The sequence below is a fragment of the Promicromonospora sp. NPDC059942 genome (assembly GCF_042731755.1).
Lineage (GTDB): Bacteria > Actinomycetota > Actinomycetes > Actinomycetales > Cellulomonadaceae > Promicromonospora.
Genome location: NZ_JBHWLR010000001.1, coordinates 301,067 through 358,737 on the forward strand (window position 1 = coordinate 301,067; position 57,671 = coordinate 358,737).

Sequence of the window (57,671 nt, forward strand, 5' to 3'; positions counted from 1 at the left end):
GGTGGGGGGGGGGGGGGGGGGGGGGGAGGGGGAGGGGGGGGGGGGGGGGAGGGGGGGGGGGGGGGGGGGGGAGGGGGGGGGGGGGGGGGGGGGTTTTTCCCCCTCCTTCGCGGACGCCAACAACCCCGCCGTACTTCGCGTTCTGCAGTGCGTCACCGCCGGTGATCTTCACGCCCAGGGCGGCCACGGCCTCGCTGAAGCGCTCGTGGGCGGCCATGTCCTCGGAGAGCTCCTGGCGGTTGCGCCCGCGCAGGTTCTCCGGGAGGTAGGCGTCCGAGTCCCAGTCGTTCTCGCGGATCAGGAAGACCCAGGTGTCGGTCATGACGTGCTCCTCGTTCGTGGGATGTTGACACGCCTTGGACGGGCGAGCCGCGCCGGAATCGACACCTCCCACTCGACTACTTTCCCGAGATCACCCGATGACCGCGACCGGCACCGCGATCGGTGTCCCGGAGCCGTCCCGGCGCTGGTCCACCTCGGGCAGGTCGACGGGCTGGCCGCCGGCGCCGAGCGCGCGCGGGGGAGTGGCGCCGACCCAGGCCAGGATGAGGCCGTCCTCACCCTTCAGGAGCCGCTGCGACCGGACGCCGCCGGTCGCCCGGCCCTTGCCCGGGTACAGCGCGAACGGCGTCACCTTGCCCGCGCCCGGCTCGATCCCAGGCAGCGCGTCACCGGCGCCGGCGATCGTCACCACGGTCGCGTCGACCCCGGCCGGGACCGCGCCGAAGAACACGGCCTTCCCGTCCTCGGCGAGCTTGATGCCCGCCATGCCGCCCGCTGCGCGGCCCTGCGGGCGCACGGACGAGGCGGGGAAGTGCAGCAGCGAGGTGTCGTCGGCCACGAAGACCAGCTCGTCGTCGTCGGCCACGACGGCGGCACCGACCACGACGTCGCCGTCCTTGAGCGCGATCACGGGCCACTCGTCGCCCTTGGCCGGGGCGTCGGACGGAGCGACCCGCTTGACGATGCCCTGCGCCGTCCCGACGGCGACGGTCGGCGCGTCGGCGCCGAGCCCCGTCACGGCCAGCACGCTCTCGCCGCGCTCCAGCTCCACGAGCTCGCTCACCGGGATGCCGCCGGACAGCGAGGGCGCGCCGTCCGTCGGCGGCAGCGAGGGCAGGTCGAGCACGGAGATGCGCAGCATCCGGCCGGCGGACGTCACCAGGCCCACGTGGCCGCGGGTCGACGCCGCGGCGTCGCCCCGCAGGGCGTCGTGCGCGGCGCGGTTGCCCTCGCGCGGCACCGGGACGTCGTCGGGGAGCCGGGCCAGCAGGCCGGTCGCGGACAGCACCACGCGGGTGGGCTGGTCCTTGATCTGCAGGTCGATCGGCTCGACGTTCTTCTTGCGCCCGTTCGCGGGGGCCACGGCCACCGAGCCGACGGACCCGCCCGCGGCGTCGAGCAGCACGGTGCGGCGCGGCGTGCCGTAGGTCTTGGCCACCTCGCCCATCTCGGTGCTCACGAGGCGGCGCAGCAGCTTCTCGTCGCCGAGGATCTGCTCCAGCTCCGCGATCTCGCGGCGCAGCTCCTCGGCCTCCTTCTCCAGCTCGATGCGGGAGAACTTGGTCAGGCGGCGCAGCTGCAGGTCGAGGATGTAGGACGCCTGCGGCTCGGACAGGTCGAAGATCTCGCGCAGCCGGTCGCGCGCGATGGCGGCGTCGTCGGACGAGCGGATGACCTGGATGACCTCGTCGATGTCGACGATCGCGATGAGCAGGCCGTCCACGAGGTGCAGCCGCTCCAGGCGCTTGTCCAGGCGGTACTGCGAGCGGCGCCGGACCACCAGGATGCGGTGGTTCACCCAGACCCGCAGCATCTCGAGCAGGCCGAGCGTGCGTGGCTGGCCGTCGACCAGGGCCACGTTGTTGATGCCGAACGAGTCCTCGAGCGGCGTGACGCGGTAGAGCTGCTCCAGCACGGCGTCCGGGTCGAAGCCGGTCTTGACCTCGATCACGAGGCGCAGGCCGTGCGTGCGGTCGGTGAGGTCCTGGACGTTGTTCACGCCCTGGATGCGCTTGGCCTTGACGCCGTCGGCGATCTTCTCGATCACCTTCTCCGGGCCCACCAGGTACGGCAGCTCGGTGACGACGATGCCCTTGCGGCGCGGGGTCACGTTCTCGATCCGCGCGGTGGCGCGGGTGCGGAAGCTGCCGCGGCCCGTGCGGTAGCCGTCGCGCACACCCTCCAGCCCGACGATCTTGCCGCCCGTGGGCAGGTCCGGCCCCGGCACGAACCGCTGCAGGTCCTCCAGCGTGGCCTCGGGGTTCTTGATCAGGTGCTGCGCCGCCGAGACGACCTCGACGAGGTTGTGCGGCGCCATGTTCGTGGCCATGCCGACGGCGATGCCGGAGGCGCCGTTGACCAGCAGGTTCGGGATCGCGGCGGGCAGCACCTCGGGCTGGGTGAGCTTGTTGTCGTAGTTCGGCACGAAGTCCACGACGTTCTCGTCGAGACCCGTGGTCATCGCCATCGACGGCGCCGCGAGCCGCGCCTCGGTGTACCGGGGGGCGGCAGGGCCGTCGTCGAGCGACCCGAAGTTGCCGTGCCCGTCCACGAGCGGCAGCCGCAGCGAGAAGTCCTGCGCCAGGCGCACGAGCGCGTCGTAGATCGGGGCGTCACCGTGCGGGTGCAGCTTTCCCATGACCTCGCCCACCACGCGCGACGACTTCACGTGCGCGCGGTCGGGCCGCAGCCCCATGTCCGACATCATGTACAGGATGCGGCGCTGCACCGGCTTGAGGCCGTCGCGCGCATCGGGGAGCGCCCGCGAGTAGATGACGGAGTAGGCGTACTCGAGGAACGAGGCCTCCATCTCCGAGGCGACGTCGATGTCCACGACCTTCTCGTGGATCTCGCTCTCGTCGAGCGGCTGCGACGGCTTGCGCGCCATGGTTCGTGGGGCTCCTGGGCTCTGGGGCTGGACGGGGACAGGCAAACCGTACCTCGCGCCACCCACACTCCCCGCCGCGCCACACGCCCCCGCGCACAGGAGGCTTTCACGGACGTCTCACCAGGTCATCGCCGAGCCGTGTGCACAGACCTCGTCCCACCTGGCAGTATTCAGGTATGCCCGAATTGCCGCTGGTCAGCAGGTCGACGACCGTCCCGGGCTGGCTGGCCCGGATCGGCCTCGCCTACGGCGTGGTCGGGCTCAGCGTGGTGCCCGTCCTGGTGCTCGGCGCCCTGGTCACGTGGTGGATGCAGTCGTGGCGCTGCGCCCAGCAGGAGTGGGGCTGCCTGGAGCAGGGCATCACCATGTGGGCCGGGCTGGCGATCCTCGCGGCCGTGCTGCACATCGTGGTCGCCATGCGGGTCGGGCTCGGCGTCGTGCACGGCCTGGTGGTCGTCGCGGTCGCCGCCGTCGCCGCGAACGTGGCGCCGTCGGCCGGCGCGTGGCTCCTGCTCGCGGCGGGTCCGGCGGTGGCGGCGATCCTGACGGCGTCCGGCCCCAACCGGCGCCAGCGCCTCGTGCTCGTGGGCTTCGCCGTGATGCTGCTCGTGGGCATGGTCCTGGTGGGCTGACCGGCGGGCTGACGCCCCACCGGGCCGCGAGCGGCGGCACCCCCGGCGGGGTCGTTAGCCTTGTCCCGTGGACCAGCCAGAACGGGCCGACCGGAAGGTGGGCACGGTGCGCTCGCCCTACGCGACCGGCTACCCCGTCGAGTGGGAGGCCGACGTGGTGCTGCGCGACGGCTCGACCGTGCACGTGCGCCCCATCCGGCCCGACGACGCCGACGCGCTCCAGCGCTTCCAGATGGCCCAGTCCGAGCGCTCCACGTACCTGCGGTTCTTCGCCGCGCTGCAGCGCATCCCGGAGCGCCTGCTCACCCAGCTCGTCACGGTGGACCACGTGCGCCGGGCCGCCCTGGTCGCCGTCCGGCCGGGTACGGACGACGACGGCGCGAGCCGCGAGGACATCGTCGGCGTCACGCGCTACGACGTGACCGACGACCAGCCGGGGCGCCGCACCGCCGAGGTCGCGTTCAACATCGCGGACGCGCTCCAGGGCCAGGGCCTCGGCTCGGTCCTGCTGGAGCACATCGCCGCGGCGGCGCGCGAGCGGGGCGTGCACCGGTTCATCGCCGAGGTGCTGCCCCAGAACCGCGCGATGCTGGGCGTGTTCCGCGAGGCCGGCTACGACGTCGAGCAGCACCTGGACGACGGCGTGGTGACCGTCTCGGTCGACCTCGACCCGACGGACCGGTCGCGCGAGGTGATGGCCGACCGCGAGCACCGCACCGAGGCCCGCTCCATGCAGGGCCTGCTCTCGGCGCGGCGGGTGCTCCTGGTCGGCCCCGCGGGCACCGGCCAGTCCGCCGACGACACGACGATCGACGAGCTGCTCGTCGACCGCGTCCGCGAGGCCCACGCCGCCGACCCGGGCGACACCGAGCTGCTCGTGCTCGGCGACGACGTGACCTGGGCGGACCTCGCCCCCGACAGCACCGTCACCACCGGCGGCAACGGCAACGGCAACGACAGCACCGGCGGCAACAACGACAACGCCGGCGACAACACCGTCGACCTCGCCGTCGTCGCCGCCCCGCCCGACGAGGTGATCGACGCCGTCCGCCGGCTGCGCGGCACGGGCGCCCGCGGCGTCGTCGTCATGTCGGCGGGCTGGGCCGAGGCCGGGCCGGCCGGTGTGGCGCGCCGGCGCGAGCTGCTGCGCACCGCGCACGGCGAGGGCATGCGCGTGGTGGGCCCGGCGAGCTACGGCCTGCTCACCAACGTGCCGGGCGCGCGCCTGCGCGCGAGCCTGGCGCTCACGGCCCCGCGCCCCGGGCGCGTGGGCCTGTTCAGCCAGAGCGCCCCGACCGCCGTCACGGCGGCCGAGACGGTCAAGCGGCGCGGCCTGGGCCTGTCCACGCTGGTCTCCGCGGGGCACCGGGCCGACGTGTCGGGCAACGACGTCATGCAGTACTGGCAGGACGACCCGCACACCGACGTCGTGTGCCTGTACCTGGAGACGCTCGGCAACCCCCGCAAGTTCTCGCGTATCGCCCGCCGTCTCGCGCTGGTCAAGCCCGTGGTCGTGGTCGTGGCCGGGCGGCACGGCAGCGTGGTGCCGCCCGGGCACACCGTGCGCGCCACGCGCGCCCCGCGCCGGATGCTCGACGAGGTGCTGCGGCAGTCCGGCGTGATCCGCGCGGAGAACACGCACCAGCTCATGGACGTCGCGCAGGTGCTGGCGCACCAGCCGCTGCCGGCGGGCGGCCGGGTGGGCATCCTCGCCAGCTCGCCGTCGCTCGCCGCGCTCGTGGCCGACGCCGTCGCGGCGGCGGGCCTGACCGTCGTCGGCCCGCCGGAGTCGCTGTCGGCGGGGGCGCCCGACGACGAGATCGCCGCAGCCGTCGACGCCCTCTACGCGCCGGACGCGTGCGACGCCGTCGTCCTGGTCTCCGTGCCCGTGGTGCTGCCGCGCACCGAGGCGATGGCCCGCGCCGTGGCCGAGGCCGCGGCCCGTACGGGCCGCACCACCGTCGTCAGCGCGCTGGGCCTGCACGGCATGCCCGACGAGCTCGCGGCGAGCCACGACGGGCGTGAGGTGCGCCTGCCCGCCTTCTCCACGCCCGAGGACGCCGTCTGGGCCCTCGGGGAGGTGGTGCGCTACGCCCGGTGGCGCACGCAGGACCACGGCAGCCCGGTCCGCCCGGCCCTGCGGGAGGGCGTGTCCGACGGCGTGGCCCGCACCCAGGCGCGCACCCTCGTCGAGTCGCTGCTGAGCCAGCACCCCGACGGCACGGTCCTGGACCAGGAGGCGGCGACCGAGCTGCTCGCCTGTTACGGGCTGAGCCTGTGGGGCTCCCGGAGCGTCCGCACGCCGCAGGAGGCGGTGGCTGCCGCCCAGGAGCTGGGCTGGCCCGTCGCGCTCAAGATCGCCTCGCCCGCGCTGCGGCACCGCGCCGACCTGGGCGGCGTGCGGCTCGACATCGCCGACGCCGAGGACCTGGTCGAGGACGCCGAGCGCATGCTCGCCGCGGCGTCCGCCCTGCTGCCGGCGCCCGACCCGGTGCTGGAGGTGCAGGCCATGGCACCCACGGGCGTGGCGTGCGTGGTGCGGTCGGTGGAGGACGAGCTGTTCGGGCCCGTGGTCTCGTTCGGGCTGGCGGGCGACGCCGTCGACCTGCTCGACGACGTGACCCACGGCGTGCCGCCCCTGACCGACGTGGACGTGGCCCGGATGGTGCGCGGCGTGCGCGCGGCGCCGCGCCTGTTCGGGTACCAGGGCGCGCCCGCCGCCGACGTCGCCGCGCTGGAGGACGTGCTGGCCCGCGTCTCGGTCATGGCCGAGGACCTGCCCGAGCTCGCGTCCGTGGAGCTGTACCCGGTGGCCGTCGCGGAGCGCGGCGCCTCCGTGCTGCACGCCACGATCCGGCTGCGCCCCGCGGAACGCCGCACGGACGCCCTGCGCAGGGCGCTGCCGGGCTAACGGCGGGAGCCCCTCTCATGGGATGATTCCCCTCGTGCCCCATGCCCCTACCGATGCCCGTGACGACCTGACCGCCCACCTGCACCGGGCCGGCTACTACCCGGAGCTCGTCGCGGACGTGCTCGACGTGGCCCTGGCCGGCGAGGAGGTGGTGGCCCACCTCGTGCAGGCCGAGACCACCTTCGACTCGGAGGTGCGCCGCCACCTCACGGTCCTGGTGCTGACCCCGACCCGCCTGGTCACCGCGCACGTCGACGACCACACGGGGGAGGACCCGGCCCGGTCCGGCTCGGCGTCCGCCACCACCGAGGTGGTGCCGGTGCGCGAGATCCGCTCCGTGGCGCTCACCCACGTGATCGCGGACCCGGCGCAGTACCCGCAGAGCGGGGCCACGCGCGAGGTCACGCTGGCCGTGGGCTGGGGCGCGGTCTCCCGCGTCGACCTGGAGCCGGCCTCCTGCGTGGACCCGAACTGCACGGCCGACCACGGCCTGACCGGCCAGGTGACGCCCGACGACGTGGTGGTCCGCGTCTCCGGCGAGGCCGAGGGCGACGCCGCCGTCCGCGCGGCCGTCGACTTCGCCCGGGCGCTGTCCCGGGCCACGTCTGCGTGAGCGCTCCGCAGCTGCCCGAGGGCCTGGTCGTGCCGTCCTACGACACGACCAGCCTCGCCGCCGTGCTGCCCGCCGCCGCGGGCGCGCTGGGCCACGAGCTCACCACGGCCACGGGCCTGACCGCGGCCGGCAGCCGCGCGGCCCTCGGCCTGCCCGACGCCGACCGCGTCGTCGTCGTGCTGGTGGACGGGCTCGGCATCCGCAACCTCGCCGAGCGCGGGGGCCACGCGCCGTTCCTGCGCGGCCTCCTGCGCGAGCGGGACGAGGCCGCCGCGACGCTCACCTCCAGCTTCCCGTCGACGACGGCCGCGGGCCTGAGCATCCTCGGCACGGGCACCGCCCCGGGCCGCACGGGCATGCTCGGCTACACGCAGCGCAACCCCGAGACCGGGAAGCTGGCCGCGGTGGTGCAGTGGCACGACCTCGGCGACCCCGCCGACGTGCAGCGCGAGCCCACGGTCCTGGAGACGCTCGCCGCGGCGGGCACCCGGGTGGTGGCCCCCGGCCCGCGGAAGTTCGCGGGCTCCGGCATGAGCCAGGCCGCGCTGCGCGGCCCCGTGCACGTGGCCGCGGAGACGTTCGAGCAGCGCGTGGACGCCACCGTCGCGGCGCTGCGCCGACCCGCCGACCCGGCGGGCACCGGGCAGAGCCTGGTGTACCTGTACCAGGGCGACGTCGACAAGACCGGCCACGGCTTCGGCTGGGACTCCTGGCAGTGGGGCGACGCGCTGGAGGCCACCGACCGGGAGCTGCGCCGCCTGCTGCGCAGCGTGCCGCGCGGCACGCTCGTGCTGGTCACGGCCGACCACGGCCAGATCACGGCCGACCTGGCCACCCAGTGGGACGTCGCGACCGACCCGGCCCTGTACCCCGGCGTCGCCATGGTGGGCGGCGAGCCGCGCGCCCTGCACGTCTACACCGAGCCCGGCACCGACCCGGCCGACGTCGCGGCCCGGTGGACCGAGCGGCTGGGCGTCCACGCCCTGGTCGTGCTGCGGGAGCAGGCCGTGGCCGGCGGCTGGTTCGGCCCGGTCGCCGAGCACGTGCTGCCCGCGATCGGGGACGTCGTGGTGGCGATGACCGGCGCCGCCACCGTCGTCGACTCCCGGGTGCACTCCGCGAACGCGCGGGCGCTGCCCGGCGTGCACGGCTCCCTCACGCCGCACGAGATGCTCGTGCCGTTCCTGACCGCCCTCTCCTAGGAAGCTCTCGTGGCCCAGCTCGTCTTCTTCTCCGGGACCATGGACTCCGGCAAGTCCACCCTCGCCCTGCAGACCGACCACAACTTCCGCGCCCGCGGGCGCGAGGGGCTCATCTTCAGCCGGGGCGACCGGGCGGGCGCGGACCGGGTCTCCAGCCGGCTGGGCCTGGAGGTCGCGGCCGTCGAGGTGACCGACGACACCGACTTCTGGGTCGAGATCAGCGGCCGCCGCGCGGGCGGCGAGGCCGTCGACTACCTGGTGTGCGACGAGGCGCAGTTCTACTCGCCCGCGCAGGTGGAGCAGCTCGCCCGGCTGGTGGACGAGACGGAGATCGACATCTTCGCCTTCGGCATCACCACCGACTTCCGCACCCGGCTCTTCCCCGGTTCGGCGCGCCTCATCGAGCTCGCCGACCGCGTCGAGCTGCTCCAGGTGCAGTCGCTGTGCTGGTGCGGCGCGCGCGCCACGCACAACGCGCGCACCGTGGACGGGATCATGGTCACCGAGGGGGAGCAGGTGGTGATCGGCGACGTCGGCCTCGCCGAGGTCGCCTACGAGGTGCTGTGCCGCCGCCACCACATGCGCCGCATGACGGCGCTCACCGCGCGCCGCCGCTCGGCGGACGAGTCCCTCTGGGGCTAGGCCCGGGGCTGGACGGTCCGCCTAGACCTCCGGGCGCGAGCCGAACACGATCTCGTCCCAGCTCGGCACCTGCGCGCGCGACTTGCGGCCGCGCTTGGGCGCGGGCCGCTTGGCGGCTGCCGGCTCCTTGTCCGGCACGTTCGCCGGCTCCGGGACCGGGGCGGGCTCGGGCTCCGGCTTCGCCTCCTGGTCCGACGGCGGGGGCGTGGCCGGCACGGGCCCCGGGATCTCCCACTGGCTCGGCCCCTCCCACTCCAGGTCGGCGGGGGAGTCCGGCACCTTGACGGACGGCATCCGGGGACGTGACCCGCCCCGCCGCGCGCCGATGTCGACGACGGCCGCGGCCGGCTCCGGCGCGGACTCGTCGGGCTCGTCCGGGCTCGCCGCCGATCCCGGACCGGCGGGCCCGCCGTCCAGGTGGTCGAGCTCCAGCAGGTCGGGCGGCCCGACGTCGGGCGCGGAGCGTCGCGAGGGGCGCTGGCCGCGGCGCTCGGAGAGGTTGTCCAGCAGCAGGTCCGTGTCGTCGGGCTCGGGCGGGGCCGGCCGGGAGCCGCGCTGACCGAGCCGCTGCGGCGGCAGGGTGGCGACGCCGGCCAGCGCCGGGCCCTCGTCGTCCTCGGGGAGGCCGAGCCAGCGGGCCTCGTCGTCGAGCGCGGTGACGAAGCCGCCGCGCGGCTCCAGCGACCAGCGGCCCTCCCGCGGCCGCTCGCCCGCGGTGAACTCGACCTGCACGATCCAGGGGTGGGTGCCCTCCCGCGTGGCGGTCCACCGGGCGTCGTCGGGCCGCACGCCGCGCGAGCGCAGGCGCTCGTCGGCGACCTCGCCGAGCGTGGTGGCCGTGTCGTCGTCGTTCAGCACGGCCTTGGCGCGCACCCGGGAGATCGCGTGCTCGCGCTCGGAGATGACGGGGTACTCGAAGCGCCGCACGTGCTCCACGGGCAGGCCCGACGCCTCGGCGAGGGCCTCGCAGGTCTCGCCCGCGCGCAGCCGCGCCTGGATCTCGCGCGGACGCAGGGTGGACTCCTCCTGGGCGCGGATCGACTCCATGCGCGGACGGTCGCCCCGGAGGGCTGCGCGCAGGGCGTCGGTGATCGGCAGGGTGCTCTGGGTGCCGTCGCGTGCGGCGAGGACGAGGCGTTCACCGTCCTCGTGCAGCCTCACCAGCTCCAGCTCGTCCATGCCAGTCCTCCCGGGGTAGTCCTGTGTGCCGAGCCTGCCACCGAGCGGGCGCGGCGCGGCGCAGGCGCGTCGGTGTGCCGCCGGATCGTAGCCCGCCGGCGGGTGCGGCAGGATGGGCGCGTGATCTCACCCGCACCGCACGCGCTGCCCGACGGCGTCACCGTCACCGCCCTCCGCGACCTCGCCGTCCGCCTCGCGACGGCGGCCGGGACGCTCGTCCGGGAGGGCAGACCGGAGCGGGTCGAGGTCGCCGCGACCAAGTCGAGCGACGTGGACCCCGTCACGGTCATGGACCGCGCCTCGGAGGAGCTGCTGCGCGAGATGATCGCGGCGGAGCGCCCGGACGACGCGATCCTGGGCGAGGAGGGCGACGACGTGCCCGGCACCAGCGGGCTGACCTGGGTGCTCGACCCGATCGACGGCACGGTGAACTACCTGTACGGGGTGGCGTCCTGGGCCGTGTCGGTGGCGGTCGTGGCGGGTCCGCCGGAGCCCGCGTCGTGGACCGTGCTGGCCGGGTGCGTGCACAGCGTCGCCGACGGGCGGACCTGGTCGGCCGGGCTGGGCGAGGGCGCCACGCGCGACGGCGCCCCGATCCGGTCGGGCGCGCCGGCGTCCCTGAGCACGTCCCTGGTGGGCACGGGCTTCGGGTACGACGCCGTGCGCCGTGCCGAGCAGGCCCAGGTCCTGGCGCAGGTGCTGCCGCAGATCCGGGACATCCGGCGGCTCGGCTCCGCCGCGATCGACCTGTGCCTCCTCGCGGACGGCTCGCTCGACCTGTACTACGAGCGCGGCCTGAACCCGTGGGACATGGCGGCGGGCGTGATCGTTGCCACCGAGGCGGGCGCCGTCGTGACCGGCCTGCGGGGCCGGCCGGCCGGGAACGCGATGACGGTCGCGGGCCCCCGCGAGCTCGTGGCCGAGCTCGCCGGGATCCTCGAGGCGGCGGACGCCGACGGCGCCGGGGGCACCGTCGGCGGGTGATCTTTTTTATGACACACCCGTGCAAGAGTGGTCACCGTTGACCAGGGTCAAAAGGTCGAAAACGGGCCGTTGTTGCAGGTCAGAGCGTACGTGACCGGGGTTACACCGGTAGATGTAGCGCGCCTGACAGAAATGGTGCACAATCCGTGGGCCGACTCGGGAACAAAACCGGGGCCGTGTGCATTATCTGCGCGTACACCCGCTTGCGGTCGCTGTTCGACGGTGCTCGCGGTGTCCCGGCCGGGGCGGCGTCGAACCCCGGATGTCCCGAACCCTTCCGGCGCGACCACCTACCGACGGAGAACACCACATGGCAACTGACTACGACGCCCCGCGTAAGAACGATGAGGATGTCGAGCAGGACTCGATCCAGGAGCTGCAGGCACGTCGTTCTGACAAGTCCTCGGGCGTTGTGGACGAGGACGAGACAGAAGCGGCCGAGGGCTTCGAGCTCCCGGGCGCCGACCTGTCGGGCGAGGAGCTCGCAGTACGGGTGCTGCCGCGTCAGGCGGACGAGTTCACGTGTTCGAGCTGCTTCCTGGTGCACCACCGCAGCCAGCTGGCCTACGAGAAGGCCGGCCAGATGATCTGCACGGAGTGCGCCGCCTGATCCACCAGGCCTTCGGCACTGACGACACGACCGGGCTGTCATGCGGCGCATGGCAGCCTTCGTCGTACCCGGGCCCGGGCGGGGCCCGGGAACGCTGGGCTCTGCTTGTCTGCCGCCTGAGCCTGCGGCTCCGCTCCAGGCGCGTGCCTCGTTCCTCGGCCCCCACCCTGCGCTGCGCCTCCGGCTCAGTCGGTGAGCGCCTTGACCAGCAGCTCCGGGCGGCGCGTGGAGACCAGCCAGTAGGGGGTGGGGTCGGCCGGGTCGTCGAGCGCGACCCGCACCCCGGTCCGCGCCCACGCGCGCAGGCAGACGTAGGCGCGCGCGTCCAGGCCGGGGCCCAGCTCGTGCCGCATGGCGGCGACGTCCAGGGCCTGGGGCGCGCTCAGCAGCGCGACCGGGATCCGGGCGCTCCCGGCGCGCAGGACGCCGTCGGACACCTCGACGACGGGCGACGTGACGGCCAGGGCGAGGGCCGACCCGACACACACCAGCAGCCCGACGGCGACCGCCGCGGCCGCGTGCACGGGCCACAGCGCGATCGCCGCGATGGCCCCCAGACCGACCGTGCCGAGCCAGCCGCCGGGACCGGGCAGGAGACGCTCGTGGAAGGTGAGGGTGGTCGCCGTCATGGACACATCATCCCAGCCCCCGGCACTGCCCCGGCACTCTTGCGGCGGCGCGGGCCCAGGTGGCGTACTCTTCCGGCGTGCCCACCCCTGAGCCAGCTCACGACGGCAGCACGGTCGACGTGCTCATCCGCCTCCTGGACGACGTTCCCGTCCCCTCCTACGCGCATCCCGGCGACGCCGGCGCCGACCTGGTGACCACGGTCGACGTCGAGATCCCGCCGCAGGGGCGGGTGCTGGTGCCCACCGGGGTCTCGATCGCGCTGCCCGACGGCTACGCGGCGTTCGTGCACCCCCGCTCGGGCCTCGCGACGAAGCACGGCCTGACCATCGTGAACGCGCCGGGCACCGTGGACGCGGGCTACCGCGGCGAGATCAAGGTCACGCTGCTCAACACCGACACGACGCAGGCCGTGAAGCTGGTCCGGGGCGACCGCGTGGCGCAGCTCGTGATCCAGAAGGTCGAGCGCGCGCGGTTCGTGCCCGCGCAGACCCTGCCCGGTTCGCACCGGGGCGACGGCGGCTTCGGCTCCAGCGGCGGTTTCGCCGGGCGCTGAACGCGTGTCCAGGTCGGCGCCGGACAGGTCTAGGCTGTAAGTAACGAGCGGATAACGCCGCCGGGTGCAGCAATGCGTGCGCCCCGGTGGGGCGAGCAATCGACGAACGACGAAGGAGTGTGGCTGTGGGTCTGTTCAGCCGACGAGGTACGGCGGAGGAGCCCGCCTCGGTCGAGTGGGCGTCGGTGGAGGCCGAGCAGCAGAAGCGGCCCCACGGACCCTTCGACCGGTCCCAGGTGGACGAGATGGGCCCCCGGGTCGACCTCGGCGCCATCTGGCTGCCGGTGATGCCCGGGCTCGAGCTCCGCATGGAGATCGACAAGAAGACGCAGAAGGTCACCGGGGTGACGGCCGCGCTGGAGGGGTCCAACCTCCAGATCCAGGCGTTCGCCGCGCCGCGCACCGAGGGCATCTGGGACGAGATCCGGCACGAGATCGCCCAGTCCGTGAGCGGGCAGGGCGGCATCGTGGACGACGTGCCCGGCGTGTTCGGCCGCGAGCTGCTGGTGCGCATGCCCGTGACGGGCCCCGACGGGCAGCCCGGCCAGCGGCCGGCGCGGTTCGTGGGCGTGGACGGGCCCCGCTGGTTCATCCGCGGCGTGCTCGCGGGCCGGGCGGCGCTGGACGCCGAGGCGGCCAAGCCGCTGGAGTCCGTGTTCGCGAACATCGTCGTGGTGCGGGACCAGAGCCCGCGCCCGCCGCGCGACCTGCTGCCCCTGGCGCTGCCGAAGTCGGCGCGCAAGGATGGTGCACAGCCGGCGCAGGAGCCGGCCGGTCCGCAGGACGCCGCACCGCAGATGTCGGACTTCAACCCGCTGCGGCGGGGTCCTGAGATCACCCAGATCGGCTGACGAGGTGAACCACTGATGGGGTTCCGTTCGGCACTCGCCTCACGCATCGCGGCGACGCTGGCCTCGAACGAGGAGGTCAGCGACACCGCGGAGCGCGCCGACGCCTCCAGGAACGTCGGCTGTGCGGCGGTCACGTCCGTGCCCACCCGCTCCCGGGGCAAGGTCGCGGGCGTGCTGCGCTCGGTCGTGCTGCGCCCGCGCGAGGGCGTGCCGACCCTGGAGGCGGAGCTGTTCGACGGCTCCGGGGCGCTGGATCTCGTGTGGCTCGGCCGCCGCACCATCGAGGGCATCGAGCCGGGCCGCCGGATCCGGGTCGAGGGCATGGTGTGCGACGTCGACGGGCGGCGCACCATGTTCAACCCGCGGTACGAGCTGAGGCCCCGGCCGGGCGAGGCACAATAGCCCCCATGAGCGATCCCGCACGTCCTGACGTGCCCCCGGAGCGGCCCGTGGCCCAGTCCGCAGCGCAGCCCGCAGAGACCCCCGCGCGCGGCATGCGCGCCCTCACCGGCGACGAGTTCTCGGCGGCGCAGGCCGTGGGCGGGGTCCGCGGCCTGGTCGAGGCGGTGCTGCCCGGCCTGGTGTTCGTGGTCGCGTTCGTGATCACCAACGACCTGACCGTCCCGCTGATCGCGTCGGTGGTCGCCGCGCTGGTGCTCGTCGTGGCGCGCCTGGTGCAGCGCACGCCGGTCACGCAGGCGCTGGGCGGCCTGCTCGGCATCGCCGTCGGCGTGGTCTGGGCCTGGACGTCCGGCGACGCGGAGGACTACTACGCGGGCGGCCTGCTGCTCAACGCCGCCTACCTCGTGGTGCTGCTCGGCACGATCCTCGCGCGCCGCCCCGCCGTCGGCTACGTGGTGGAGGCGCTGCGCGCCGGCCTGACGCCGGACGCCGTCAAGGCCGACGCGGACCGCCCGGACGACCAGCCCTCGGTCTTCGCCGCCCTGACCGCCTGGCGGTCCGACCCGGCCAAGATGCGCATGTACTCGATCGCCACCTGGCTCTGGGTGGGGCTGTTCGCCCTGCGCCTCGCGGTCAAGACGCCGCTCTACTTCGCGGGCGACGTCGCCTGGCTGGGCACGTTCCACCTGCTGCTCGGCGTGCCGCTCTGGGCGCTCGTGCTGTACCTGACCTGGTACGTCGTGCGCCGGCCGAAGGCCGCGGCGCAGGCCTGACGCCGCGCCGGGCCTCAGCCCTTCGGGACCAGCAGCTTCTGCAGCGCGTCCGTGTCGGCGTCCGAGCCGGCGACCAGCAGCAGCTCGTCGCCGGCCTCCAGGGTGTCGTCCGGGCTCGGCACCAGCGGGCGGCCGTCGCGCACGATCGTCGAGAGCGTGACGTCCGCCGGCCACACGACCTGGCCCAGCCGCGTCCCGGCGACCCGGGAGTCGGCGGGCAGCGTCAGCTCCAGGATGTCGGCGCGCGACTGGCTGAAGCTGAAGATCTTCACGAGGTCGCCGACGGCCACGGCCTCCTCGACCATCGCGGTCATGATGCGCGGGGTCGAGACCGCGACGTCCACGCCCCAGGACTGGTCGAACATCCACTCGTTCTTCGGGTTGTTCACGCGCGCGACCGTGCGCGGCACCCCGAACTCCGTCTTGCCCAGCAGGGAGAACACCAGGTTCACCTTGTCGTCGCCGGTGGCGCCCACGACGACGTCGGCCTGCTCCAGCTCGGACGCCTCCAGCGCGGGCAGCTCGCACGCGTCCGCGAGCACCCACTCCGCCTCGGGGACCTGCGAGACCCGCATGGCCGCCGGGTTCTTGTCGATCAGGGTGACCTCGTGCTCGTGGCTCAGCAGCTCGCGGGCGATCGAGCGGCCCACGGAGCCCGCCCCGGCGATGACGACGCGCATCAGTCCTCCTCGGCCGTCGGCGCGGCGGTGAGGATCCGCTCGATCTCGGCGGACCGGTCGGCCGCCATGAGCACGTGGAGCACGTCGTTCTCCTGGAGCACGATGTCGGGCGTCGGCAGGATCGCCGACGAGTAGCGGGTCACGAAGGCGACGCGCGCCCCCGTGGCGGCCTCGATGTTGAGCACGGGCCGGCCGACCCACCGCCGGTGGTACTCGATCTGCGCGAGCCGCACCGTGCCGGACGGGTCGCGGTACTCGTCGGTGAAGCCCAGCGGCAGCATGCGGCGCAGCACCTGGTCCGCCGTCCAGCGCACCGTGGCGACGGTCGGGATGCCGAGCCGCTGGTAGATCTCGGCCCGGTGCGGGTCGTAGATCCGGGCGACGACGTTGTCCACCCCGTACGTCTCCCGGACCACGCGCGCGGACAGGATGTTGGAGTTGTCGCCGTCGGACACCGCCGCGAACGCGTACGTGTCCTCGATCCCCGCCTGCACGAGCGTGTCGCGGTCGAAGCCCACCCCGGTCACCTTCTTGCCGGAGAAGTCCGCGGGCAGGCGCCGGAACGCGTCCGGGTTCTGGTCGATGACGGCCACGGAGTGCCCGCGGCCGTCGATCTCCTGGGCGAGGCTGGAGCCGACGCGGCCGCAGCCCATGATGACGAAGTGCACGGACGGAACGCTACCGCGCCGGGGGTGACGATGGTGCGCCAGGTGCGCCGCCGGCCATCGACGGGCATAGAGTCTTCCAACGTGTCGGACATCGTCGATGCGGCCAAACGACTTCTGGTCGGCCGCCCCATGCGCAGCGAGAGCCTGGGGCACACGCTGCTGCCCAAACGCATCGCGCTGCCGGTCTTCGCCTCGGACGCCCTCTCCTCGGTGGCGTACGCCCCGGACGAGATCCTGCTGACCCTGTCACTGGCGGGTATCGCGGCCCTGGCGTTCTCGCCATGGGTCGGTCTCGTGGTGGTCGTGGTGCTGCTCATCGTGGTGGCGTCCTACCGGCAGAACGTGCACGCCTACCCGTCGGGCGGCGGCGACTACGAGGTCGCCACCACCAACCTCGGCCCCTCGGCGGGCATCGGCGTCGCGTCCGCGCTGCTGGTGGACTACGTGCTCACCGTGGCCGTGTCGATCTCGTCGGCGGCCCAGTACGCCTCCGCCGCCATCCCCGGGCTGCGCGGGCACGAGGCGCTCGCCGCCGTCATCGCGGTGACGCTGCTCACCCTGGTCAACCTGCGCGGGGTCAAGGAGTCGGGCACGGCGTTCGCCATCCCGACCTACTGCTACATGGCGATCATCGGGGCCCTGATCGTCACGGGCGCGTTCCGCTTCTTCTCGGGCACGCTGCCCCAGGCGCAGAGCGCGGACTTCGAGCTGTCCGCCGAGGCCGCGTTCGACCAGGGCCTGGTGGGCATCGCGGGCGCGTTCCTGCTGGCCCGGGCGTTCGCGTCGGGCTGTGCCGCGCTGACCGGCGTCGAGGCCATCAGCAACGGCGTGCCTGCGTTCCGCAAGCCCAAGTCGCGCAACGCCGCGACCACGCTGCTGCTGCTCGGCACGATCTCCGCGACGATGATCATGTCGATCCTCCTGCTGGCCCAGGCCACGGGCGTCCAGTTCGCGGAGGACCCGCACAGCCAGCTCACGCTGAACGGCGAGCCGGTCTCGGACCACTACGTGCAGATCCCGGTCATCGGCCAGCTCGCGGAGGCCGTCTTCTCGGGCTTCCCGCCGGCCTTCTACGCCGTCTCCGCCGTCACGGGCCTCATCCTGGTGCTCGCCGCGAACACGGCGTTCAACGGGTTCCCCGTGCTCGGCTCGATCCTCGGCCGCGACGGCTACCTGCCGCGCCAGCTCCACACCCGCGGCGACCGGCTCGCGTTCTCCAACGGCATCGTCACCCTCGCCGTCGCGGCGATCGTGCTCATCGTGGTGTTCGACGCCGAGGTCACCCGCCTCATCCAGCTCTACATCGTGGGCGTGTTCGTGTCGTTCACGCTGTCCCAGCTCGGCATGCTGCGGCACTGGACGCGCGAGCTGCGCACCGAGCCGAACCCCGCGGTGCGCGGCCGGTACAAGCGCTCGCGCCTGGTCAACGGCGTCGGGTTCGGGCTGACCGGCATCGTGCTGATCATCGTGCTGCTCACCAAGTTCACCCACGGCGCCTGGATCACCCTGCTGGCCATGGGCGTGCTGTTCGTGCTCATGCGGGCCATCCGCAAGCACTACGACCGCGTGCGCGACGAGCTCGCGCTCGACGACGTCTCCGCGGCGCGGGCGCTGCCGAGCCGCGTGCACGCCGTCGTGCTGGTCTCCAAGGTGCACAAGCCGACCATGCGCGCCCTGGCGTACGCGCGCGCCGCGCGGCCCAGCGTGCTGGAGGCCGTCAGCGTGGGCGTGGACCGCGAGGACGTGGAGCGGCTCACCGCCGAGTGGGAGGCCCTCGACCTGCCCGTCCCGCTGCGCATCCTGGACTCGCCGTTCCGCGAGATCACCCGCCCGGTGGTCAAGTACGTGCGGTCCGTGCACCGTGAGTCGCCGCGCGACCTCGTGATCGTCTACATCCCGGAGTACGTGGTCGGGCACTGGTGGGAGCAGCTCCTGCACAACCAGTCGGCGCTGCGGCTCAAGGGCAGCCTGCTGTTCACGCCCGGCGTCGTGGTGGCGTCCGTGCCGTGGCAGCTCGCCTCGACGCGCGGGCAGACCGGGCTGGAGGGCGACACCTTCCTGCGCGGCCGCCGGATGTGACGCCGCCGGATGTGACGCCGCCGGATGTGACGTCGCAGGGTGTGACGCCGCCGGATGTGACGCAGCCGCGCGCCTGATCGGGCGGGGTCCGGACGGGCCGTGGGCGATACTTGAGCACATGCCCCGCAACCCCGACCGTCGCACCGCGCCCGCAGACCCCGAGCAGGGCGGCCGCCCGCGCCGTCGTCCCCAGCGTTCCCCGCGGCCCGGCCGCGCGCGGCGCGTGAGCGACGCCGCCCCGGGGCCGGAGGTGGGGCAGGAGTTCGAGCTGGAGGTCGGCCCCGTGGCCCACGGCGGCCACTGCGTGGCCCGCCTGGACGGCCGCGTCGTGTTCGTGCGCCACACCCTGCCGGGGGAGCGCGTCCGCGCCCGCGTCACCGAGGGCGGCCCGACCTTCTGGCGCGCCGACGCCGTCGAGGTGCTCGAGGCGTCCCCCGACCGCGTCGAGCCCCTGTGGCCCGCGGCCGGCGCCGACGGCGTGGGCGGCGGCGAGCTGTCCCACGTCGCCCTGCCCGCGCAGCGCCGCTGGAAGACCGCCGTGCTCGTCGAGCAGCTCCAGCGCCTGGCGCGCCTCGACGCCGACTGGCTCGCCGAGCACGTCACGGTCGAGGCCGCGCCCGCCGACGACGAGCGCCGCGGCCTGCACTACCGCACCCGGATCGACCTGGTGGCCGACGCCGACGGCCACGCCGGCATGCGCAAGCACCGCTCGCACGACATCGTCGCGCTGAAGAAGATGCCGCTGGCCTCCGCCGAGCTGGCGGCGTTCGCGGTAGCCGAGGACGTGTTCACCCGCACGTGGACGCCGGGCGCGCGGCTGGAGCTCGTCGCGCCGTCCGAGGGCGACCCGGCGCTGCTGGTCGACGGCGAGCCGTGGCGCCGGGGCAAGCCCGACTCCCGGCCCAACGCGCGCCGCGCCGTGACCGAGGTCGTGACCGGCCCGTGGGGCACGCACCGCTACCGCGTGGCCGCCGACGGGTTCTGGCAGGTGCACCGCGAGGCGCCGGCCGTCCTGACGGGCGCCGTGCTGGACGCCGCCGGCGCGAGCGCGGGGGAGCTGGCCGGCGCGACCGTGCTGGACCTGTACTCCGGCGCCGGCCTGTTCACGCTGCCGCTGGCGGACGCCGTCGGGCACGAGGGCCGCGTGGTCGCCGTCGAGGGCGACGAGCGCGCCGTCAAGGACGCCCGCCGCAACGCGCACGCGCACGGGCAGGTGGAGCTGCGGCTGGGCGCCGTGGACCGCGTGCTGGCGGGCGGGCCGGGCGAGGCCGAGGTGCCCGCCGCGGACGTCGTCGTGCTGGACCCGCCGCGGTCGGGTGCCGGGCGTGCCGTGGTGGACGCGATCGCGGCCCGCGAGCCCCGCCGCATCGTCTACGTGGCGTGCGACCCGGCCGCGCTCGCGCGCGACGTCGGCTACCTCGCCGCGCACGGGTACGCGCTGACGGGCGTGCGCGGGTTCGACCTGTTCCCGCACACGCACCACGTCGAGGCGGTCGCGGTGCTGGACCGGCAGGGCTGGACGGTGGACGAAACCCCAGGTCAGTACGCATAGGATGCGCACCGTGAAGCGGTGGCTGGTGAGCGGCGGGATCGCGGTGTCGGTGGTGGCGGCGTTCGCCGTCGCCGTCCTGGTGGGCATGGTCCTGGGGGCCGGCGGCATCGCCGTCGGCGGTACGGGCGGGGCCTCGGTGCCCGCGCCGCGGGGCGCGCCGTCGGTCTGGGCGGAGTCCCCGTCGCCGTCGCCCTCGCCGTCCCCGGTGGCCGAGAAGGAGCCGGTGGCCCTCTTCGTCGGCGACTCCTACACGGTAGGGCAGGGCGCGACGTCGCCCGAGCTGCGGTGGAGCACCCTGGTGTCCGAGAAGATGGGCTGGCGCGAGCTCAACGTGGCCGACGGCGGCACGGGGTTCGTCAAGGGCAACCCGGAGCTGGACAAGCTGAACTACCCGGCCCAGCTCCGGTCGGTGCCGAAGGGCAGCGTGGACATCGTGGTGATCGCCGGCGGGCAGAACGACTTCAAGGACCTGCGGGCCGAGCCCGGGCCGGTCTTCGAGGCGGTGGCCGACACGTACGCCCTGGCCGTGCAGCGGTTCCCGGACGCCGAGATCGTGTCGGTCGGGCCCTCCACCCCCTGGGCGGTCGGCCTGGAGGCGCGCGCCCTGGACAGCGCGGTGCGGGCCGCGGCGGCCGAGGCGGAGGCCACGTACGTGTCGCTGCTGGACCCCAACATCGTCCAGGGCCGCCTGGTGCACGAGGACGGGATCCACACGACCGACGCGGGCAACGCCGCGATCGCGCGGCGGGTGGTGCGGACGCTCCAGGCGCCCGCGGCCGACGTGGAGGAGACGGGCGCCCGGCCGGCAGATATCTTGACGTCAAGATAAATGCGATATGCTGGCTCCAGCAGCCCGGCCTAGGCTGGGTGAAGCCCCCTGGAACCCATGCGGCGGCTCCTTCGCGCGATGACCGCGCCTGTGAGAGCCGACGCACCGTCAGCCCCGCAGAAGGAGCCCGAGTGAGCACCGTGGACACGTTCGGATCAAAGGGAACGCTGGAGGTCTCCGGCAAGTCCTACGAGATCTTCCGGCTCAGTGCGGTCGAGGGAGTGGAGCGCCTCCCGTACTCGCTGAAGATCCTCGCCGAGAACCTCCTGCGCACCGAGGACGGCGCGAACATCACCGCCGACCACGTGCGTGCCCTCGCGTCCTGGGACCCGGACGCGCAGCCCGACACCGAGATCCAGTTCACGCCGGCGCGCGTGATCATGCAGGACTTCACCGGCGTGCCCTGCGTCGTGGACCTCGCCACGATGCGTGAGGCCGTCGCCGCGCTCGGCGGCGACGCCACGAAGATCAACCCGCTGGCCCCCGCCGAGATGGTCATCGACCACTCCGTGCAGATCGACGTCGCGGGCCGCGCCGACGCCTTCCAGCGCAACGTCGAGTTCGAGTACCAGCGCAACCACGAGCGCTACCAGTTCCTGCGCTGGGGCCAGACGGCGTTCGACGACTTCAAGGTCGTCCCGCCGGGCACCGGCATCGTGCACCAGGTCAACATCGAGTACCTGGCCCGCACCGTCATGACGCGTGAGGTCTCCGTGAACGGGGAGGCGCCGGTGCTGCGCGCCTACCCCGACACCTGCGTCGGCACCGACTCGCACACCACCATGGTCAACGGCCTGGGCGTGCTGGGCTGGGGCGTCGGCGGCATCGAGGCCGAGGCCGCGATGCTCGGCCAGCCCGTCTCGATGCTCATCCCGCGCGTGGTCGGCTTCAAGCTGAGCGGCTCGATCCCGGCGGCCGTGACGGCCACCGACGTCGTGCTCACGATCACGCAGATGCTGCGCCAGCACGGTGTGGTCGGCAAGTTCGTCGAGTTCTACGGCGAGGGCGTGGCCCAGGTGCCGCTCGCGAACCGCGCCACCATCGGCAACATGTCGCCGGAGTTCGGCTCGACGGCCGCGATCTTCCCGATCGACTCGGTCACGGTCGACTACCTGCGCCTGACGGGCCGCTCCGAGGAGCAGCTCGCCCTGGTCGAGGCGTACGCCAAGGAGCAGGGCCTGTGGCTCGACGCCGACTCGGCCGAGCCGGTCTTCTCCGAGTACCTCGAGCTCGACCTGTCCACGGTCGTCCCCTCGATCGCCGGGCCGAAGCGCCCGCAGGACCGCATCGAGCTGACGAACGCGAAGTCGGCGTTCCTGCACGACCTGCCGAACTACGCGCCCGAGTTCTCCGCGGGTGCCGACGAGGCGGGCGTCGAGTCGTTCCCCGCGTCCGACGCCCCGGCGCCGGCCACGAACGGCCGCAAGCACGTGCACGTCACGAACAGCGACGGCAAGGAGTTCGAGCTGTTCCACGGCGCGGTCGCGATCGCCTCGATCACGTCCTGCACCAACACGTCGAACCCGTCGGTCATGCTCGCCGCGGCGCTGCTCGCCAAGAACGCCGTCGAGAAGGGCCTCGTGTCCAAGCCGTGGGTCAAGACCTCCATGGCGCCGGGCTCGCAGGTCGTGACCAACTACTACGAGAAGGCCGGCCTCTGGCCGTACCTCGAGAAGCTGGGCTTCCACCTGGTCGGCTACGGCTGCGCCACCTGCATCGGCAACTCCGGCCCGCTGGACGAGAAGGTCTCCGAGGCCGTCAACGAGCACGACCTGTCGGTCGTCTCGGTGCTGTCGGGCAACCGCAACTTCGAGGGCCGCATCAACCCGGACGTCAAGATGAACTACCTGGCGTCCCCGCCGCTGGTCATCGCGTACGCCCTGGCCGGCACCATGGAGTTCGACTTCGAGCACGACCCGCTGGGTCGCGACGAGGCCGGCCACCCCGTGTTCCTGCGCGACATCTGGCCGTCGCCGGACGAGGTCCAGGCGACCATCGAGTCCTCGATCGACCGCAAGATGTTCGAGTCGGACTACGCCGACGTCTTCAAGGGCGACGAGCGCTGGGCCGCGCTGGAGACCCCCGAGGGCGACACGTTCGCCTGGGACAGCGAGTCCACGTACGTGCGCAAGCCCCCGTACTTCGACGGCATGGGCATGACGCCGGAGCCTGTCACCGACTTCTCCGGCGCCCGCGTGCTGGCCAAGCTCGGCGACTCGGTCACGACCGACCACATCAGCCCGGCCGGCTCGATCAAGCCGGACAGCCCGGCGGGCGTCTACCTCGCCGAGCACGGCGTGGGCCGCCGCGACTTCAACTCCTACGGCTCGCGCCGCGGTAACCACGAGGTCATGATCCGCGGTACGTTCGCGAACATCCGCCTGCGCAACCAGCTCCTCAACGACGTCGAGGGTGGCTTCACCTTCAACTTCGTGAAGGGCGCCCAGGACACGATCTACGACGCCGCGCAGGACTACGCCGCGGCCGGCACCCCGCTCGTGGTGCTCGGCGGCAAGGAGTACGGCTCCGGCTCGTCGCGCGACTGGGCCGCCAAGGGCACCGCGCTGCTGGGCGTCAAGGCCGTCATCACCGAGAGCTTCGAGCGGATCCACCGCTCCAACCTCATCGGCATGGGCGTGCTGCCGCTCCAGTTCCCGGCCGGCCAGAACGCCGACTCGCTGGGCCTGGACGGCACCGAGGTCTTCGACGTCACCGGTGTGACCGCGCTGAACGAGGGCGTCACGCCCGAGACGGTCAAGGTCACCGCGACCAAGGCCGACGGCTCGCAGGTCGAGTTCGACGCCGTGGTGCGCATCGACACCCCGGGCGAGGCGGACTACTACCGCAACGGCGGCATCCTGCAGTACGTGCTGCGGTCGTTGGTTTCGTAACGCGTCACCGACCGACGGCGCCCCGTCCCTCCTCGCGGAGGGGCGGGGCGCCGTCGTTCCCGGGATCAGGAGGCGCCGAGCGCGCCCGCCAGCAGCCGGACGACGCCGCGCAGGCCCGCCTCGTCCGCGTGGTCGGGGTTGACCTCCACGCAGGTCATGGCGACCAGGCCGGGGTCGGCGGCGAGGGTGCGCAGCACGCGGTCCAGGGTCGCCGGGACGAGGCCGCGGCCGTACGTCGGCACGTCGGCCACCGGGAGGGTCAGGAAGTCGAGCACGTCGACGTCGAGGTGCAGCACGAACGGGGTGCCGCCCACGGCGGCCAGGGCGCGGCGGGCGGCGTCCTCCGGGTCGGCGAGCACCTGCGCGGCGGGGATCCGGACCGCGGGGACGAGCCCGTGGACGTCCTCCTCGTCGTCCGAGTACCCGAGGTAGACGAGCCGGTCGGCCCTCAGCAGCGGGCGCCGGTGGCCGGCCGCGGCGAGCGGGGCCCAGGCGCCGGGCAGGTCGAGGAGGTGGGCGACGCCCATCGAGTCGAGGATCGGCTCGTCGGGGTGGTCGGGCGGGAGCTGGAGGTCCTGGCCGCCGTCCACGTACACGAGGGCCACGTCGGGGTGCCGCTCCGCGACGGCGTCGACCACCCCGAGGGCGACCGTGCACTCCCCGCCGAGCACGAGGGCCCGCTCGCCGCGGGCCAGGACCGCGCCGACGCGCCGCCGCACGCCGCGCAGGCCGTCGATCACGCGGCCGACGTCGTTCGGCTCGCCCGGCGCGCGGTGGGCGCGCCAGGTCGCGGTCGGCAGGTCGCCGTCGTCCCGGACGTCGACGCCGGCGGCCGCCAGGGCGCCGAGCAGCCCGGCCGCGCGCAGGGCGGCCGGGGCCTTCTCCAGCCCGCGGGAGTGCGCCGCGGCGCTGGACGGCACACCGACAACTGCCCAACCGGCCGTGGACGTCATCCGCCCAGTGTGCCCAGGACGGGCTCGGCGCACCAGGGAGAACGGCGGAGCGGACCGCCTGCCCGGGGGCAGACGGTCCGCTCCGTCTCAAGGGTCGTGCCTGTCCTGCCGGGCCGGTGCTAGCGCCCGACGTCGGACTGGCGGGCGGCCCGGACCAGCTTCGTCACCTCCTGTGCGGTCAGCACGTCGGCGTCGTCGAGCTGGTCGGCGACCTGCTGCACGTGGCTCACGAACGCGGTGTGGCTGACCCACCCGCCGTCCGCGTCGACCAGGTCGGCGACCGTGCACCCGTTGCCGGTGTCGTAGTTGGTCACCTTGCTGTCCTTGTTGCCGATGATCACCGTGGCGCGCTCGTCCGAGACGGGGCAGGCGTCGATCGCGCCGCGGGCGACGTCGAACCGCAGGGTGCCGGTCCGGGTCACGTTGCCCGCGTTGTCGGTGGCCCGGTACGCGAACGCGTGCGACCCGGGCTCCGTGACCTTAACGGCGCCGGTGTACTCCCGGAAGGCGGTGTCGTCGAGCGCGTACTCGATGAACGCCACCCCCGACTCGTCGTCCCGGGCGGTGATGGTGACCGTCGCGGACCCGAGGTAGAAGCCCTCGTCGTCCTGGTCGCCGTCCACCTGGGCCGACGCGATCGGCTGCGTGGTGTCCGGCGGGTCCTGCCCGTCCACCACGACCAGCTCGACGCTCCCGGGCTCCGACGTGTTGCCCGCGGCGTCCGTTGCCCGGTAGGCCACCTCGTGGGCGCCGGTGACGTCCACGACCACGGGCTCCGTGTAGTCCGTCCAGCCGTCGCCGTCCAGGTTGTACTCGACGGACTCGACGCCCGACCCGGCGTCCTCGGCGAGGATCGCGACCGTCGCCGACGCGATGTACGCGCCGTCGGCGTCCTGCTCGCCGGTGACCTGGGTCGTGACGGTGGGCGCCGTCTCGTCGACCGGGGGTGCCTCGACCACGGTGAACGTGGCCGAACCCGGCTCCGAGACGTTGCCGGACCGGTCCGTGGCCCGGTAGGCCACGGTGTGCTCGCCCGGGGTGTCGACGACGACGGGCGTGGTGTACGCCGCCCAGCCGGCCCCGTCGAGGTCGTACTCGATGCCCGCCACACCCGATCCGGGGTCCCTGGCCGTGAGGTTCAGGGTGCCGGACCCGACGTAGGCGCCGTCCGCGTCGAGGTCCCCGGTCACCTCGGCGGTGACCTCCGGCGGCGTGGTGTCCTCGCCGTCGGGGGCGACGACCGTGACGTGCAGCATCTCCGGCTCGGAGACGTTGCCCGCCGCGTCGGTGGCCCGGTACTCCAGCATGTAGGTGCCGGGCTCGTCGAGCACGACCGGCGCGGTGTACAGGGTGTACCCGGCGCCGTCCAGGTCGTACTCCACGGACTCGACGCCCGAGCCGTCGCCGTCGTCGGCCGCGAGGCTCACGCTCGCGGAGCCGACGTAGGCGCCCTCGTCGTTCTGGTCACCGGCGACGTCCGCCGTGACCGTGGGGGCGGTGGTGTCGTCGCCACCGCCGCCCTCGGTGACCACGAGCTCGCCCACCATGGTGCTGTGCCCCGGGATGGCGCAGAAGTACCGGTACGTGCCCGGGGTCAGGTTGACCTCGGCCTCGTAGCGGCCGCCGTTGGCGTCCAGGGGGTTGGCCAGGATGTCCAGGGTGACGTCCTGGTTGTAGCCCGGGGTGCCCGTGTCGAACGTCAGGGTGTGGGACATCCCGATGTTGTTGCCGGTCGCCGTGCTGTTCTCGAACACGATGGTGGTCGGCCCGGCGGCCGCCGTCGTGGGTGCCGACCTGTACGCCGAGACGCTCGCGCTCGCGGTGAAGTTCAGCACCTGGTCGGCCTGGGCGGCCGGGTCGGCCGCCTGGGTGGCGGCCCGGTCCGGCGCGACGTCGGCGACGGGCTTGACGGTGGTGGTCTCGGCGGCGGTGGCCGGTGCCAGCGGCAGCGCCACGAGGGCGCCGACCGCCGCCACCGCCAGCAGGCGGGACAGTCTGTGTCGCATGGGTGTTCCTCTCGTCTCCGCGGGCCCGGTCACAGGTCACGCACCCGGATGTTGCGGAACTCCATGGCGTCCGCGTCGCTGTGGTTCTGCAGACCGATGTAGCCGCGCAGGAACTGCCGCAGGTCGGTCGGCGGGTCACCGGCGCGCGAGGACTCCTTGCCCGGTGAGTTCTCGAACTCGTTGATCACCTCGCCGTTGCGGATGATCGTGTACTGCTGGCCGACCACCTGGATCTCGTAGGTGTTCCACTCGCCCTTCGGGGTCACCCCGGCGTCCTGAAGCGTGTTGGGGTCGAAGTTGTACACCGAACCCGTCTTCTGGACCTCGCCCGTGGGGCCGTCGTAGAGCTGGATCTCGTGGCCGCAGTAGATCGCCACCCAGGCCTCGGCGTCGGTGCCCTGCCCGCACTCGGGCCGGTCGTCACGCGCCACCCGCGGGTCGGGGAACCGCGTGAAGACGCCGCTGTTGGCGAACCGTCCCTCCGGCGCGACGTCCTTGAACTCCAGCTTCAGCGAGAAGTCGCCGAGCTCCTCGCCCGGGTGCCAGAGCATGCCGAGCCCGCCGGTGGACAGGATCGACCCGTCGTCCTTCAGGTCGAACTTGCCGCCCGGGGCCTGCCGCCAGTCCGCGAGCTGCTCGGCCGTGCCGTCGAACAGCCACCGGTAGCCGGTGCTGCCCTCCGCCCCGATGCCGGACGACTTCGCCGCGCTGATCAGCTTCTTGCGCTCGGCGACCGTGATCACCTTGTCGGCCCGGAGCTGGTCGGCCACGGCCGTGACGTGGTTGACGAACCGGCCGTTCGTGTCCCACTCGCGCTCGTCCTGGACGAGGTCGTTGATCGTGCAGCCGCCCAGGTCGTCGTTGGTGACGCCGCTGTCGGTGTCACCGAACCACACGGTGCCCCGGTCGTCCGGGATGGTGCAGGTGGTCTCGGCCGCGACCTCGACCGTGGACGTCTCGCCGTCGGCGTAGGTCACCGTCAGCGTGGCGTCGTAGCTGCCCACGCGGGCGTAGGTGTGCCGCGGGTTGGCCTCGGTCGAGGTGCTCCCGTCCCCGAAGTCCCAGGCGTACGAGACGCCGCCCGAGCGGTCACCGGTGAAGGCGACGGTCAGCGGGGAGCTCTGCACGCTCGTGCCGGACGCGGCCGGCACCGGGGTGGGAGCCCCGCCCTTGTAGCTGATCCGGACGAGCTTCTGGTTCGGGTGCAGGGAGAAGAAGCCGCCCGCGTAGTCCAGCAGGTACAGGGCGCCGTCCGGACCGAACTTGGCGTCCATCCAGCTCTGCACCTGCTCGTTGCCCGCGCCGCCCTGGATGATCTTGCGCAGGTCCTCGGCGAAGACCGGGGGACCGGCCTCGTCGACCGTGTCCGGGTTCACCGTGACGGCGATCCGGTTGCTCGCGTTCGACTGGTCGCCGATGAACCACTTGTTGTCCCAGTACGCGGGCCAGGCGACTCCGCTGTCGGTGTCCACCTCGGACCGGTGGTACGTGGGACCGTCCATCACGGCCTGACCGCCGCCCCGCAGGTACGGCTGGGTGTACGTGGCCTCCTCGTCGACGTACGACGGGATGCCGTCCTCGTTCTTCGGGAAGACCGGGCCGCCGCCGCTGGGCGAGTACCAGATCATGTTGTCGCGCACGGGCGGCAGGTCCACCAGGCCCGTGTTGCGGGGCGACGTGTTCTTCGGGTGGTCGCAGTCGTACCAGCCCGTGAGCACCGTGGCGTCCTCGTTGCTGCGGTCGCGGTAGGGCTGCCGGTTGCCCATGCAGTAGGGCCAGCCCTGGTTGCCCGCCGAGGTGATGATGGTCGCGGTCTCGTACTTGGCCGGCCCGAGCTCCGGGTCCGGCGCGCCCGCGTCCGGGCCCACCCAGGCCGCCGTCAGCCAGTCGTTCTTCTTGTCGTAGGCCAGGCGCGAGATGTTCCGCACGCCCATCACGTAGATCTCCGGGCGCGTCTTGTCACCCGGGTCGTCCGCCTCGGGGAAGAGGTTGCCCTCGGGGACCGTGAACGTGCCGTCGTCCTCCGGGTGGATCCGCAGGATCTTGCCGTTCAGGTCGTTCGTGTTGCCGGCCGTGCGGCGCGCGTCCTGGAACGAGAGGCCCGCGAACTCCTGCGTCCAGTTGTTGCCGGAGTAGCCGTTCGACCCGCCCGAGGAGTTGCTGTCGCCGGACCCGATGTACAGGTTGCCGTCGTTGTCGAAGTCCATGCCGCCGCCCGCGTGGCAGCAGCTGTGGATCTGCGTCTCCCAGTGCAGCAGGTCCTTGCGGGTGGACTGGTCGATCGTGTCGGCCGCCGCGTCATAGGTGAAGCGCGAGACCGTGCGCTGGCCCACGCGCTTCACGACGTCGATCGACTCGTGCGGCATCCAGTAGGCGTAGAGCCAGTGGTTGTCCTCGAAGTCGGGGTCCAGCGTGATGCCGAGCAGCCCCTCCTCGTTCTTGACCAGCTCGCTGCCGCTGCCGCGGTTACCCATCACGTCCAGCGTGGTCAGCAGCTTGGTCTCGCCCGCCTCGGGGTCCCAGCGGTGGATCGTGCCGCAGCCCAGCCCCACGTTCGGGTCGTCCCACGAGACGATCGGGCCGGACGGGCAGGCGCCCTTGCCGACGTAGAAGACGCCGCCGTCGGGTGCGACGGTGAGCCCGTGCGGCTCGCCGATCTGGTCGAGCGTGCCCGCGGTGTTCTGCGCGGTCAGACGCTCGGCCTCGTAGTTCGCCGCGATGGTCGCCTGGCAGTCGCCGCGCACCATGCCGGCCGCCCAGAGCAGGCCGCCCAGCAGGTGGTCCCGGAAGCCCTCCTCCGCGTAGCTCGCCGCGGTGCCGCCCATGCCGGTGTAGAACGAGCGGCCGCCGTCGTAGTCGCGGCACCACGAGATCGGGTGGAAGGCGCCGTTCGCACCCTCGCCCGGCTCGTAGTCCCACTCCTGGACCTGCGCCACCGTGTGCACGTCACCCGTCGGGTTCGGCGACCAGTTGAGCCACCGGTCCTCCCGGGTCCAGTTCAGGGGCAGCCCCTCGTTGGCGGGGTGCGCGCGGTCGACGACGTTCACCGTCGCCTCCTGCACCGGGACCTCGGGGTCCGGCTCCTCCTCGCCGGAGGTGTCGAAGAGCTGGATCTCGGCGAGCTGGGTGAGGTCCTCGCCCGCGTTCGCCGTGATGTCCAGCCGGTAGTGCTGGTAGGCCACGTCGTTGTCGACGTCGTAGTCGTTCGTGGCGAACCGGTCCGGGAAGTCCTCGCCCGCCTGCGTGTCCAGGTCGGTCCAGGTCTCGCCGTCCGTGGAGCCCTGCAACGTCCAGTCCTGCGGGTCACGGCCCTCGGAGTCGTTGGCCGAGGTGAGCGCGTACCGGGCGGCCGCGAGCGGCTCCTCCAGCTCGAGCTCGATCCACGCCGTCGGCTCGAACGCCAGCCACTTGGTGCGGGAGTCGCCGTCGATCAGGTTGGCGGCCACCTCGTTCGGCGCGTTCTCGGCGCTCGCGGTGGCGCTCGCCACCGGCAGGGGGTCGGGCAGGTTGCCCGCGGGCCGCGTGCCGATCAGGCCCGTGAACCACTGCGAGCGGGCCTGGGCGCGCGCGGCGTCGCGGACGCCGAGGAAGCCGCCGCCGCCCTGCACGTAGGCCTTGAGCGCGTCCTCCTGCGCGGTGCTCAGCTCGACGCCCTCGGCGGACAGGAAGACGACCCCGCGGTACTCCGCGAGGTTCTTGGCCGTGAACACCTTCGGGTCGCTGGCCGTGTGCACGGTGAACCCGTTCTCCGCACCGAGCTCCCGGATGGTCCGGGTCGCGACGGCGACGGGGTCGGCCTGGTCGGCGGCCGCGCCGTGGAACACGAGCACGGTGGGCTCGGCCGCGGCGGTCGTGGCGGCGGCGACGGGTGCGGCGGCCGCCGGTGCGGTCTCGACGGCCGTGTCGACGGCGGTGGCGCTCCGCTGGGCCGCGGCCGGCGTCGTCGACATCGTGGCGACGAGGGCGGCGCCGGCCACCGCGGCGATGATGCCTCTTCGGGTTCGTTCCATCACTGCTCCTTTGCGCGTGAACGGGGAGTAGGGGTCAGTGGCCGGCATGGGCAGCGGCTCCCGACTCGGTCTCGGTGGCGGACATATCGCTCATCGTGTGGCCGCCGTGCTCGTGGAACCGGTCGATCGCCGCCTGGGCGCCGGCGGGCATGCTGCCGTCGGCGTTGCGCACCAGGAAGATGCCGGCCATGCCGCCGTCCGAGTGGAACTGGACGTGGCAGTGGTACATCCACGCGCCCGCGCCCACGCCCTCGCCCGCCACGACCTGGAACCCGAACGAGGAGCCGGGGTTGAGGTCGCGGGTGTCGATCACCCGGGTGGGGTCGTCGGGGCCGGTCAGGTAGCCGGTGCGGTTGTCCGCCCAGCGGTGGGCGTGCACGTGGAACGTGTGGAGCTGGTCCCCGTGGCCGATCGCGATGAACTCGACCTTCTCGCCCTTGTTCGCCTCCAGCATCGGGGTGTCGGGGGCGATCTTGTTGTTGATGGTCATGTCGTTGAACACGACGGTGTGCTGGCGGTCGGGCAGCGTGTCGCCCGCGCGCCGCACCACGAGGGCGCCGTACAGGCCCGCGCGCAGCCCGGGGGTGCCGTGCTCGCCGCCCATCGCGTGGTCGTGGTAGTGCCAGTAGCCCGCGGAGCCCGCCATCCAGGTGCCGTCGGCGCGCTGCTTCGGCTTGTGGCTCTTCCAGACGTAGGTGCGGGTCTCGCCGGGCTCGTTGAACGAGTCGTTGAAGGGGCTGCCGTCCGAGTCGGTCGCGTAGTCCACGCCGTGCGGGTGGATCGACAGGCGCTTGTCGGTGGTGTTCACGAGCTCGACCTGGAGGGTGTCGCCCTCCCACATCTCCAGGATGGGGCCGGGGATCGTGGCCTTTCCGGGCGTGAGCCCGTAGCCGTACTGGCCCCCGGGCAGCGCCTCGGCGTACACGGTGATGTGCCGGGTCGTGCCGAGGGCCGCCGTCGAGACGGCGGCGGCCGAGTCGGAGCCGAGCGCCAGCGCCGCCGTCGGCGCCATGAGCCCGGCGAGGGTACCGGTCAGGATCGAGCGGCGGGACACGCCGCCGGACTGGGTTGGGGCGTCAGTGCTGTTCTCGGGCATGGGTCTCCGTTCGACACCGTCGGGCAGGCGGGAGTGCCGTCCCGGCGAGACAGAAGTTCGGGAGGGGACGGGCTCAGGCGCGCGAGGCCGGTGGCGTCGACGCGGTGAGTGACAGCGTTGTCACGAAGGTGGACCTCATCGTCGTTCCCTCCAGGGGTGCGTCACGTGGTCGTCGGCGACGGCGGCCACGCCCCCGTGGCAGGACGTACTCCACCGGGTGACTTTGTCGAACATAGGAGGACTTATGCCGACTGTCAAGCAAAAGATGGACAAACAGTGACAGGATTCGTCTATGCGACCAAGCAAAGATCCCGGTGGGTCGGGCGGCTCGCGGCGGGCCGGGCCTGGTCAGCCGAGCGCGAGCAGCAGCCAGGCCGCCGTCGCGACCAGGGTGGCGCCCGTCAGCAGCCCGGTCAGCGGGTGGGCGAGCGCCGCGGTGGGGCGGTGGCCGCGCGGCCGGGTGACCAGGCGGAGGATCCAGCCGAGCGGCCAGGCGAGGAGCGCGGCCGCGAGCCCGGCCGCGGCGCCGAGGTACAGGTTCGGCACGGCGAGGGTGTTCGCGACGATCCCCACCTGGAGCGCCGTGGACACCGCCACGACCGTCGGGATCAGGTGCAGCCGGGACTTGCCGGTGGTCACGCCGGCCTTGTCGGCGTCCTTCGCGGCGGCCCGGGCCCTGCGGTACCTGCTCGCGATCAGGCCGGTGCACAGCCGGGTCAGGCCGCCGTGCACGAGGAGGGCCGCCACGTAGATGCTCACGACCCGGCCGGTGACCACGCTGCCGTCGGGCCAGGCGCGGACCGCGGCCAGGGCGCCGAGCGCCGCGACCACGACGGCGAGCACCACACCGGCCACGGGGAGAAGCCGGGACCAGGGCCCGGAGTGCCGGACGGTCCAGGCGAACCAGAGGGCCGCCAGGACGCTGACCACCGTCGCTGCGAGGGCGCCGTCGCTCGTGTGCTCCATCGTCGTCCTACCTCCGGTTGAAATGGGTATAAACCGGACAGCAGGGTACGACGTCGTCGCAGGTCAGGGAAGGTTTCTGGTATCCGACTGGTGATGTCGGGGAGAGTTCACGCGCAGTTCACCGCGCGGGCGGCCCGCGCAGTTCACCGCGCGGGCGGCCGGTGGGCCGTCACGCGGGCGGTGGTGCGTGCCGGTGCCGCGAGGTGGTCGAGGATCCGCGACCGGACCGCCCGGTCGCCGAGGATCTTGTTGTGCCCCAGCCCGGTGGTCGTGAACAGCTCGCTCGAGTCCGCGTGCGCCTCGTGGAGCCGGACCGAGAGCGGGTGCGGGTTCACGCGGTCCCCGTCGTCGTGCAGCCAGAGGGTGGGCACGGACGCGGGCACGGTGTGCCGCAGCAGGTCGAAGCGCTCGTAGACGTCCGGGTGGTCGGGCAGGCCGTACCGCTGGGCGGCGCTCGCGAAGGCGTCGCGCAGCGCCCAGGGGATCCCGGCCCCGCGGACGAACCCGTCGGCCGTGACGCGGAACGAGGTGAGGCCTGAGATGGCAATGAACCGCTCGGCCTCGACGCCCTCGTGCAGCGCGATCCCGGCGCCGAGCACCCCGAGCGAGTGCCCGACGACGCCGGCCCACGGCGCGTTCTCGGCGTCGGACAGCCGGCGGATGACGGCGAGGTCGTCGAGCCCGGTGCGCCGCTGCCCGCCGGAGGAGCCGTGCCCGGGCGCGTCGTAGGCGACGACCCGGAGCCCGGCCCCGGTGAGGTCCTCGATGATCCGCCCGAACGCCGAGGCGCGGGACTGCCAGCCGTGCACCAGCAGGACGCCGGGCGCGCCGGGGTCGCCCCAGGCGTAGGTGGCCACCGTGACGGTCCCGCCGGCGCCGAGGCGGCCGTCCCGGCCGCGGCGGAACGTGGGGCGGTGCTCGAGCGGCGTGCGCCGTGCCGAGTCGTGGACGGCCTGGTCGGCGGCCCGGACCGGCGCCGGCGCCCCGACCCGCCAGTAGGTGGCCGCGCCGAGCGCCAGGGCGGCCGGGGGCGCGACGCGGCCGAGGGTGCGGAACAGGGCGCGGGCTGCGCGCCGGGACTGGGACACGGGGACCTCCGGGGGTGGCGATTAATCTGTACGAACGTTCGCACACTATCGAATGAGCGAACGGTCGTACACTCTCTTGTGTGAACGAGCCGACTGATCTGCGCCGCCTGCGCGGCGACCGCACGCGCCGAGCCGTGCTGGACCACGCGGTGCAGGAGGCGTCCGTCCGTGGGCTGGACGCGCTGTCCTTCGGCGCGCTGGCGGAGGCCGTACCGGTGAACAAGAGCGGGATCGCCGGCCTGTTCGGCTCGAAGGAGCGGCTCCAGCTCGCCGCCGTGGAGCGGGCGACCGAGATCTACACCGAGCACGTCATCGTCCGCGCGCGGTCGGCCGACCGCGGTCTCGCGCGCCTGTGGGCGCTCGTGCTGGCCTGGACCGAGTACTCGCGGGCGCGGGTGTTCCAGGGCGGGTGCTTCTTCCGCACCGTCGAGATCGAGTTCGACATGCGCGACGGCGCGGTGCACGACGCGGTCGTGGCGGCGCAGCGGTCCTGGGAGTCCTACTTGGTGCACCAGGCGCAGCTGGCGCTCGACGCGGGCGAGCTCGCCCCGGGCACCGACCCCGACCAGGTCGCCTTCGAGATCAACGCCCTGCTGAACGCGGCGAACGACCGGTCCGTGCTGCTCCGCGACGACGCCGTCTACGAGCGGGCGCTGGCGGCCGCACGGGCCCTGCTGGTGGCGCACGGCGCTGATCTCGCCACATTGCGGTAGAAACGTTCAATTGTTTCAAACCCGTATACATACCGTCGTTACCCTCTGTTCATGGCGATGTGGCAGGAAGTTCCCGGCGGCACCTCCCAACCACCCGCGGCCGTCGAGCTCGTCACGACCAGATGGGGCACCGGCCCGGGCCGGGCGCTGCTCCTGCACGGCATCGTGTCCGCCGGGGCCACCTGGTGGCGGCTCGCCGAGACCCTCGCCGACGACGGCTACGAGGTCGTCGCCCCGGACCTGCGCGGGCACGGGGCCAGCCCACGGGCGGAGTCCTACCTGCTCGCCGACCACGTCGCCGACGTCCGGGCCCTGGGCTCCGGCTGGGATCTCGTGGTGGGGCACAGCCTGGGCGGCCTGCTCGGCGCGCTGGCCGCGGACGCCGACCGGCGGTTCACCCGCCGGCTCGTGCTGCTCGACCCCGCGCTCGACGTCGAGGAGGACCGGTTCGAGGCCGTCTCCGAGGCGGAGATCCGGGACGCCACGCACCCGCCGTCGGCCCGGTCGGTGCAGGGCGCGCACGCGGCCTGGGACCGGCGGGACGCCGCGGCCGTGGCCGCCGCCGCGAAGGCGGCCGACGCCGCTGCCGTTGCGCACACCCTGCGCGACAACGCGCCCTGGCGGCACACCGCCGTCGTCACCCGCCTGACCGTGCCGACGCTCGTGCTGGGCGCCGACCCGGCCCGCGGCGCGCTGTTCCAGCCCCGGACCGGCGTCGAGCTGATGATCCGCAACCCCAGCGTGCGGGCGCGCGTCGTGGTGGGCGCCGGGCACGCGGTGCACCGCGAGCGGCCGTCGGCCGTGGCGACGGCGGTGCGGTCGTTCCTCTGGTGACGCGTCCAGGAGCGTCCCCGGCCGGGGTTAAGGTCGGTCGGTGAGCTCCTCCGCATCCGCGCGCAAGCAGCTGGTCGCCCTCGCCGAGCGGGGCTTCGAGGGCCCGTGGCGGTACGCGCGCGGCGACTTCACCGGCGGTGCGCGCCCCGCGTCCGTCCTCGTGCTGTTCGGCGTGCTGGACGACCTGGCCACCGACCGCGACGACCACGACCTCGCGGTGCCCGCCGACCTCGACGTCCTGCTGCTGGCGCGCGCCGCGACGCTGCGCAGCCACGCCGGGCAGGTCGCCTTCCCGGGCGGCCGCGCCGACGACGGGGAGGACGCCGTCGCCGCGGCCCTGCGCGAGGCCGTCGAGGAGACCGGCCTGGACGCGTCCGGCGTGGAGGTGCTCGGCGCGTTCGGCGAGCTGCCCATGCCGGTCAGCAACCACGTGGTCACGCCCGTGCTCGGCTGGTGGGCCCGCCCCACGCCCGTGCGCGTGGTCGACGTCGCCGAGTCCGCGCACGTCTTCCGCGCCCCCGTGGCGGACCTGCTCGACCCCGCCAACCGGTTCACCACCGTGCTGCGCCGCGGCAACCAGACCTGGCGCGGCCCCGGCTTCCACGTGCACGACGGCGACCTGACGCACCTCGTGTGGGGGTTCACCGCCGGGATCCTGGACGCGATGTTCGAGCAGCTCGGGTGGACCGAGGACTGGGACCGCGACCGGGAGCTGGGAATCTCATGACGACCGAGTCCGATGCTGGAGGAGAGGGAACGATGACCGAGGTGACCCGGGACGCGATCCGCGCCGCGGAGGCCCTGATCCGGCCGCACGTGCGCCGCACCCCCGTGCTGGAGGTCGACCTGGCCGACTTCGGCCGGCCGGCGCAGCCCGTGGCGCTCAAGCTGGAGTGCCTCCAGCACTCCGGCTCGTTCAAGGCGCGCGGCGCGTTCACGAGCCTGCTGACCCGCGAGGTGCCCGACGCCGGCGTGGTCGCCGCCTCGGGCGGCAACCACGGCGCCGCCGTCGCCTACGCCGCGGCCCGGCTCGGGATCCCCGCGACCGTCTTCGTGCCGAGCGTGACCTCCCCGGCCAAGGCCGAGCGCATCCGCGGCTACGGCGCCAAGCTCGTCATGGGCGGCGACCGCTACGCCGACGCGCTGGCCGCGAGCGAGGAGTTCGTCGCCGGCACCGGGGCGATGACCGTGCACGCCTACGACCAGCCGCAGACGCTGATCGGGCAGGGCACCCTCGGCCTGGAGATCGCCCAGGACCTGCCGGGCCTCGACACGCTGCTGGTCGCCGTGGGCGGCGGCGGGCTGATCGGCGGCATCGCCGCCTGGTTCCGCGGCGACGTCAAGGTCGTGGCCGTCGAGCCCGAGGGCGCGCCCACCCTGCACCGGGCGCTCGCGGCGGGCGAGCCGGTCGACGCGCCCACCGAGGGGATCGCCGCCGACTCGCTCGCCCCGAAGCAGGTGGGCGGGCTCATGTTCCCCCTGGCCCAGCAGTTCGTGGCGCAGTCCGTGCTGGTCAGCGACGAGGCCATCGCCTCGGCCCAGCTCTCCCTGTGGGAGGCGGCCCGCGTCGTGGCCGAGCCGGGTGGCGCGACGGCGCTCGCCGCGCTGCTGTCCGGCACCTATGTGCCCGAGCCGGGCGAGCGGGTCGCGGTGCTGGTCTGCGGCGCGAACACCACGGCCGTGCAGTTCTGAGCGTCCGGCGGGGTCAGCCGAGGAGCTGCTCCACCGCGTGCTCACCGACGCCCACCATGACCGGGTGGGTGTCGGGGTAGGCGAAGCAGATCGCGGTGTAGAGCACGGCCCAGCCCTTCGCGCGGTCCCACATCCCGGCGTCCCAGCCGCGGCCGTCGCGCGCCTCGGCGTCCACGACGGCGCGGAAGCGCTCGCGGCCCTCCGCGTCGAAGGTGAGCCACACGGTGCCGAGGTCGGACGCCGGGTCGCCGCTGGTCACGTCGCCGAAGTCGATGACGGCCGAGAGCCGGTCGCCGTCGGCCACGAGGTTGGCCGGGTGCGGGTCGCCGTGCAGCCAGACGGGGTCGCCGTCGAACACCGGCGCGGCCAGGGCCTCGGCCCACACCGCGCGGGCGCGGGCGCGGACCCGCTCCGGCAGCAGCGCGACGCGCTCCGCGAAGCCCTCGTCCCGCGCCGCGACCGGGACGCCGCGGAAGTCGTTGACGGGGGCGTCGGCCGGAGCCGGCCGGTGCAGCGCCACGAACACGCGGGCCAGGTGCTCGGCCCAGGGGGTGCGGCGCGCCGCGGGGACGGTCGCGGCGGCGACGCCGTCGGCCCACCGCACCACGCCCCAGGGCCACGGGTAGCCCAGCGCCGCGCTCGGCGCGCCGACGCGGACCGGGTCCGGGACGGAGACGGGCAGCCGCGGGGCGAGCAGGGGGAGCACCCGGTGCTCGTTGCGCAGGAGCTGCGCCCCGAGCTCACGCCGGGGCAGGCGCAGGGCGAGGTCGTCGCCCAGCCGGAGCACCACGTTGTCCCAGCCGTTCGCGACCAGCTCCAGGGCCCGGTCGGCGAGGTCGGGGTGCTGCTCCCGCAGGAGGGACCGGGCGAGGTCGACGGTCACGTCGAGGTCGGCGGCGACCACAGGGGACTCCTTCGCTGATGAGGGGACGGCCGTTCACCCTACCGGCGGCGCCGGCCGCCCCCTGCCTGCCGCCCCCTGCCCACCACGCAGGGCGCCGGGCCGAGCGCGATACTGGGCGCATGGTGACCACCTGGACCGACGGCGACCCCGCCGCCTACCTCGACGCGGTGACGCCCGCCGTCCGGCGTCGGGACGCGCACACGCTGCGCGACCTCATGGAGCGGGTCACCGGGCAGGCGCCGCGGATGTTCGGCACGTCGGTCGTCGGCTTCGGCGAGTACCACTACGAGTACGAAAGCGGGCACTCCGGGGACGCGCCCGCCGCGAGCTTCGCGCCGCGCAGGACGGCCAGCACGATCTACCTGCCCGACGGCGTCGGCGCGCACGCGGAGCGGCTCGCCGTGCTGGGGCCGCACACCACCGGCGTCGGGTGCCTGTACCTGAAGGACCTGGAGCAGGTCGACCTCGCGGTGCTGGAGGACGTCCTGCGCCGGTCGTGGGCGACGGTCACGTCGGGCACGTTCGGGCAGCGGGCCCGGGACTCGTCCTGAACCGCACTCGTCCTGAACCGCACTAGTCCTGGACCGCGCGCCACGCCCGGGTGCGGTGCACCCCCGGGAACGTTCCGGCGCACGATCGCGTTGACACCAGGTTCCGACAAAGAGGAGACCCGGTGCAGCCACGCCAGACCGAGCAGTCCGCCGAGCAGCAGTACGTCGACGCCCTGTACACCCGGCTCGACCGTGAGACCGAGCGCGTGCGCGCGGACCTCGACGACGCCGTGCGCGCCTCGTCGACCGACCCGGCCGAGGCCTACACGCGCGAGGTGCGCGTGGCCATGCTGGGCCGGCGCGCCCGCACCCTGGGCGCCGCCGAGCACCACCTGTGCTTCGGCCGGATCGACGGCGCGGACGGGCGCTCGCTGCACATCGGCCGCACCGGGCTGAGCGACGGCGACGACCAGCTCCTCGTCGACTGGCGCGCCGAGGCCGCGCGCCCGTTCTACGCCGCGACGGCGGCCCACCCGATGGGCCTGCGCCGCCGCCGGCACCTGGGCCTGGACGGGCGCCGGGTCACCCGCGTCAGCGACGAGATCCTGGACGACAGCGAGCCGGGGCCGCACGACGTCGTCGGGGACGGGCCGCTGCTGGAGGCCATCAGCGCGCGGCGCACGGGCCGCATGCGCGACGTCGTGGCGACGCTCCAGGCCGAGCAGGACGCGATCATCCGCTCCGCGCACCGCGGCGTCACCGTCGTGGAGGGCGGCCCCGGCACGGGCAAGACCGTGGTCGCGCTGCACCGCGCCGCGTACGTCCTGGCGGGTTTCGACGAGGCGCGGACCGACGGCGTCCTCGTCCTCGGCCCGGGCACGCGGTTCCTCGACTACATCGCGGAGGTGCTGCCCTCCCTCGGCGAGAACGACGTGGCGATGAGCACCGCCGACCGCCTCGTCGCGGACGCCCTCGGCCTGGCCGGCGTCCCGGCCGCCGGCCACGAGCTGCGGCGGGCCGCGGGCGACGCCCGGCTGGCCGACGAGCTGGCCGAGATCGTGCAGGGCTACCAGGCGCCGTCCGGCACCCTGACGGTGCTGGTCGACGGCGACCCGGTCACGCTCGACGAGCACGCGCTCGCCGAGGCGCGCGAGACCGCCGGCGGCACCGGCCTGCCGCACAACCAGGCCCGGGCGCTGTTCAAGGACCTCGTCGTGGAGTTCGTGGCCGACGAGGTCCAGGCGCGCGCCCGCGTGTTCCTCGCCAAGCTGGACGAGGACATCGAGGTGCTCACCGGCGGCGTCAACGTCGACAAGGCGGCGGCCGGCGACCTGGCGCGCCTCGGCTTCGCGCCCGACGACGGCGGAAAGTTCGGGCACGCCGCCGCCGTGGCCGAGCTGGACCCGGGCGCGCTGCAGGCCGAGCTCGCCGAGGACGTCGCCCTGGAGCGGGCGGTCGAGGGCGCCTGGCCGCACCTCGTGGCCCAGGACGTGGTGCTGGACCTGCTGGACGCGCACCCCGGCCTGACGGCCCCCGGGCCCGCGCCGTCCGACGACGCCCCGGCCTGGACCACGGCGCACCTGCCCCTGCTGGACGAGGCCGAGCACCTGCTCGACGGACCGCCCGCCCGGATCTACGGGCACGTGGTGGTGGACGAGGCGCAGGAGCTCACGGCGATGCAGTGGCGCTCCGTGCTGCGCCGCTGCCCCGGCCGCTCCATGACCGTGGTCGGCGACCTGGCGCAGGCCGGGCCGGCGACCGGGGCGGCCTCGTGGGCCGACGCCCTGGGCGCCGACCTGGCCCGGCGCGCCGACGTGCGCACCCTGACCGTCTGCTACCGCACCACCGCCGAGGTGCTGGAGGTCGCGGCACCGCTGCTCGCCCGGATCGCCCCCGACCAGGCGCCCACCCGCGCGGTGCGGCACGGCGACGTGCCCCGGCGCGTCGCGGCGGCGTCCGGCGAGCTGGTCGCCGCCGTCGTGCGGGAGGCGGGGGCGCTCGCGGCCGCGGGACCCGACGACCTGGTGGCCGTCGTCGCCGCGGACGCGCGGGTGCGCGAGGTCGCCGACGCGCTGGCCGGCACGCAGGTCCGGGTGGTGCCCGTCTCCCAGGTGCGCGGCCTGGAGTTCGACGCCGTCGTGGTCGCCGACCCCGACGGGATCACCGCCGCGCGGCCGGGCGGGGAGCGCGACCTCTACGTCGCGCTGACGCGCCCGACGCGCAGCCTGACCGTCGTGGGCTAGTCCCGGGCCCGGCCGGCCAGGCCCGGCCCGCTCACCAGCTCGTCGCGACCGGCATGCCCTCCTGGTAGCCGGCGGCCGACTGGATGCCGACCACGGCCCGCTCGGAGAACTCGGCGAGCGACCGGGCCCCGGCGTAGGTGCACGAGGAGCGCAGGCCGGACGTGATCTCGTCCAGCAGGTCCTCGACGCCGGGCCGGGTCGGGTCGAGGTACATCTTGCCGGTGGAGATGCCCTCCTCGTACAGCGCCTTGCGGGCCCGGGCGAAGGCCGAGCCGCTCCCGGCGGTGCGCGCCGCGACGGCCCGGGCCGAGGCCATGCCGAACGAGTCCTTGTAGAGCCGGCCCGTGCCGTCGTCCTTCAGGTCGCCCGGCGACTCGTACGTGCCGGCGAACCAGGAGCCGACCATCACCTGCGACGCGCCGGCGGCCAGCGCGAGGGCGACGTCGCGCGGGTGGCGCACGCCGCCGTCCGCCCACACGTGCTTGCCGAGCTCGCGCGCGGCGGCCGCGCACTCCAGGACGGCGGAGAACTGCGGCCGCCCCACGCCGGTCTGCATGCGGGTGGTGCACATGGCACCCGGGCCCACGCCGACCTTGAGGATGTCGGCGCCGGCCGCCACGAGGTCGCGCACGCCGTCGGCCGTGACCACGTTGCCGGCCACGACGGGCACGGTCGGGTCCACGGACCGCACCGCCTCCAGGGCGGCGAGCATCTTGGTCTGGTGGCCGTGGGCGGTGTCGACCACGAGCACGTCCACGCCCGCGGCCAGCAGGTCCTTGGCCTTGGCGGCGACGTCGCCGTTGATGCCCACGGCGGCGCCGATCCGCAGGCTGCCGGACGCGTCGAGCGCGGGGGAGTAGATCGAGGAGCGCAGCGCGCCCTTGCGGGTCAGCACCCCGGCCAGGAGGCCGTCGCGGACCACGGGGGCGAGGTCGAGCCGGGCGTGGTGCAGCACGTCGAACGCCGCCTCCAGCCCGCCCGGGCCGTCCAGCAGGGCGGCCTGAAGGAGCAGCGGCTCGGCGGACATCACCTCGGACACCCGGGTGAACCGGTCCACGTCGGCGCAGTCGGACTCCGTCACGACGCCCACGGGCCGGTTGTCCTGCACCACGACGGCGGCGCCGTGCGAGCGCTTGCCCAGCAGCGTCAGCACGCTGTGCACGGTGTCCTGCGGGGCGACCACCACCGGCGTCTCGATGACGGGGTCCTTGGCCTTGACGTCCGCGACCACGCCGGCCACGACGTCAGCCGGGACGTCCTGCGGGATGATCGCGATCCCGCCGCGCCGCGCGACCGTCTCGGCCATGCGCCGGCCGGCCACCGCGGTCATGTTCGCGACGACGACGGGGATGGTGGTGCCGGTGCCGTCGTCCGACGAGAGGTCGACGTCGAACCGCGACGTGACGTCCGAGCGTGACGGGACGAGGAACACGTCGCCATAGGTGAGGTCGGTTGCCGGGGCCTGCTCGTCGAGGAATCGCACGTTCACCAAGAGTAAAGAGTTTGCCTGCCTGTGCCTATGAGTCCTGCCACATCGTTGTGGAGGTATCGGAGACAGGCACGGGAGGCACCCCTGTCGTGGCACAGTGGAGTGGTCGGTTCCCCTTAGAGTGGGGCCCCGATTCGCCCCTCACCGGGCACGACGAAAGGACGCGCATGGGCTTGCTGAGCGACATCCGTTCGCCTGAGGACGTCCGGGCGCTGACGCCCGGGCAGATGCCGGAGCTGGCCGAGGAGATCCGCCGGTTCCTGGTGGACAGCGTCTCGCGCACCGGCGGGCACCTCGGCCCCAACCTCGGTGTCGTCGAGCTGACCATCGCCCTGCACCGGGTCTTCGACTCGCCGCGCGACACCCTCGTGTTCGACACGGGACACCAGTCCTACGTGCACAAGCTCCTGACCGGCCGCCACGACTTCTCCGACCTGCGCAAGCGCGGCGGCATGTCCGGCTACCCGAGCCGCGCGGAGTCCGAGCACGACGTCGTGGAGAACTCCCACGCCTCGACCGCCCTGTCCTGGGCCGACGGCATCGCCAAGGCCAACCAGGTGCGCGGCAAGGACGACCACGTCGTGGCCGTCATCGGCGACGGCGCCCTCACGGGCGGCATGGCCTGGGAGGCGCTGAACAACATCGCCGAGAGCCGGGACCGCAAGCTCGTCGTCGTCGTCAACGACAACGGCCGGTCCTACTCGCCGACCATCGGCGGGCTCGCCAACCACCTCGACACCCTGCGCACCACGCGCGGGTACGAGGCCTTCCTCAGCTGGGGCACACGCGCCCTGCACCGCTCCGGGGCGCCCGGCCGCTTCGCGTGGCGCTGGCTGCACGGCCTGAAGAAGGGCCTCAAGGACGTCGTCGCGCCGCAGGGCCTGTTCGAGGACCTGGGCATCAAGTACATCGGGCCCGTCGACGGCCACGACACCGAGGCGCTCGAGCGCGCGCTCGGCCGCGCCAAGGCGTACGGCCGCCCCGTGATCGTGCACGCCATCACCGAGAAGGGCCGCGGCTACAAGCCCGCCGAGGACGACATCGCCGACCGGTTCCACGCCGTCGGCGTCATCCACCCCGAGACCGGGCTGCCCGTCGCCGCCAGCCGGTTCGGCTGGACCAAGGTCTTCGCCGACGAGATCGTCAAGATCGGCCGCCGCCGGTCCGACGTCGTCGCGATCACCGCCGCCATGCTGCACCCCGTGGGCCTCGCGCCCTTCCAGGAGCAGTTCCCGGAGCGCACCTTCGACGTCGGCATCGCCGAGCAGCACGCCGCGACGTCGGCCGCGGGCATGGCCTTCGCCGGCCTGCACCCCGTCGTCGCCGTCTACGCCACGTTCCTGAACCGCGCGTTCGACCAGGTCCTGATGGACGTCGCCCTGCACAAGGCCGGCGTCACCTTCGTGCTGGACCGCGCCGGCATCACCGGCGACGACGGCGCCAGCCACAACGGCATGTGGGACATGGCCATGCTGCGCATCGTCCCCGGCCTGCGCCTGGCCGCCCCGCGCGACGAGACGACGCTGCGCGCCGCCCTGCGTGCCGCCGTCGACGTCGACGACGCGCCCACCGTGGTCCGCTACCCGAAGGGCGCGGTCGGCGACGACATCCCCGCGGTCGAGGAGCTCGACGGCGTGGACGTCGTGGGCCGGTTCTCCCCGGACGCGAACCGCGCCCAGGCCCCGGTCACCCGCAAGGTGCTCGTGGTCGGCGTGGGCTCCATGGCGGCCTGCGCCATGGAGACCGGCGCGGCGCTCGCGGCGCACGGCGTCGAGGCCACGGTGGCCTCCCCGACGTGGGTGCTGCCCGTGCCGGAGAACCTGGTCAAGCTGTGCGGCGAGCACGACCTCGTGGTCACGGTGGAGGACGGCGTGGTCGACGGCGGCGTGGGCGACATGCTGGCGCAGCGCGCGGGGGAGCAGGGCATCGGCACGCCGCAGGTGCACATGGGCCTCCCGGTCCAGTTCCTGGACCATGCGAGCCGCGACCACATCGTCCGGGCGCAGCGCATGACCGCGGCCGATGCCACCCGGGACGCCCTCGCGGCGCTCGCCCTGCTGTGACGGGTGCGGTGACGGGCGATGCGACGGCCGCGGTGACGACGACCAGGCGCACCGTCGGCGTCGAGGAAGAGCTCATGCTCGTGGGGCACGACGGCCGGCCCATCGCGCGCGCCCAGGACGTGCTCGGGACGGCGGAGCCGGACGACGGCCCGCTGGAGCACGAGTTCATGGAGGAGCAGATCGAGACGGCCACGCCGCCGCGCTCGACGCTGGAGGACGTCGCCGCGGCGATCCGCGAGGGCCGGGCCGGGGCCCAGGCGGCCGCCGAGCGGCACGACGCGCGGATCGCGGCCCTCGGCACGTCGCCGCTCGCGTTCGCCGGGACGACGGTCGGCAAGCTCCGCTACCTCCAGGCGCGCTCCGAGTTCGGCCTGACCGCCCGCGAGCAGCTCACCAGCGGCTGTCACGTGCACGTCTCCGTGGCGGACGACGCCGAGGGCGTGGCCGTGCTCGACCGCATCGGGCCGTGGCTCGCGCCGCTCCTGGCGCTGTCGGCGAACTCGCCGTACTGGATGGGCGACGACTCCGGGTACGCGAGCTTCCGCTCGCAGGTCTGGTCGCGCTGGCCCACGGCCGGCCCGACCCGGACCTTCGGGACACCGGAGGCGTACCACGCCGCCGTCGCGGGCCTCGTCGCGACCGGCACCATCCTCGACCAGGGCATGGTCTACTTCGACGCCCGCCTGTCGGCCCGGTACCCGACCGTCGAGATCCGGGTCGCCGACGTGTGCCTCTCCGCCGACACGGCGACGCTGCTGGCCGCGCTGGCCCGGGGCCTCGTGGAGACGGCGGCGCGGGCCGCGGCGTCCGGCGAGCCGCCGCCCGAGGCGCCCGTCGAGGTGCTGCGCACCGCCCTGTGGCGCGCGGGCCGTTCGGGGCTCTCCGGCGACCTCGTGGACCCGCGTACCTGGCGGCCGGCCCCGGCGCACGACGTCGTGGGCGCGCTCGTGGACCACGTCCGCGACGCCCTCGTGGACCTCGGCGACCTCGACACCGTGACCGAGCTGCTCGGCGGGCTCTGGGCCGGGGGCAACGGCGCGGCGCGTCAGCACGCCTGGGCGGCCCAGGCCGACGGCGACCTCGGCGCGGTGGCACTGCACGCGGCGGACGCCACCCTGGACTGAGCGGCTGGACCGACCGGCTGGCGTGAGCGGTTGGACCGAGTGGCTGGACCGAGCGGCCGGAGCGGCCGGGCCCAACGTGGGGCCCAGCGGCGAGGACCTAGCGGCTGGACCGAGCGGCCGGGCCCAGCGGCCACCCAGCGGCCGGGCCCAGCGGCCACCCAGCGGCCGGGCCCAGCGGCCACCCAGCGGCCGGGCCCAGCGGCGGGACCTAGCGGTCGGGCCCAGCGGTTGGAGCGAGCGGCTGGCGTGAGCGGCTGGACCGGGCGGCTCGCATGAGCGGGGAGCGGGCGGGGCTCAGGCGTAGTTCCCGGCGAGCTCCCGCACCGGCTTGCGCGGCTCGGTGACCAGCACGGCGACCTCGCACCCGAAGAGCCGGGCCAACACGCCGACCTGGTCCAGCGTCCAGGCGGTCCGGCCCCGGAACCGCTCGGACACGGCGGCCCGCGACAGCCCGACCTCGGCGGCGATCTGCCGCTGGCTCAGGCCTCGTCGCGCGGCCTCGAACCGGACGGCCGCCGCGCACACCAGCGCCAGACCGTCGAGGTACAGGGTCGGAGCCCGTCGCGGCGCGACGACGGAGGCGGTGGCGTCGTCGTCGAGGTCGGGGTCGAGGGTGCCGTCGAAGATCGGGTGGCGGTCCAGCGGATCGTAGTTGGTGCGTGCCATGCGACCAGCCTGCCCGGCGGCGGGCGCTCGCGGAGCCTGTCCACAGGTCCGCCGGGCCTTCGTCCGAAACAGGCCCTTCCGGGACCCGTTCGCGCGAAGCCGGACTTGAGCGGGCGCAACTGGTCTGATGCTCCGGGCTCCGGGCTCCGGGCTCCGGGCTCCGGGCTCCGGGCTCCGGGCTTCGGGCTTCGGGCTTCGGGCTCGGGGGGCGCGGGTGACGAGGCCGCGGGTACGGAGGTCGCGGGTACGGAGGCCGGGGGTGAGCGTGCCCAGGTGCAAATCAAGCCCGGAGGCAAAGCACGCCCGGGTGAGGGGTGTCGGCTGCGGTGAACTCCGTTCGTCCCGGCCCCGACGAATTCGGCCTGGGTGGACTGTTCGGCTGAGGCAGATTTGTCGGGGTCCCGGCAGCCGAAGTTCGGCGCAGCCGACACCCCTCGTCCGCGTGTGGCTTGCCCCCGCCCGCGACACGCCGTCGGCTCCCGCGACACGCCGAGGATTGCGATTGCTCGTCGGCCTCGTCGGCCTCGTCGTGCGCGGTTGGTGCCATCGCGGCCGGCCGGGGTGGGTCCCGATTTCAGGTTGCCCCCGTCCGGCGGGACCTGGAACGGTCGGGCGATGGATCTCGCCACCGCCTTCCCCCCGTTCGGGCTCCGGGTCACCAGCGGCGACCTCGAGCTGCGTCTGCCCGACGACGCCGAGCTCGTCCGCCTGGCCGACGTCGCCGCGGCGGGTGTCCACCCGGCCGAGCGCAAGCCGTTCCTGGTGGCGTGGAACCTCGGCGATCCGGACGAGGTGCGCCGCGGCTTCCTGCAGTTCCACTGGGCGTCGCGCGGCAAGGTGTCCCCCGAGGCCTGGGGGTTCGAGCTCGGGGTGTTCCGCGACGGCGAGCCCGTCGGCGTGCAGGGCGTGGGTGCCAAGGCGTTCGCCGCGACGCGCTCCGCCGGCACCGGCTCGTGGCTCGGCCTGGCCCACCACGGCCAGGGCATCGGCAAGCGCATGCGGCTGCTGGCGCTGCACCTGCTGTTCGAGGGCTTCGACGCCGCCGTCGCCACGACCGAGGCGTTCGACGACAACCCGGAGTCCAACGGCGTGACGCGGTCGCTCGGCTACGCGCCGAACGGCGTCGCGCTGGTGGACCGGCAGGGCACGCCGGCCACGGAGAACCGCTACCGGATGACCCGCGAGATGTGGGCGGCACGGCCGGACCTGCACCGGCCCGACGTCACGCTCGCGGGTGTGGCCCCGGTCCGGGCGATGCTCGGTCTGGACGAGCCGGTGCCGGACGAGCAGACGCCGGACGAGCAGGCGTGACCTGCTTCTTGGCGAGCGCCCACCAGATGATGCCGCCGATCAGGAGCAGGAAGCCCAGCCCGCCGATCAGGAGGCCGATCAGGAGGACGAGCCCGCTGCCGCCGATCCCGGCCACGCTCTCGGCGTTGTACGGGCCGCTCACGGCGATGCCCACGTTGTCGGTCGCCACCTGGGGGTCGACGACGATCGCGTGCGTGCCCTCCTCGTCGGGGACCAGCACTCCGACGGGGTGCACCGTCCAGCCGTTGACCTCCAGGGAGCCGGACTGGTTCGGCCGGCTGATGCGCACCGGGCCGCTCGGTCCCTGGGCGCCCACCGACGACGTGGGCAGACTGGCGGACGAGTCCTGCGAGACCTCGAGGACGAGGTAGGCGCCCCGCTCCTGGACGTCGAAGGTCACGGGCGTGGTGGACGGCCCCAGGGCGATCGCGTCGCTGCCGGCCGTCCCCTCGCTGGTGACGAGGTCCGTGGGCACCAGCTCGACGATGCCCCGGGCAGCCCCCGCGAACCCCACGACGGCCACGATCACGCCCACCAGCAGGACGCCGATCGCGCTGAACGTGAGCACCTTGGGGCCGGTCCGCCGCGGTCGTGGCGGGGGGTACGGCTGACCCCCGCCGGGCGCGGGCCGCGGCGGGACGGGGCCGGGTGCGGGCTGTTCCGGAGGAGGCGCAGACATGCTCGCATCGTCTCTCCGTGCCCGGGGGCTGCCAACCAGAGCCGCGAAGTTCACCCCGGCCCGGCCTCGCCCGGCAGACCCGCTCAGCCGCGCCGACAGACCCGCTCAGCCGTAGATGGTCTCGGCGTACCTGGGGCCGTAGTACGCGTCGAGCTCCTCGATGCTGGCGTCCTTGCGCTCCAGGGTCCGCGAGATGACCGCGCGGCGCGGCACCGACTCCTGCCCCCACGTCTCGGGGTCCCAGGTCTTCGAGCGCAGGAATGCCTTGGAGCAGTGGTGGAACACCTCGTCGACGTCCACCTCCAGCGCGAGCACCGGCACGTTGCGGCGCACCTGGAGATCGGCGAGGTAGGGCGCGTCACGCACGAGGCGGGCCCGCCCGTTCACGCGCAGCGTGTCCCCGCGGCCGGGGATCACGAAGATCAGGCCCACGTGCGGGTTGGCCAGCACGTTCAGGAAGCCGTCGGTGCGCCGGTTGCCGGGGCGCTCGGGGATCGCGATCGTGTGGTCGTCCAGCACCCGCACCAGCGACCCGGCCGGGTCGCCCTTGGGAGAGACGTCGAGGTTGCCCGCGGCGTCCGACGTCGCGACCAGGCACAGCGGCGCGGCCTCGAGCCACTGCCGGTCGAGCTCGTGCAGGGCCGGGCGGACCTTGCCCGCCGCCGCGCCGAGCGGCGGCGGGATGATCTCGCGGAGCTCCTCGACCGTGGTGACGGGCGTCCCGCCGAACTTGCTCTGCTCGTGGGTCATGCCCCCCAACATAGACCCGTCGTAAATGGGGCATGTCAGACCATCCGGGTACGCTCGCAGCGCCATGACCGAGCAGACGACCCTCCCCAGCCCAGCACCAGCCCCCGCCGTCGGCCCGCCGCGGCCGTGGAAGGCGCGCGCGGCCCGCCGCGTCCTGGAGCGGGCCGAGTCCCTGCTCGACGACGCCCGGCTGCTTACCACCGCCGACCTCGGCCTGCGCGAGCGGGTGCGCGACGCGTACACGGCGACCCGCGAGGTGCGCGTCCACGCCGACCTGCGCACCGTCCCCGTCACGGCGCTGGAGGAGCGGCGCAAGAAGCTGCGCGTCGCCGTCCTGGAGAAGGCCGGCTTCAAGCACGTCACCCAGGTGCTCGTCGCGGGGACCGACCGGCTGGTGGAGGCCGGCATCGGCGCGGGCACCGCGAAGCTCGCCACGTCCGCCGCCCGCGAGCTGGCCGACGAGGTCGACGCCGACCTGCGCTTCCGCATCGACGTCGACCCCGACGACCCGTACGCCACCGTGCTGGTCCAGTCCCTGTACGCGTTCGGCCTGGCCACCGACGCCCGGCACCGCCACCTTGACGACGCGCGGCGCGTGGCCGACGTCGTCCCCGCGCACCTCGAACCGGCCCGGCTCGCCACCAGCGTCTGGCGCCGGCTCGTCGCGCCCGCCGACCGGAAGGCCGCCGCCCTCGCCGCCGTCTCGGCGCTCGCCGAGCAGGTGGAGGCCGCCCGCCTGACCGACGACGCGCGGGCGGTGCGCGCCGCCGTCGGGCAGCCGCCGGAGGGCGGCGAGGTGTGGGCCGACTTCGAGGCGCGGTCCGCCGAGTACTACGGGCTGCTCTCGCAGGTCGTGGACCTGGGCGACGACCACGAGGCCGCCGAGGGCGGTCTGCCCGCCGACGTCGTGCGGCGCGTCGAGGCGCAGCCCCTGGACCGGAGCCTGCTGCGGGCCAACCTGCGCGGCTACCAGCAGTTCGGGGCGAAGTACGCGCTGGTGCAGCGGCGCACGATCCTCGGCGACGAGATGGGGCTCGGCAAGACCATGCAGTCCATCGCGGTGGCCGCGCACCTGATGGCCACCGGCGGCACGCACGTGCTGGTGGTCTGCCCCGCGAGCGTGGTGACCAACTGGAAGCGCGAGGTGGAGCAGCACTCCGACCTGACCGCCGTGGTGCTGCACGGCACCGACCGGGAGCGGGCGGCGGAGGGCTGGCTCACGGACGGCGGCGTCGCCGTCACGACATTCGAGGTGCTCGGCCGGCTCGACCTGCCCTACGACCTGCGGCCCGCGCTCATGGTCGTGGACGAGGCGCACTACGTGAAGAATCCCGAGACGCTGCGCGGCCGCGAGGTGCGCCGGTGGGCCGACCGTTCCGACCGCGTCCTGTTCCTGTCCGGCACGCCGATGGAGAACAAGGTCGCCGAGTTCAAGAACATGGTGGGCTACCTGCAGCCGGAGGTGGCGGGCCAGCTCGACCCCAACGCCGGGCTGTCCGGCGCCAAGGCGTTCCGCCGGATCGTCGCGCCCGCCTACCTGCGCCGCAACCAGGAGGACGTGCTCACCGAGCTGCCCGAGATGGTGCAGGTCGAGGAGTGGGAGCAGTTCGGCCCCGTCGACGGCGCCGCCTACCGCGACGCCGTGCTCGCCGGGAACTTCATGAAGATGCGCCGCGCCGCGTTCGCCGTCTCCGCGGCCGACGACTCGGCCAAGCTGGTCCGTCTGCGCGAGCTCGTCACCGAGGCGGTCGACGCCGGCCGCCGCGTCATCGTGTTCTCCTACTTCCTGTCGGTCCTGGAGCAGGTGACAGACCTGCTCGGCGATCTCGCGATCGGCCCCCTGACCGGATCCGTGCCCGTGGCCGAGCGGCAGACCATGGTGGACGCGCTGTCCACGCCGGGCGGGCCGTCGGTGCTGGTCAGCCAGATCACCGCCGGGGGAGTCGGGCTCAACGTGCAGGCCGCGAGCGTCGTCATCTTCTGCGAGCCGCAGGTCAAGCCGACCATCGAGGCGCAGGCCGTGGCGCGCGCCCACCGCATGGGCCAGACCCGCACCGTCCAGGTGCACCGGCTCCTGGTCGAGCAGTCCGTGGACCAGCGGATGATGGAGATCCTCGGGTCCAAGTCGGCCCTGTTCGAGGAGTTCGCGCGGCAGTCCGAGATCACCGACGCCTCGCCGTCCGCGGTCGACGTGGCGGCCCCGGCGGAAGCCGCGTCGTCCGAGGCCACGCTGTCTGCGACCATCCTCGCCGAGGAGCAGGAGCGGCTGCGACGCACACCATGACACACACCATGAGATGACCCTTGGCCGCCCATTTCGGTGTGATAACCGCTTCGCGTGGGATTGGGGTTCACTGACGGTGTGTCCACGTTGTCGTCACGTCGCCGTACGGCGCTCGCGCACACGATGTCGCCCGGACGGCTGCTCGCGCCGGACCGACACGTCGTGCCGTTCGTCGGCCGGCGCGCCGAGCACGCCTCGCTCGTCGTGTGGTGCACCAGCCCCGAACCCGTGGGGGTCCGGCTGGTCACCGGTCCGGGCGGGGTGGGCAAGACCCGCCTCGCCCGCGAGCTCGCCCAGCACATGGCCCGCGCCGGCTGGACCTGTCTGAACGTGCCCGACGGCGCCGAGCCGCGCGCCCTGGCCGCCGTCCCCGACGGCGCCCCGGCCCTCCTGCTGGTCGACGACGCCGACGCCCGCGGGCCGGCGCTCGCCGACCTCCTGGCCGACGCCGCCCGAGGCCGCAACGGCGCGCTGCGCATCGTGCTGGTCGCGCGGGCCGCGGGCCCGTGGTTCGACCGGCTCGCGGCGACCGACCTGGCGGTCCGGGCGCTGCTGGAGGCGGGCCGGGCGCGGGAGGACCTCCCGGCCGCGGTGCTGCCCGGGCAGGTGGACGCGCGGGTCGTGGCGGCCTTCGTCGAGCCGTACGCGGACGCCCTGGGACTGCCCGCGCCGCAGGTCTCGGTGGCCTCCGTGCCGGGCGGCGCCCGGATGCTCGACCTGCAGGCCGCCGCGCTGTGCGCCGTCCTGCGCGCGCAGGCGTACGGATCGCGCGGGCCCCGGGGCGCGCTGCCCGTCGACGTGTCCGACGCGCTCGACGAGCTGCTGGAGCACGAGCGCTGGACCTGGTACCGCTCCGCCGAGGAGGCCGGGCTGCTGGGCGAGGCAGGCCTGCTGCCGGAGGCCCTGGACGGTCTCGTCGCCGCGGCCACCCTCACCGGCGTGCGGACGGCGGACGCCGCCGAGCGTCTCGTGCGCCGCGTCGCCGCCGTCCTGCCGGGTGTGCGGCCGGGCGCGGAGCACGACGTCGGGCGGTGGCTGCTCGACCTGGACCCCCACCGGGCGCTGCCGGCCCGCCTGGTGGACCCCCACCTGCTGGCCGAGCTCACGGACGTCCCCGCGCTGCTCGGCGCGTGCCTGGCCGGGGCCGGTACGCCCGCGGTGCGCCGGGCGGCGCTGCGCACGGCCGGGTTGGTCGTGGACCGCCTCGACGGACGCGCCGGCGACCTGGACGCCGCCCTCGACCTGCTCGGCGCGGCGGTCGCCGCGCTCCCCGCGGACGCCGACACGCTGCGCACCGTCACGGGCGTGCTCCCGCGCCCGTCGCTCACGCTCGGCGAGCTGCGCGCCGAGGTCGCGCTGCGCACGCTCGCCGCCACCGGTCGCGACGACGTCGCCCGCCGCGCCGAGGCCCTGGCCGACGCCGGTCTCGCGCTGGGCGACGTGGGCCGGGCCGTCGGCGCCGAACCGTACGAGCGGGAGGCGGCCGCCCTGCTCCGCGATCAGGCCCAGGCCGACCCGCAGCGGTACCGGCCGCGGCTGGCCGCCGTGCTGGCGCATCTCGGCGCCACCTGCGCGGCCCAGGGCCGCCCGGGCGACGCGCTGCCCTGCCAGGAGGAGGCCGGGAGCCTGCTCCGCCTCGTCGCGGCCGCCCATCCGGACGCGGTCGCGTTCGACCTGGCCGCGGCGGAGACGGCTGCGGCGGCGACCCGCGCCGAGCTGGGGCAGCCGCTGGTCGCGCTCGGGCCGAGCCGCGAGGCGGTTGCGCTGTGGCGCGAGCTCGCCCGCCGCGGCCCCGAGCGGTGCGCCGCGCCCCTGGCCAGCTCGCTCACCGACGTCGCGCGCCGGCTGCTGGAGCTGGGCCGCGGCGCGGAGGCGTCGGCCCCCGCAGAGGAGGCGCTGGAGCTCCTGCGCCGCCTGGTCGCGGCCGCCCCCGACGAGCACCTGCCCGGCCTCGGCGACGCGCTGGAGGTGCTCGGGGCCGCGCTGACCGCGCAGGGGCGGGCCGAGGAGGCGAGGGCGCACCTCGTGGACGCCGTCGCCGTCCGGCGGCGGACCGCCCAGGAGAACCCGGGGCGCTACCTGGCGGACCTCGCACGTTCCCTCCAGGCGCTGGGCGTCCGGCTCTCCGACGCGGGCCGGTGGGAGGAGGGCCGCGGGCTGCAGCAGGAGGCCGTCGAGGTGCTGCGGCGCCTCGCGGCCGAGGACCCGGGGCGGTACGTCCCCGAGCTCGCCGAGGCGCTGTCCGCCCTGGGCGTCACCCACTCCCGGCTGCACCGGTCGCAGGAGGCGCTCGACGCGGAGCACGAGGCGACCAGGACGTGGCGGGGCCTGGCCGACGCCGACCCGCACCGGTACCGGGCCCGGCTCGCCCAGTCGCTGAGCAACCTGGGGGCGCTCCTCGCCGTCCTCCGGCTGGGGGACGAGGCGGTCGAGCTGGTGAGCGAGGCCGTCGCGCTGCTGCGGGAGCTGCTGGCCGAGAACGCCGCGAAGTACCGGCCGCGGCTCGTGGAGGCGCTGCGGACGCTGGCGCTCGCGCTCCACGACCAGGAGCGGTTCGACGAGGCGCGGCGGGCGAGGGCCGAGGCGCTGGAGCTCGGGGGACTGGTCGCGGCGTAGGGCCGTGCCGGCGGCCTGGAGGCGGCGTGGCAAGGCCGTACCCACGGATGTGCCATACGAAACTGATGTTTCGTAAATATGTAGACTTGACCAATTTGTTGCCTTAACCTTGTGTCACGAGGACCAGGTCGTTGTGCGCGAGCCCTGGGGGTGGTCCACATGCAGAACTGGGCACGGGGAAGTCTGCTGGTCGTCGCGCTCGGCGCGATGTCGAACCTCGCTCTCACGTTCATTCCCGACGTGATGCCGCACCGCGTGACGGTGGCGATCGTCTGGTCCACGGCCGTGGCGACGGGAGTGATCGCGGTCGTCTACCTGTTCGAGCAGACCTTCGCCGCACGCCAGCGCGTGCAGCGCGAGGCCGAGCTGGAGCGCGCCCGGCTGGTCGACGAGCTGCGCCAGTACCGCGGCATCGAGTGGGTGAGCGCGGACCGCGAGCACCGGAACGCGTCGCTCGACATCTGGCGGACGGCGCGCCGCCAGGTCGTCGTGTTCGGCTTCGGCATGACGAGCGTCGCGCGCGACCCCAACCTGATCTGGGCGATGGTCAACCGCGGCGTGGACGTCGACGTCATCAAGGTGGACCCCGAGTGGCTCGTGGACCACCCGGCCATCGCCGCGACCATCGACAGCTACTACGACCGGGACGAGGCGTTCATCGGCCAGGTGCTCCAGGCGCACGACCGGCTGGAGGGCCTCGCCCGGCAGATCAACGAGGCCGGAGGGGGCCAGCTGAACATCCACACCTACCGGACCACCGTGCAGTACAGCGGCTCGATCCGGGACCCCGGCACGCCCGAGGCGTCCGGCTACGTGGAGTTCCACCTGTACCGCAAGTCCATCGAACGGCTCGGCATCGGGCTCAAGCAGTACGACGGCGAGGACGACCTGAACCCGCCGATCCTGCAGCACGTGCTGCACTCGCTCGCGCTCGCGGTGGGGCACCCGGTACCGGCTCAGCGCCGGCCGCCGGCCCTGGGACCGGGCGACGAGGGCATGGTGCTGGGCGAGGAGGGCGGGCGTCCGGAGACGGTCTCGTGACGTGGGGGTGGTAGTGGGTGGTGAGAGACCGAACGAGAGCAAGAGAGCTGGGCCGGGGCTGGACCGGGGGCGGCCTGCTGGTGATCGTCCTCGGCGTCTCGACCAATCTGCTGCTGACCTTCGCGCCGGACGTCGTCCCGGCATGGGTGGCGAGCGCGGTGGTCGTGTGCACGTCGGCGACGCTTGTCCTCGTGGCCGCCGCGGTCGTGACCCAGCGGCTCCGCCACACCTTGGACGCCGAGGCGCTGGCGGCGCAGGTGGAGAAGGAGGCGGAGGACAAGCGCCGGGAGCTGCGTGGGGTGGTGTCGGCGGGAAGGGAGCGTGTCCGGGGCGCGGAGTTCTCCGAGGTCCTGCTGGGTGCCCGCCGACGTCTGATCGTCCACGGCGTTGGTATGTCGGTCGTCTCCCGGGAGCGGGACCTGATCAGGACGGCCGCCCTCGGCGGTCTGGAGATCCACATCGTGATGGTCGACCCCCGGTGGTTGCGAAGGACCTGGGGAATGGCGGGCGTCCTGGCCCGCTACTACGACAATCCGCAGGTGCTCCGCCAGGTCGAGAAGGCGCACCGCGACATCGCGACCATGGCGCGAGAGGTGAACGCCGAATGCGCCGACGAGCGCGTGCGCCTGCATACCTACCAGGCGATCTCGCCGTTCGGCGCCACGATCGCGGAGCCGGGGACGCCGGAGGTGAACGGCCTGGTCGAGTTCCACGTCACGGGCCGGTCGCCCCGGCGGATCCGGTTTGGGGTCAAGTACTACCGCGACGATGCGAGGGATCGTTCGGTCGTCTCACAGATGGTGGATGCGATCTCGGACCTGAGCGGCTACGACTTCTCGGCGACTATCCCCGGCGGTCCGCCCGGCGTCGAGCGACCACGGTGACCCAGGGTTTGTCCCGCATGTCGGTGGACGGCAGGTGGCTGATCTCGAATCCGTCGCCCGCGACGCCACTGATCAGGTCGACGAAGTCCGTCCTCGGATAGCGGCCCCGCCATCGCTCCACGACCGTGCCGTCCATCAGGGACTTGCCGAGAAAGTCCTCCGTCCGGCTGTCCTCGACCGTTGTCGAGAACAAAGCTGCTCCTCCTGGCGCGACGAGGCCGAGCGCGGTGCCCACCACCTCGGCGTCGACGGGGCTGGGGAAGAGATGGACGAAGGCGTTGGCCACGACCAGGTGAAAATCGGGGGCGAGCGTCACGAGGTCGCCGACGTCGTCGCGAAACTTGCCCGTGAGGAACTCGCCCTCCAGGAACGCCGGACGGCTTCCCGTGCCTTGCTCCGCCCGGGTCCGCGCGTGGCCGATCATGCGCGGCGAGAAGTCCACCGCAGTCACGTCGTATCCGAACTCTGCCAGGAGGAACGCGTGGGAGCCGTCGGCGCAGCCGATGTCGAGAGCTCGTTCTCCCGGGATCGGCTCAAGCAGAGAGTTCGGCAGCCATCTTGCGGCGTGGCCCAGGCGTTTCGGGGATGTCACCCGGTAGTCGTCAGCGAGGGCTTGGTATGCGACCAGATTTGCGTCCAGCACGGAGGCAAGAGGAGGTCGGAGCACACTGCGTGTGCTCGTTGTTGCGGCCGACATGCGGCTCCTTGGGCATGAGAGATCCAGATATCCATGGGATATCCGGTGACTGGTGCGACCCCCCGGATCTTCGCAGATCTCCGGTCAACATGCATACCCATCTGGATCTATTTTCACGTCCGGACCTCGTGTGTCACGGCCGCCCGGGTGGGCGCGCCGCGCGGTCGGGTCGCGAAATTCCTGGCCCCCCATGCGTTGAAGAGTGTGCGATCATCCAGGACGTGCCTTTGGAGAAGATTGCCCTGATCAGTGACGTCCATGGCAACCTCACTGCCCTCGACGCGGTGCTCGACGACATCGAGTCACGCGGGATCGAGCGGGTCATCAACCTGGGTGACCTCGTGGGCAAGGGGCCACGGGGGAGCGAGGTCGTCGACCGCTGCGACAAGGCCTGCGACGTCAACATCCGGGGCAACTGGGACGACCTCCTGCCGGTGTGGGGCGACGAGTCGTCGCTGGAGATGATCTGGTGGCGCGACGAGCTGCGCCAGGACCAGCGCGACTGGCTCCGGGCGCTGCCGCTCAGCCACGACCTCTTGATCAGCGGCCGCCGCATCAGGCTCTTCCACGCCTCCGCGACGAGCCCGCACGTGCGCGTGCGCGCCCACCACACGGCCGCGGAGTTCGACGGGATGTTCGCCAACACGCCGATGACCGGCGGCGGGGCGCAGCCGTCGATGGTCGGCTACGGCGACATCCACGACACGTTCGTCGAGGTGGCGCACGGCCGCACGCTGTTCAACGTGGGCAGCGTCGGCAACCCCCTGGACGAGCCCGTGCCCTGCTACGCGATCCTCGAGGGGGTCGTGGACGAGCCCGCCCAGGCCCCGTTCGGGCTGCAGTTCGTCCGCGTGCCGTACGACGTCGAGGGCGAGATCGCGGCCGCGGCCGGGCTCGGGATGCCTGCGCTCGACCCGTACGCCGTCGAGCTGCGGACCGCCGTGTACCGGGGGGTCCAGGGCGCGTGAGCAGGGGGGCATGAGCAGGCCGCGTGATCAGGCGGGCCGGGTCACCACGACGTCGACCCAGAGCTTGCCCGGGGAGTCCGGGTCGACGATGACCCAGGGTTGCACCGGGACCTTCACGCCGTAGACCTCACGGGCGGCCTCGCCGACGAGCCAGACGAAGGTCCGGTAGGTGTAGTTGTTCCGCCAGCGGGTGGCGCCCAGCCCGTCCGCCCCGAGCTTGACCTCCAGGCCGCCGCTGTCCGCCTCCTCGGCCGTCGTCGAGATGAGGGCCGTGCCGCCCGGGGCGACGTGCCCGAGCACCTTGCGCACGGCGTCGTGGTCGGCCTCGGGCGGGAAGAGGTGGACGAAGGCCGTGGCCAGCACCAGGTGGAAGCGCCTGCCGTCGAGCGAGGCGGTCGCGCCGTCCTCGTCGGTGTAGCGGCCGGCCAGGAACTCGCCGTGCAGGATCGACGGCTTGTTCGGCAGGGTGGGGTCGGACATGAGCTCGCGCGCGGCGGAGACCATCGGCGCCGAGAAGTCCACCCCCGTCACG

48 protein-coding genes (1 of these 48 cut by a window edge) are annotated in these 57,671 nt (G+C 73.8%); 30 read left to right on the plus strand and 18 right to left on the minus strand.

Going from position 1 to position 57,671, the window contains the following annotated elements:
- Positions 1-412 precede the first annotated feature (412 nt).
- Complete coding sequence (locus ACFV9Q_RS01250; RefSeq protein ID WP_377232800.1) at positions 413-2,890, minus strand: DNA topoisomerase (ATP-hydrolyzing) subunit A; 2,478 nt, start codon at positions 2,888-2,890, stop codon at positions 413-415.
- 176 nt (positions 2,891-3,066) lie between these two features.
- On the opposite strand from ACFV9Q_RS01250, the gene ACFV9Q_RS01255 reads away from it, so the two are divergent.
- From ACFV9Q_RS01255 to ACFV9Q_RS01275, 5 genes are all read left to right on the plus strand, one after another.
- Positions 3,067-3,522 carry a hypothetical protein gene (locus ACFV9Q_RS01255; RefSeq protein WP_377229584.1) on the plus strand — a complete coding sequence of 152 codons (456 nt, stop codon included), beginning with the start codon at positions 3,067-3,069 and terminating at the stop codon, positions 3,520-3,522.
- Between the two features lie 67 nt (positions 3,523-3,589).
- Positions 3,590-6,433: a GNAT family N-acetyltransferase gene (locus tag ACFV9Q_RS01260; RefSeq protein ID WP_377232801.1), complete on the plus strand. Its 2,844-nt coding sequence runs from the start codon at positions 3,590-3,592 to the stop codon at positions 6,431-6,433.
- Between the two features lie 34 nt (positions 6,434-6,467).
- Positions 6,468-7,046 (plus strand): DUF5998 family protein, encoded by a 579-nt coding sequence (locus ACFV9Q_RS01265; RefSeq protein WP_377229582.1) that lies wholly within the window; start codon positions 6,468-6,470, stop codon positions 7,044-7,046.
- Positions 7,043-8,248 (plus strand): alkaline phosphatase family protein, encoded by a 1,206-nt coding sequence (locus ACFV9Q_RS01270; protein WP_377232802.1) that lies wholly within the window; start codon positions 7,043-7,045, stop codon positions 8,246-8,248. Before ACFV9Q_RS01265 ends, ACFV9Q_RS01270 begins: the two co-directional genes overlap by 4 nt.
- Before the next feature lie 9 nt (positions 8,249-8,257).
- The gene (locus tag ACFV9Q_RS01275; RefSeq protein WP_285103576.1) at positions 8,258-8,890 is read left to right on the plus strand and encodes a thymidine kinase; all 633 of its coding nucleotides are present in this window, start codon (positions 8,258-8,260) and stop codon (positions 8,888-8,890) included.
- Between the two features lie 21 nt (positions 8,891-8,911).
- Here ACFV9Q_RS01275 and sepH read toward each other — a convergent pair whose 3' ends face one another.
- On the minus strand, positions 8,912-10,069 hold the full coding sequence (sepH, locus tag ACFV9Q_RS01280; RefSeq protein ID WP_377229579.1) for a septation protein SepH: 1,158 nt from the start codon (positions 10,067-10,069) through the stop codon (positions 8,912-8,914).
- A 120-nt stretch (positions 10,070-10,189) separates the two neighbouring features.
- Between sepH and ACFV9Q_RS01285 the strand changes: the two genes are divergently transcribed.
- The gene (locus ACFV9Q_RS01285) at positions 10,190-11,053 is read left to right on the plus strand and encodes an inositol monophosphatase family protein (protein WP_377232803.1); all 864 of its coding nucleotides are present in this window, start codon (positions 10,190-10,192) and stop codon (positions 11,051-11,053) included.
- A gap of 310 nt (positions 11,054-11,363) precedes the next feature.
- Positions 11,364-11,663 carry a DUF4193 domain-containing protein gene (locus tag ACFV9Q_RS01290; RefSeq protein WP_020014531.1) on the plus strand — a complete coding sequence of 100 codons (300 nt, stop codon included), beginning with the start codon at positions 11,364-11,366 and terminating at the stop codon, positions 11,661-11,663.
- 185 nt (positions 11,664-11,848) lie between these two features.
- Here the strand turns inward: ACFV9Q_RS01290 and ACFV9Q_RS01295 are convergent, their stop codons facing one another.
- On the minus strand, positions 11,849-12,292 hold the full coding sequence (locus ACFV9Q_RS01295) for a DUF3093 domain-containing protein (protein ID WP_377232804.1): 444 nt from the start codon (positions 12,290-12,292) through the stop codon (positions 11,849-11,851).
- 77 nt (positions 12,293-12,369) lie between these two features.
- On the opposite strand from ACFV9Q_RS01295, the gene dut reads away from it, so the two are divergent.
- The 4 genes from dut (at position 12,370) to ACFV9Q_RS01315 (ending at position 14,872) form a co-directional block, all read left to right on the plus strand.
- Positions 12,370-12,846: a dUTP diphosphatase gene (gene dut / locus ACFV9Q_RS01300; RefSeq protein WP_377232805.1), complete on the plus strand. Its 477-nt coding sequence runs from the start codon at positions 12,370-12,372 to the stop codon at positions 12,844-12,846.
- 125 nt (positions 12,847-12,971) lie between these two features.
- Positions 12,972-13,697 (plus strand): DUF3710 domain-containing protein, encoded by a 726-nt coding sequence (locus tag ACFV9Q_RS01305; protein WP_377229575.1) that lies wholly within the window; start codon positions 12,972-12,974, stop codon positions 13,695-13,697.
- 15 nt (positions 13,698-13,712) lie between these two features.
- Positions 13,713-14,099, plus strand: coding sequence for an OB-fold nucleic acid binding domain-containing protein (locus ACFV9Q_RS01310; protein ID WP_377232806.1), 387 nt, complete (start codon positions 13,713-13,715; stop codon positions 14,097-14,099).
- Between the two features lie 92 nt (positions 14,100-14,191).
- Complete coding sequence (locus tag ACFV9Q_RS01315; RefSeq protein WP_377232999.1) at positions 14,192-14,872, plus strand: DUF3159 domain-containing protein; 681 nt, start codon at positions 14,192-14,194, stop codon at positions 14,870-14,872.
- Between the two features lie 14 nt (positions 14,873-14,886).
- Here the strand turns inward: ACFV9Q_RS01315 and ACFV9Q_RS01320 are convergent, their stop codons facing one another.
- Together ACFV9Q_RS01320 and ACFV9Q_RS01325 are read right to left on the minus strand one after the other, a co-directional pair.
- Positions 14,887-15,552, minus strand: a complete 666-nt coding sequence (locus ACFV9Q_RS01320) for a potassium channel family protein (protein ID WP_377232807.1) — start codon at positions 15,550-15,552, stop codon at positions 14,887-14,889.
- Positions 15,552-16,205 carry a potassium channel family protein gene (locus tag ACFV9Q_RS01325; RefSeq protein WP_377231626.1) on the minus strand — a complete coding sequence of 218 codons (654 nt, stop codon included), beginning with the start codon at positions 16,203-16,205 and terminating at the stop codon, positions 15,552-15,554. The genes ACFV9Q_RS01320 and ACFV9Q_RS01325 overlap by 1 nt, the downstream gene beginning before the upstream one ends.
- 96 nt (positions 16,206-16,301) lie before the next feature.
- Between ACFV9Q_RS01325 and ACFV9Q_RS01330 the strand changes: the two genes are divergently transcribed.
- From ACFV9Q_RS01330 to acnA, 4 genes are all read left to right on the plus strand, one after another.
- Positions 16,302-18,299, plus strand: a complete 1,998-nt coding sequence (locus ACFV9Q_RS01330) for an APC family permease (protein WP_377231622.1) — start codon at positions 16,302-16,304, stop codon at positions 18,297-18,299.
- A 118-nt stretch (positions 18,300-18,417) separates the two neighbouring features.
- Positions 18,418-19,851 (plus strand): class I SAM-dependent RNA methyltransferase, encoded by a 1,434-nt coding sequence (locus tag ACFV9Q_RS01335; protein WP_377232808.1) that lies wholly within the window; start codon positions 18,418-18,420, stop codon positions 19,849-19,851.
- A 10-nt stretch (positions 19,852-19,861) separates the two neighbouring features.
- Entirely contained in the window at positions 19,862-20,680 is an 819-nt protein-coding gene (locus ACFV9Q_RS01340; RefSeq protein WP_377232809.1) for an SGNH/GDSL hydrolase family protein, read from the plus strand.
- A gap of 131 nt (positions 20,681-20,811) precedes the next feature.
- Positions 20,812-23,571 carry an aconitate hydratase AcnA gene (gene acnA, locus ACFV9Q_RS01345; protein ID WP_377232810.1) on the plus strand — a complete coding sequence of 920 codons (2,760 nt, stop codon included), beginning with the start codon at positions 20,812-20,814 and terminating at the stop codon, positions 23,569-23,571.
- A 65-nt stretch (positions 23,572-23,636) separates the two neighbouring features.
- On the opposite strand, the gene ACFV9Q_RS01350 is transcribed toward acnA, so the two are convergent.
- The 6 genes from ACFV9Q_RS01350 to ACFV9Q_RS01375 form a co-directional block, all read right to left on the minus strand.
- Positions 23,637-24,524 (minus strand): arginase family protein, encoded by an 888-nt coding sequence (locus ACFV9Q_RS01350; protein WP_377232811.1) that lies wholly within the window; start codon positions 24,522-24,524, stop codon positions 23,637-23,639.
- Positions 24,525-24,643: 119 nt separating this feature from the next.
- Positions 24,644-26,530, minus strand: coding sequence for an OmpL47-type beta-barrel domain-containing protein (locus ACFV9Q_RS01355; protein WP_377232812.1), 1,887 nt, complete (start codon positions 26,528-26,530; stop codon positions 24,644-24,646).
- A gap of 29 nt (positions 26,531-26,559) precedes the next feature.
- Positions 26,560-30,540 (minus strand): ThuA domain-containing protein, encoded by a 3,981-nt coding sequence (locus ACFV9Q_RS01360; protein ID WP_377232813.1) that lies wholly within the window; start codon positions 30,538-30,540, stop codon positions 26,560-26,562.
- A 34-nt stretch (positions 30,541-30,574) separates the two neighbouring features.
- A complete protein-coding gene (locus ACFV9Q_RS01365; protein WP_377232814.1) occupies positions 30,575-31,636 on the minus strand; it encodes a multicopper oxidase domain-containing protein in 1,062 nt (353 codons plus the stop codon).
- A gap of 348 nt (positions 31,637-31,984) precedes the next feature.
- Positions 31,985-32,602 (minus strand): hypothetical protein, encoded by a 618-nt coding sequence (locus ACFV9Q_RS01370; protein WP_377232815.1) that lies wholly within the window; start codon positions 32,600-32,602, stop codon positions 31,985-31,987.
- A gap of 143 nt (positions 32,603-32,745) precedes the next feature.
- On the minus strand, positions 32,746-33,690 hold the full coding sequence (locus ACFV9Q_RS01375; protein ID WP_377232816.1) for an alpha/beta fold hydrolase: 945 nt from the start codon (positions 33,688-33,690) through the stop codon (positions 32,746-32,748).
- Positions 33,691-33,770: 80 nt separating this feature from the next.
- Between ACFV9Q_RS01375 and ACFV9Q_RS01380 the strand changes: the two genes are divergently transcribed.
- The 4 genes from ACFV9Q_RS01380 to ACFV9Q_RS01395 are packed head-to-tail and all read left to right on the plus strand — an operon-like array spanning position 33,771 to position 36,929.
- Positions 33,771-34,403, plus strand: coding sequence for a TetR/AcrR family transcriptional regulator (locus ACFV9Q_RS01380; RefSeq protein WP_377232817.1), 633 nt, complete (start codon positions 33,771-33,773; stop codon positions 34,401-34,403).
- A 51-nt stretch (positions 34,404-34,454) separates the two neighbouring features.
- Positions 34,455-35,237, plus strand: a complete 783-nt coding sequence (locus ACFV9Q_RS01385; protein ID WP_377232818.1) for an alpha/beta fold hydrolase — start codon at positions 34,455-34,457, stop codon at positions 35,235-35,237.
- Positions 35,238-35,277: 40 nt separating this feature from the next.
- Positions 35,278-35,964 (plus strand): NUDIX hydrolase, encoded by a 687-nt coding sequence (locus ACFV9Q_RS01390; RefSeq protein ID WP_377232819.1) that lies wholly within the window; start codon positions 35,278-35,280, stop codon positions 35,962-35,964.
- A 32-nt stretch (positions 35,965-35,996) separates the two neighbouring features.
- Positions 35,997-36,929, plus strand: coding sequence for a threonine/serine dehydratase (locus ACFV9Q_RS01395; protein ID WP_377232820.1), 933 nt, complete (start codon positions 35,997-35,999; stop codon positions 36,927-36,929).
- 13 nt (positions 36,930-36,942) lie between these two features.
- Here the strand turns inward: ACFV9Q_RS01395 and ACFV9Q_RS01400 are convergent, their stop codons facing one another.
- On the minus strand, positions 36,943-37,833 hold the full coding sequence (locus ACFV9Q_RS01400; RefSeq protein WP_377232821.1) for an aminoglycoside phosphotransferase family protein: 891 nt from the start codon (positions 37,831-37,833) through the stop codon (positions 36,943-36,945).
- Between the two features lie 119 nt (positions 37,834-37,952).
- On the opposite strand from ACFV9Q_RS01400, the gene ACFV9Q_RS01405 reads away from it, so the two are divergent.
- Positions 37,953-38,384, plus strand: coding sequence for a DUF1801 domain-containing protein (locus ACFV9Q_RS01405; protein ID WP_377232822.1), 432 nt, complete (start codon positions 37,953-37,955; stop codon positions 38,382-38,384).
- Between the two features lie 122 nt (positions 38,385-38,506).
- Positions 38,507-40,567 carry a HelD family protein gene (locus ACFV9Q_RS01410; protein ID WP_377232823.1) on the plus strand — a complete coding sequence of 687 codons (2,061 nt, stop codon included), beginning with the start codon at positions 38,507-38,509 and terminating at the stop codon, positions 40,565-40,567.
- Between the two features lie 31 nt (positions 40,568-40,598).
- Here the strand turns inward: ACFV9Q_RS01410 and ACFV9Q_RS01415 are convergent, their stop codons facing one another.
- Positions 40,599-42,050 carry a GuaB1 family IMP dehydrogenase-related protein gene (locus tag ACFV9Q_RS01415; RefSeq protein WP_377232824.1) on the minus strand — a complete coding sequence of 484 codons (1,452 nt, stop codon included), beginning with the start codon at positions 42,048-42,050 and terminating at the stop codon, positions 40,599-40,601.
- 173 nt (positions 42,051-42,223) lie between these two features.
- On the opposite strand from ACFV9Q_RS01415, the gene dxs reads away from it, so the two are divergent.
- From dxs to ACFV9Q_RS01430, 3 genes are all read left to right on the plus strand, one after another.
- Entirely contained in the window at positions 42,224-44,119 is a 1,896-nt protein-coding gene (gene dxs / locus ACFV9Q_RS01420; RefSeq protein WP_377228393.1) for a 1-deoxy-D-xylulose-5-phosphate synthase, read from the plus strand.
- 32 nt (positions 44,120-44,151) lie between these two features.
- Positions 44,152-45,243, plus strand: coding sequence for a glutamate--cysteine ligase (locus tag ACFV9Q_RS01425; protein WP_377232825.1), 1,092 nt, complete (start codon positions 44,152-44,154; stop codon positions 45,241-45,243).
- A gap of 104 nt (positions 45,244-45,347) precedes the next feature.
- Entirely contained in the window at positions 45,348-45,455 is a 108-nt protein-coding gene (locus tag ACFV9Q_RS01430) for a PT domain-containing protein (RefSeq protein ID WP_377233000.1), read from the plus strand.
- 82 nt (positions 45,456-45,537) lie between these two features.
- Here ACFV9Q_RS01430 and ACFV9Q_RS01435 read toward each other — a convergent pair whose 3' ends face one another.
- The gene (locus ACFV9Q_RS01435) at positions 45,538-45,909 is read right to left on the minus strand and encodes a helix-turn-helix domain-containing protein (RefSeq protein ID WP_377232826.1); all 372 of its coding nucleotides are present in this window, start codon (positions 45,907-45,909) and stop codon (positions 45,538-45,540) included.
- A gap of 615 nt (positions 45,910-46,524) precedes the next feature.
- Between ACFV9Q_RS01435 and ACFV9Q_RS01440 the strand changes: the two genes are divergently transcribed.
- Complete coding sequence (locus tag ACFV9Q_RS01440) at positions 46,525-47,220, plus strand: GNAT family N-acetyltransferase (RefSeq protein WP_377232827.1); 696 nt, start codon at positions 46,525-46,527, stop codon at positions 47,218-47,220.
- Here ACFV9Q_RS01440 and ACFV9Q_RS01445 read toward each other — a convergent pair.
- Complete coding sequence (locus tag ACFV9Q_RS01445; protein ID WP_377232828.1) at positions 47,132-47,899, minus strand: hypothetical protein; 768 nt, start codon at positions 47,897-47,899, stop codon at positions 47,132-47,134. The two genes, ACFV9Q_RS01440 and ACFV9Q_RS01445, sit on opposite strands and share 89 nt — an antisense overlap.
- Before the next feature lie 105 nt (positions 47,900-48,004).
- Positions 48,005-48,649, minus strand: coding sequence for an MSMEG_1061 family FMN-dependent PPOX-type flavoprotein (locus ACFV9Q_RS01450; protein WP_377228398.1), 645 nt, complete (start codon positions 48,647-48,649; stop codon positions 48,005-48,007).
- 64 nt (positions 48,650-48,713) lie between these two features.
- On the opposite strand from ACFV9Q_RS01450, the gene ACFV9Q_RS01455 reads away from it, so the two are divergent.
- The 4 genes from ACFV9Q_RS01455 to ACFV9Q_RS01470 all read left to right on the plus strand — a co-directional run bounded on the left by ACFV9Q_RS01455 (position 48,714) and on the right by ACFV9Q_RS01470 (position 55,474).
- Positions 48,714-50,933, plus strand: a complete 2,220-nt coding sequence (locus ACFV9Q_RS01455; protein ID WP_377232829.1) for a DEAD/DEAH box helicase — start codon at positions 48,714-48,716, stop codon at positions 50,931-50,933.
- 78 nt (positions 50,934-51,011) lie between these two features.
- Entirely contained in the window at positions 51,012-53,549 is a 2,538-nt protein-coding gene (locus ACFV9Q_RS01460; protein ID WP_377232830.1) for a tetratricopeptide repeat protein, read from the plus strand.
- Positions 53,550-53,708: 159 nt separating this feature from the next.
- Positions 53,709-54,590, plus strand: a complete 882-nt coding sequence (locus ACFV9Q_RS01465) for a hypothetical protein (protein WP_377232831.1) — start codon at positions 53,709-53,711, stop codon at positions 54,588-54,590.
- 80 nt (positions 54,591-54,670) lie between these two features.
- A complete protein-coding gene (locus ACFV9Q_RS01470) occupies positions 54,671-55,474 on the plus strand; it encodes a hypothetical protein (RefSeq protein WP_377232832.1) in 804 nt (267 codons plus the stop codon).
- Here ACFV9Q_RS01470 and ACFV9Q_RS01475 read toward each other — a convergent pair.
- Positions 55,434-56,117, minus strand: coding sequence for a class I SAM-dependent methyltransferase (locus ACFV9Q_RS01475; RefSeq protein WP_377232833.1), 684 nt, complete (start codon positions 56,115-56,117; stop codon positions 55,434-55,436). The two genes, ACFV9Q_RS01470 and ACFV9Q_RS01475, sit on opposite strands and share 41 nt — an antisense overlap.
- A gap of 275 nt (positions 56,118-56,392) precedes the next feature.
- On the opposite strand from ACFV9Q_RS01475, the gene ACFV9Q_RS01480 reads away from it, so the two are divergent.
- The gene (locus ACFV9Q_RS01480) at positions 56,393-57,139 is read left to right on the plus strand and encodes a metallophosphoesterase family protein (RefSeq protein WP_377232834.1); all 747 of its coding nucleotides are present in this window, start codon (positions 56,393-56,395) and stop codon (positions 57,137-57,139) included.
- A 27-nt stretch (positions 57,140-57,166) separates the two neighbouring features.
- Here ACFV9Q_RS01480 and ACFV9Q_RS01485 read toward each other — a convergent pair whose 3' ends face one another.
- On the minus strand, positions 57,167-57,671 hold the 3' portion of the coding sequence (locus ACFV9Q_RS01485; RefSeq protein ID WP_377232835.1) for a class I SAM-dependent methyltransferase. 134 nt of this gene lie beyond the right edge of the window; the window shows 505 of its 639 coding nt (coding positions 135-639); the start codon falls outside the window, past its right edge; it ends in the stop codon at positions 57,167-57,169.

Coding starts and splice junctions, on each gene's coding strand:
- ACFV9Q_RS01250 (WP_377232800.1), bottom strand. CDS start 2,890: ATGGCGCGCAAGCCGTCGCAGCCGCTCGACGAGAGCGAGATCCACGAG.
- ACFV9Q_RS01255 (WP_377229584.1), top strand. CDS start 3,067: ATGCCCGAATTGCCGCTGGTCAGCAGGTCGACGACCGTCCCGGGCTGG.
- sepH (WP_377229579.1), bottom strand. CDS start 10,069: ATGGACGAGCTGGAGCTGGTGAGGCTGCACGAGGACGGTGAACGCCTC.
- ACFV9Q_RS01290 (WP_020014531.1), top strand. CDS start 11,364: ATGGCAACTGACTACGACGCCCCGCGTAAGAACGATGAGGATGTCGAG.
- ACFV9Q_RS01295 (WP_377232804.1), bottom strand. CDS start 12,292: ATGACGGCGACCACCCTCACCTTCCACGAGCGTCTCCTGCCCGGTCCC.
- ACFV9Q_RS01310 (WP_377232806.1), top strand. CDS start 13,713: ATGGGGTTCCGTTCGGCACTCGCCTCACGCATCGCGGCGACGCTGGCC.
- ACFV9Q_RS01315 (WP_377232999.1), top strand. CDS start 14,192: ATGCGCGCCCTCACCGGCGACGAGTTCTCGGCGGCGCAGGCCGTGGGC.
- ACFV9Q_RS01320 (WP_377232807.1), bottom strand. CDS start 15,552: ATGCGCGTCGTCATCGCCGGGGCGGGCTCCGTGGGCCGCTCGATCGCC.
- ACFV9Q_RS01325 (WP_377231626.1), bottom strand. CDS start 16,205: ATGGGCTGCGGCCGCGTCGGCTCCAGCCTCGCCCAGGAGATCGACGGC.
- ACFV9Q_RS01335 (WP_377232808.1), top strand. CDS start 18,418: ATGCCCCGCAACCCCGACCGTCGCACCGCGCCCGCAGACCCCGAGCAG.
- ACFV9Q_RS01350 (WP_377232811.1), bottom strand. CDS start 24,524: ATGACGTCCACGGCCGGTTGGGCAGTTGTCGGTGTGCCGTCCAGCGCC.
- ACFV9Q_RS01355 (WP_377232812.1), bottom strand. CDS start 26,530: ATGCGACACAGACTGTCCCGCCTGCTGGCGGTGGCGGCGGTCGGCGCC.
- ACFV9Q_RS01360 (WP_377232813.1), bottom strand. CDS start 30,540: ATGGAACGAACCCGAAGAGGCATCATCGCCGCGGTGGCCGGCGCCGCC.
- ACFV9Q_RS01365 (WP_377232814.1), bottom strand. CDS start 31,636: ATGCCCGAGAACAGCACTGACGCCCCAACCCAGTCCGGCGGCGTGTCC.
- ACFV9Q_RS01370 (WP_377232815.1), bottom strand. CDS start 32,602: ATGGAGCACACGAGCGACGGCGCCCTCGCAGCGACGGTGGTCAGCGTC.
- ACFV9Q_RS01385 (WP_377232818.1), top strand. CDS start 34,455: ATGGCGATGTGGCAGGAAGTTCCCGGCGGCACCTCCCAACCACCCGCG.
- ACFV9Q_RS01395 (WP_377232820.1), top strand. CDS start 35,997: ATGACCGAGGTGACCCGGGACGCGATCCGCGCCGCGGAGGCCCTGATC.
- ACFV9Q_RS01405 (WP_377232822.1), top strand. CDS start 37,953: ATGGTGACCACCTGGACCGACGGCGACCCCGCCGCCTACCTCGACGCG.
- dxs (WP_377228393.1), top strand. CDS start 42,224: ATGGGCTTGCTGAGCGACATCCGTTCGCCTGAGGACGTCCGGGCGCTG.
- ACFV9Q_RS01435 (WP_377232826.1), bottom strand. CDS start 45,909: ATGGCACGCACCAACTACGATCCGCTGGACCGCCACCCGATCTTCGAC.
- ACFV9Q_RS01440 (WP_377232827.1), top strand. CDS start 46,525: ATGGATCTCGCCACCGCCTTCCCCCCGTTCGGGCTCCGGGTCACCAGC.
- ACFV9Q_RS01445 (WP_377232828.1), bottom strand. CDS start 47,899: ATGTCTGCGCCTCCTCCGGAACAGCCCGCACCCGGCCCCGTCCCGCCG.
- ACFV9Q_RS01450 (WP_377228398.1), bottom strand. CDS start 48,649: ATGACCCACGAGCAGAGCAAGTTCGGCGGGACGCCCGTCACCACGGTC.
- ACFV9Q_RS01455 (WP_377232829.1), top strand. CDS start 48,714: ATGACCGAGCAGACGACCCTCCCCAGCCCAGCACCAGCCCCCGCCGTC.
- ACFV9Q_RS01465 (WP_377232831.1), top strand. CDS start 53,709: ATGCAGAACTGGGCACGGGGAAGTCTGCTGGTCGTCGCGCTCGGCGCG.